At 72.4% G+C, this 56,130-nt stretch carries 55 protein-coding genes (2 of these 55 running past the window's edge); 28 read left to right on the top strand and 27 right to left on the bottom strand.

From position 1 onward, the window contains the following. From lipA to ACBR40_RS25230, 8 genes are all read right to left on the bottom strand, one after another. Positions 1-569 carry the 5' portion of a lipoyl synthase gene (gene lipA / locus ACBR40_RS25265; protein ID WP_371250335.1) on the bottom strand. Its footprint begins 361 nt before the window's first position, so only the first 569 of its 930 coding nucleotides appear in the window; the start codon lies at positions 567-569; the stop codon falls past the left edge of the window. Between the two features lie 42 nt (positions 570-611). Continuing rightward, positions 612-1,595 (bottom strand): hypothetical protein, encoded by a 984-nt coding sequence (locus tag ACBR40_RS25260; protein ID WP_371250334.1) that lies wholly within the window; start codon positions 1,593-1,595, stop codon positions 612-614. 58 nt (positions 1,596-1,653) lie between these two features. Beyond that, positions 1,654-2,346, bottom strand: a complete 693-nt coding sequence (gene lipB / locus ACBR40_RS25255) for a lipoyl(octanoyl) transferase LipB (RefSeq protein WP_344214563.1) — start codon at positions 2,344-2,346, stop codon at positions 1,654-1,656. Positions 2,347-2,384: 38 nt separating this feature from the next. Continuing rightward, positions 2,385-3,122 carry a peptidase E gene (locus tag ACBR40_RS25250; RefSeq protein WP_344214566.1) on the bottom strand — a complete coding sequence of 246 codons (738 nt, stop codon included), beginning with the start codon at positions 3,120-3,122 and terminating at the stop codon, positions 2,385-2,387. 35 nt (positions 3,123-3,157) lie between these two features. Then, on the bottom strand, positions 3,158-4,051 hold the full coding sequence (locus ACBR40_RS25245) for a TIGR01777 family oxidoreductase (RefSeq protein WP_371250333.1): 894 nt from the start codon (positions 4,049-4,051) through the stop codon (positions 3,158-3,160). 95 nt (positions 4,052-4,146) lie between these two features. Further along, positions 4,147-5,634: a 2-oxoglutarate dehydrogenase, E2 component, dihydrolipoamide succinyltransferase gene (sucB, locus tag ACBR40_RS25240; protein ID WP_371250332.1), complete on the bottom strand. Its 1,488-nt coding sequence runs from the start codon at positions 5,632-5,634 to the stop codon at positions 4,147-4,149. 38 nt (positions 5,635-5,672) lie between these two features. Then, on the bottom strand, positions 5,673-7,037 hold the full coding sequence (lpdA, locus tag ACBR40_RS25235) for a dihydrolipoyl dehydrogenase (protein ID WP_344214572.1): 1,365 nt from the start codon (positions 7,035-7,037) through the stop codon (positions 5,673-5,675). Between the two features lie 51 nt (positions 7,038-7,088). Continuing rightward, positions 7,089-8,570, bottom strand: a complete 1,482-nt coding sequence (locus ACBR40_RS25230) for a leucyl aminopeptidase (protein WP_371250331.1) — start codon at positions 8,568-8,570, stop codon at positions 7,089-7,091. A 108-nt stretch (positions 8,571-8,678) separates the two neighbouring features. Here ACBR40_RS25230 and ACBR40_RS25225 point away from each other — a divergent pair, with 108 nt between their 5' ends. Genes ACBR40_RS25225 through ACBR40_RS25215 form a run of 3 tightly spaced genes read left to right on the top strand, consistent with a single transcriptional unit; the run spans position 8,679 to position 10,947 of the window. Continuing rightward, on the top strand, positions 8,679-9,038 hold the full coding sequence (locus ACBR40_RS25225; protein ID WP_344214576.1) for a GntR family transcriptional regulator: 360 nt from the start codon (positions 8,679-8,681) through the stop codon (positions 9,036-9,038). After that, the gene (locus ACBR40_RS25220; RefSeq protein WP_371250330.1) at positions 9,035-10,018 is read left to right on the top strand and encodes a hypothetical protein; all 984 of its coding nucleotides are present in this window, start codon (positions 9,035-9,037) and stop codon (positions 10,016-10,018) included. Before ACBR40_RS25225 ends, ACBR40_RS25220 begins: the two co-directional genes overlap by 4 nt. After that, entirely contained in the window at positions 10,015-10,947 is a 933-nt protein-coding gene (locus ACBR40_RS25215) for a CPBP family intramembrane glutamic endopeptidase (protein ID WP_371250329.1), read from the top strand. The genes ACBR40_RS25220 and ACBR40_RS25215 overlap by 4 nt, the downstream gene beginning before the upstream one ends. An 80-nt stretch (positions 10,948-11,027) precedes the next feature. Here ACBR40_RS25215 and ACBR40_RS25210 read toward each other — a convergent pair whose 3' ends face one another. Continuing rightward, positions 11,028-12,008, bottom strand: coding sequence for an adenosylcobinamide-GDP ribazoletransferase (locus ACBR40_RS25210; RefSeq protein WP_371250328.1), 981 nt, complete (start codon positions 12,006-12,008; stop codon positions 11,028-11,030). A gap of 33 nt (positions 12,009-12,041) precedes the next feature. On the opposite strand from ACBR40_RS25210, the gene ACBR40_RS25205 reads away from it, so the two are divergent. Beyond that, entirely contained in the window at positions 12,042-12,842 is an 801-nt protein-coding gene (locus ACBR40_RS25205) for an ATP-binding cassette domain-containing protein (RefSeq protein ID WP_344214582.1), read from the top strand. 9 nt (positions 12,843-12,851) lie between these two features. Here ACBR40_RS25205 and ACBR40_RS25200 read toward each other — a convergent pair whose 3' ends face one another. Continuing rightward, positions 12,852-13,841 (bottom strand): bifunctional adenosylcobinamide kinase/adenosylcobinamide-phosphate guanylyltransferase, encoded by a 990-nt coding sequence (locus ACBR40_RS25200; RefSeq protein WP_371250327.1) that lies wholly within the window; start codon positions 13,839-13,841, stop codon positions 12,852-12,854. 118 nt (positions 13,842-13,959) lie between these two features. Here ACBR40_RS25200 and ACBR40_RS25195 point away from each other — a divergent pair, with 118 nt between their 5' ends. Further along, positions 13,960-14,166 carry a hypothetical protein gene (locus tag ACBR40_RS25195; RefSeq protein ID WP_344214586.1) on the top strand — a complete coding sequence of 69 codons (207 nt, stop codon included), beginning with the start codon at positions 13,960-13,962 and terminating at the stop codon, positions 14,164-14,166. 77 nt (positions 14,167-14,243) lie between these two features. Here ACBR40_RS25195 and ACBR40_RS25190 read toward each other — a convergent pair whose 3' ends face one another. Beyond that, positions 14,244-15,245 (bottom strand): aldo/keto reductase family protein, encoded by a 1,002-nt coding sequence (locus ACBR40_RS25190; protein ID WP_371250326.1) that lies wholly within the window; start codon positions 15,243-15,245, stop codon positions 14,244-14,246. Between the two features lie 57 nt (positions 15,246-15,302). Here ACBR40_RS25190 and ACBR40_RS25185 point away from each other — a divergent pair, with 57 nt between their 5' ends. After that, positions 15,303-16,322, top strand: coding sequence for an SMI1/KNR4 family protein (locus ACBR40_RS25185; RefSeq protein ID WP_371250325.1), 1,020 nt, complete (start codon positions 15,303-15,305; stop codon positions 16,320-16,322). Positions 16,323-16,393: 71 nt separating this feature from the next. On the opposite strand, the gene ACBR40_RS25180 is transcribed toward ACBR40_RS25185, so the two are convergent. After that, positions 16,394-16,978: a DUF3043 domain-containing protein gene (locus tag ACBR40_RS25180; protein WP_344215051.1), complete on the bottom strand. Its 585-nt coding sequence runs from the start codon at positions 16,976-16,978 to the stop codon at positions 16,394-16,396. A 152-nt stretch (positions 16,979-17,130) separates the two neighbouring features. Between ACBR40_RS25180 and ACBR40_RS25175 the strand changes: the two genes are divergently transcribed. The 6 genes from ACBR40_RS25175 to ACBR40_RS25150 are packed head-to-tail and all read left to right on the top strand — an operon-like array spanning position 17,131 to position 21,731. Further along, complete coding sequence (locus tag ACBR40_RS25175; protein ID WP_344214592.1) at positions 17,131-17,937, top strand: PspA/IM30 family protein; 807 nt, start codon at positions 17,131-17,133, stop codon at positions 17,935-17,937. Beyond that, complete coding sequence (locus tag ACBR40_RS25170; protein ID WP_344214594.1) at positions 17,934-18,212, top strand: hypothetical protein; 279 nt, start codon at positions 17,934-17,936, stop codon at positions 18,210-18,212. Before ACBR40_RS25175 ends, ACBR40_RS25170 begins: the two co-directional genes overlap by 4 nt. Before the next feature lie 5 nt (positions 18,213-18,217). Beyond that, a complete protein-coding gene (htpX, locus tag ACBR40_RS25165; protein ID WP_344214596.1) occupies positions 18,218-19,117 on the top strand; it encodes a zinc metalloprotease HtpX in 900 nt (299 codons plus the stop codon). 5 nt (positions 19,118-19,122) lie between these two features. Further along, the gene (locus ACBR40_RS25160) at positions 19,123-19,680 is read left to right on the top strand and encodes a hypothetical protein (RefSeq protein WP_364445715.1); all 558 of its coding nucleotides are present in this window, start codon (positions 19,123-19,125) and stop codon (positions 19,678-19,680) included. Between the two features lie 25 nt (positions 19,681-19,705). Beyond that, on the top strand, positions 19,706-21,067 hold the full coding sequence (locus ACBR40_RS25155) for an alpha/beta fold hydrolase (RefSeq protein WP_371250324.1): 1,362 nt from the start codon (positions 19,706-19,708) through the stop codon (positions 21,065-21,067). A gap of 13 nt (positions 21,068-21,080) precedes the next feature. Next, positions 21,081-21,731 carry an SIMPL domain-containing protein gene (locus ACBR40_RS25150; protein ID WP_371250323.1) on the top strand — a complete coding sequence of 217 codons (651 nt, stop codon included), beginning with the start codon at positions 21,081-21,083 and terminating at the stop codon, positions 21,729-21,731. Between the two features lie 4 nt (positions 21,732-21,735). Here ACBR40_RS25150 and nadA read toward each other — a convergent pair whose 3' ends face one another. Continuing rightward, entirely contained in the window at positions 21,736-22,887 is a 1,152-nt protein-coding gene (gene nadA, locus ACBR40_RS25145) for a quinolinate synthase NadA (protein WP_364445709.1), read from the bottom strand. A gap of 179 nt (positions 22,888-23,066) precedes the next feature. On the opposite strand from nadA, the gene erpA reads away from it, so the two are divergent. Together erpA and ACBR40_RS25135 are read left to right on the top strand one after the other, a co-directional pair. After that, the gene (erpA, locus tag ACBR40_RS25140; RefSeq protein WP_242381778.1) at positions 23,067-23,420 is read left to right on the top strand and encodes an iron-sulfur cluster insertion protein ErpA; all 354 of its coding nucleotides are present in this window, start codon (positions 23,067-23,069) and stop codon (positions 23,418-23,420) included. Positions 23,421-23,518: 98 nt separating this feature from the next. Next, a complete protein-coding gene (locus tag ACBR40_RS25135; RefSeq protein WP_344214607.1) occupies positions 23,519-24,505 on the top strand; it encodes a carbohydrate kinase family protein in 987 nt (328 codons plus the stop codon). A gap of 56 nt (positions 24,506-24,561) precedes the next feature. Here the strand turns inward: ACBR40_RS25135 and ACBR40_RS25130 are convergent, their stop codons facing one another. The 3 genes from ACBR40_RS25130 to ACBR40_RS25120 all read right to left on the bottom strand — a co-directional run bounded on the left by ACBR40_RS25130 (position 24,562) and on the right by ACBR40_RS25120 (position 26,425). Beyond that, positions 24,562-24,987 (bottom strand): CBS domain-containing protein, encoded by a 426-nt coding sequence (locus tag ACBR40_RS25130; RefSeq protein WP_364445706.1) that lies wholly within the window; start codon positions 24,985-24,987, stop codon positions 24,562-24,564. Between the two features lie 62 nt (positions 24,988-25,049). Further along, positions 25,050-25,295 (bottom strand): sulfurtransferase TusA family protein, encoded by a 246-nt coding sequence (locus tag ACBR40_RS25125; RefSeq protein WP_026214000.1) that lies wholly within the window; start codon positions 25,293-25,295, stop codon positions 25,050-25,052. After that, the gene (locus ACBR40_RS25120) at positions 25,292-26,425 is read right to left on the bottom strand and encodes a cysteine desulfurase family protein (protein ID WP_371250322.1); all 1,134 of its coding nucleotides are present in this window, start codon (positions 26,423-26,425) and stop codon (positions 25,292-25,294) included. Before ACBR40_RS25120 ends, ACBR40_RS25125 begins: the two co-directional genes overlap by 4 nt. A 283-nt stretch (positions 26,426-26,708) precedes the next feature. On the opposite strand from ACBR40_RS25120, the gene ACBR40_RS25115 reads away from it, so the two are divergent. From ACBR40_RS25115 to ACBR40_RS25100, 4 genes are all read left to right on the top strand, one after another. Beyond that, complete coding sequence (locus tag ACBR40_RS25115; RefSeq protein ID WP_344214614.1) at positions 26,709-27,404, top strand: cytochrome c oxidase subunit II; 696 nt, start codon at positions 26,709-26,711, stop codon at positions 27,402-27,404. Further along, the gene (gene ctaD / locus ACBR40_RS25110; protein ID WP_344214616.1) at positions 27,401-29,098 is read left to right on the top strand and encodes a cytochrome c oxidase subunit I; all 1,698 of its coding nucleotides are present in this window, start codon (positions 27,401-27,403) and stop codon (positions 29,096-29,098) included. Before ACBR40_RS25115 ends, ctaD begins: the two co-directional genes overlap by 4 nt. Further along, complete coding sequence (locus tag ACBR40_RS25105; RefSeq protein WP_329580828.1) at positions 29,098-29,511, top strand: cytochrome c oxidase subunit 4; 414 nt, start codon at positions 29,098-29,100, stop codon at positions 29,509-29,511. The genes ctaD and ACBR40_RS25105 overlap by 1 nt, the downstream gene beginning before the upstream one ends. A gap of 150 nt (positions 29,512-29,661) precedes the next feature. After that, the gene (locus ACBR40_RS25100) at positions 29,662-30,870 is read left to right on the top strand and encodes an Ig-like domain-containing protein (RefSeq protein ID WP_344214619.1); all 1,209 of its coding nucleotides are present in this window, start codon (positions 29,662-29,664) and stop codon (positions 30,868-30,870) included. A 77-nt stretch (positions 30,871-30,947) separates the two neighbouring features. Here the strand turns inward: ACBR40_RS25100 and trpD are convergent, their stop codons facing one another. Then, positions 30,948-31,985 carry an anthranilate phosphoribosyltransferase gene (gene trpD / locus ACBR40_RS25095; RefSeq protein ID WP_344214621.1) on the bottom strand — a complete coding sequence of 346 codons (1,038 nt, stop codon included), beginning with the start codon at positions 31,983-31,985 and terminating at the stop codon, positions 30,948-30,950. Between the two features lie 6 nt (positions 31,986-31,991). Continuing rightward, on the bottom strand, positions 31,992-32,390 hold the full coding sequence (locus tag ACBR40_RS25090; RefSeq protein WP_344215053.1) for a hypothetical protein: 399 nt from the start codon (positions 32,388-32,390) through the stop codon (positions 31,992-31,994). 208 nt (positions 32,391-32,598) lie between these two features. Between ACBR40_RS25090 and ACBR40_RS25085 the strand changes: the two genes are divergently transcribed. From ACBR40_RS25085 to ACBR40_RS25070, 4 genes are read left to right on the top strand one after another with little or no spacing between them, the layout of a single operon-like run. After that, on the top strand, positions 32,599-33,252 hold the full coding sequence (locus ACBR40_RS25085) for a heme-copper oxidase subunit III (RefSeq protein ID WP_329580819.1): 654 nt from the start codon (positions 32,599-32,601) through the stop codon (positions 33,250-33,252). A gap of 14 nt (positions 33,253-33,266) precedes the next feature. Beyond that, positions 33,267-34,076 carry a c-type cytochrome gene (locus ACBR40_RS25080; RefSeq protein WP_344214623.1) on the top strand — a complete coding sequence of 270 codons (810 nt, stop codon included), beginning with the start codon at positions 33,267-33,269 and terminating at the stop codon, positions 34,074-34,076. Then, the gene (locus ACBR40_RS25075; protein WP_371250321.1) at positions 34,073-35,188 is read left to right on the top strand and encodes a Rieske 2Fe-2S domain-containing protein; all 1,116 of its coding nucleotides are present in this window, start codon (positions 34,073-34,075) and stop codon (positions 35,186-35,188) included. The genes ACBR40_RS25080 and ACBR40_RS25075 overlap by 4 nt, the downstream gene beginning before the upstream one ends. Continuing rightward, positions 35,185-36,846, top strand: coding sequence for a cytochrome bc complex cytochrome b subunit (locus ACBR40_RS25070; protein WP_371250320.1), 1,662 nt, complete (start codon positions 35,185-35,187; stop codon positions 36,844-36,846). Before ACBR40_RS25075 ends, ACBR40_RS25070 begins: the two co-directional genes overlap by 4 nt. A 156-nt stretch (positions 36,847-37,002) precedes the next feature. Here ACBR40_RS25070 and ACBR40_RS25065 read toward each other — a convergent pair whose 3' ends face one another. After that, entirely contained in the window at positions 37,003-37,290 is a 288-nt protein-coding gene (locus ACBR40_RS25065) for an Lrp/AsnC ligand binding domain-containing protein (RefSeq protein WP_329580808.1), read from the bottom strand. Positions 37,291-37,307: 17 nt separating this feature from the next. Next, positions 37,308-39,077: a DEDD exonuclease domain-containing protein gene (locus ACBR40_RS25060; RefSeq protein ID WP_371250319.1), complete on the bottom strand. Its 1,770-nt coding sequence runs from the start codon at positions 39,075-39,077 to the stop codon at positions 37,308-37,310. A gap of 30 nt (positions 39,078-39,107) precedes the next feature. On the opposite strand from ACBR40_RS25060, the gene ACBR40_RS25055 reads away from it, so the two are divergent. From ACBR40_RS25055 to ACBR40_RS25045, 3 genes are all read left to right on the top strand, one after another. Continuing rightward, positions 39,108-40,616, top strand: a complete 1,509-nt coding sequence (locus ACBR40_RS25055; protein WP_371250318.1) for a protein kinase — start codon at positions 39,108-39,110, stop codon at positions 40,614-40,616. Then, positions 40,606-42,042: a serine/threonine-protein kinase gene (locus ACBR40_RS25050; protein WP_371250317.1), complete on the top strand. Its 1,437-nt coding sequence runs from the start codon at positions 40,606-40,608 to the stop codon at positions 42,040-42,042. Before ACBR40_RS25055 ends, ACBR40_RS25050 begins: the two co-directional genes overlap by 11 nt. A 990-nt stretch (positions 42,043-43,032) precedes the next feature. Then, on the top strand, positions 43,033-44,424 hold the full coding sequence (locus ACBR40_RS25045; RefSeq protein ID WP_371250316.1) for a hypothetical protein: 1,392 nt from the start codon (positions 43,033-43,035) through the stop codon (positions 44,422-44,424). Between the two features lie 8 nt (positions 44,425-44,432). Here ACBR40_RS25045 and ACBR40_RS25040 read toward each other — a convergent pair whose 3' ends face one another. The 6 genes from ACBR40_RS25040 to ACBR40_RS25015 form a co-directional block, all read right to left on the bottom strand. Beyond that, positions 44,433-47,438 carry an FtsX-like permease family protein gene (locus ACBR40_RS25040; RefSeq protein WP_371250315.1) on the bottom strand — a complete coding sequence of 1,002 codons (3,006 nt, stop codon included), beginning with the start codon at positions 47,436-47,438 and terminating at the stop codon, positions 44,433-44,435. Then, positions 47,435-48,244 carry an ABC transporter ATP-binding protein gene (locus ACBR40_RS25035; protein WP_371250314.1) on the bottom strand — a complete coding sequence of 270 codons (810 nt, stop codon included), beginning with the start codon at positions 48,242-48,244 and terminating at the stop codon, positions 47,435-47,437. Before ACBR40_RS25035 ends, ACBR40_RS25040 begins: the two co-directional genes overlap by 4 nt. Further along, entirely contained in the window at positions 48,241-48,906 is a 666-nt protein-coding gene (locus ACBR40_RS25030) for an ATP-binding cassette domain-containing protein (RefSeq protein WP_344214643.1), read from the bottom strand. The genes ACBR40_RS25035 and ACBR40_RS25030 overlap by 4 nt, the downstream gene beginning before the upstream one ends. Positions 48,907-49,180: 274 nt before the next feature. Beyond that, complete coding sequence (locus ACBR40_RS25025) at positions 49,181-50,881, bottom strand: PH domain-containing protein (RefSeq protein ID WP_371250313.1); 1,701 nt, start codon at positions 50,879-50,881, stop codon at positions 49,181-49,183. Next, positions 50,878-51,369, bottom strand: coding sequence for a PH domain-containing protein (locus ACBR40_RS25020; protein ID WP_344214647.1), 492 nt, complete (start codon positions 51,367-51,369; stop codon positions 50,878-50,880). Before ACBR40_RS25020 ends, ACBR40_RS25025 begins: the two co-directional genes overlap by 4 nt. After that, positions 51,366-51,599 carry a hypothetical protein gene (locus ACBR40_RS25015; RefSeq protein WP_371250312.1) on the bottom strand — a complete coding sequence of 78 codons (234 nt, stop codon included), beginning with the start codon at positions 51,597-51,599 and terminating at the stop codon, positions 51,366-51,368. Before ACBR40_RS25015 ends, ACBR40_RS25020 begins: the two co-directional genes overlap by 4 nt. A 111-nt stretch (positions 51,600-51,710) precedes the next feature. Between ACBR40_RS25015 and ACBR40_RS25010 the strand changes: the two genes are divergently transcribed. Next, complete coding sequence (locus ACBR40_RS25010) at positions 51,711-53,051, top strand: sensor histidine kinase (RefSeq protein WP_371250311.1); 1,341 nt, start codon at positions 51,711-51,713, stop codon at positions 53,049-53,051. Next, positions 53,048-53,695: a response regulator transcription factor gene (locus ACBR40_RS25005; protein WP_344214652.1), complete on the top strand. Its 648-nt coding sequence runs from the start codon at positions 53,048-53,050 to the stop codon at positions 53,693-53,695. Before ACBR40_RS25010 ends, ACBR40_RS25005 begins: the two co-directional genes overlap by 4 nt. Before the next feature lie 18 nt (positions 53,696-53,713). On the opposite strand, the gene ACBR40_RS25000 is transcribed toward ACBR40_RS25005, so the two are convergent. Then, positions 53,714-54,775: a phosphotransferase family protein gene (locus ACBR40_RS25000; RefSeq protein ID WP_371250310.1), complete on the bottom strand. Its 1,062-nt coding sequence runs from the start codon at positions 54,773-54,775 to the stop codon at positions 53,714-53,716. A 144-nt stretch (positions 54,776-54,919) separates the two neighbouring features. Here ACBR40_RS25000 and ACBR40_RS24995 point away from each other — a divergent pair, with 144 nt between their 5' ends. Next, positions 54,920-56,130, top strand: partial view of an NYN domain-containing protein gene (locus tag ACBR40_RS24995; RefSeq protein WP_371250309.1) — the 5' portion only. Its footprint extends 112 nt past the window's final position; only the first 1,211 of its 1,323 coding nucleotides appear in the window; its start codon is at positions 54,920-54,922; its stop codon lies off the right edge, out of view.

The following is a 56,130-nucleotide window of genomic DNA, read 5'->3' as shown; positions in this document are numbered from 1 at the left end:
CGCTTGAAGATGCGCGGCACCGTCTCGACGTTGTGCGCGAACACCTCGGGCTTGCTGGAGAAGACCTCCTCCAGCTGGCCGCGGTCACCGTTGAAGTCGGGGACCAGCAGCTCGACGCCGCAGCCGGGCAGCAGCGCGTGGATCTGGCGGGCGGTCTCGGCGTAGAGCCAGGCGCCGCCGTCGGGCAGGTCGTCGCGGGCGACGCCGGTCACGGTCGCGTACTTCAGGCCCATCTGCTGGACGGAGTCGGCGACCCTGCGCGGCTCGTCGCGGTCGTACTCCTTCGGCTTGCCCGTGTCGATCTGGCAGAAGTCGCACCGGCGCGTGCACTGGTCGCCGCCGATGAGGAACGTCGCCTCGCGGTCTTCCCAGCACTCGTAGATATTGGGACAGCCCGCCTCTTCACAGACCGTGTGCAGGCCCTCGCGGCGCACGAGCGATTTCAGCTCGGTGTATTCGGGGCCCGTCTTCAGCTTGGTCTTGATCCACGGGGGCTTGCGCTCGATAGGGGTCTCGGCGTTGCGCACCTCCAGGCGGAGGAGCTTTCGGCCTTCAGGAGCAACGGTCACGTCCCCAGCTTACGTCCGCGTCCCGACTCGCCCGGCCGTGGGTCAGGAGATGAGGCCGAAGCCGCGGATCGCCCGCGCGTAATGGGCGCGCAGCTCCTCGTCGACCCGGCCGGAGGCGGCGCCGTCGAGCAGCTCGCCGTCCGGCGCGGAGGTGAGCACGCCGTCCTCGGTGAGCAGGAAGCGGGCCAGCGCGCCCTCCCTGATCGCGGCCACGCTCTCGCCGCGCAGCGCCGCCGCCTGGATCGGCGCCAGGTAGCCGTGGCCGGCGGCCAGCTCCTCCAGCTCGGCCAGCTCCTCCGGCGAGGCCGCGCGCAGGGCCAGCTCCCGCTGCCGCCGCCGGGCCGCCGCCTCGCTCGCGGGGGCCAGCCGGGCCAGCGCGTACCTGGCGAGCAGCACCGGGCCGCCGAGCACCCGGCCGACCAGGCGGCCGAAGAAGCCCGCCACCTCGTACGCGGTGCCGGGCTGGTCGGCGATCCCCAGCGACGAGGCGGTGATCTTCGTCTGGGCCTCCTCCCGCACCCGCAGCGGCGCGGCCTCCATCAGCGCGTCACGCCAGGCGTCCAGCGTCTCCATCGCCCCGCCGACCACCAGCTCCTCGCGGGTCGGCACGCGCGCGTACGCGAGCGCCAGCAGCGTCACCCGCTGCCGGGCGGGCAGCGCCAGCCACAGCGGCAGGCCCACCACCAGCACCGGGCGGCGGAGCGGGCCCGCGCGGCCGTACCAGGTGTCGGTCGCGAGGTCGCGCACCGCCACCGCGCGCGGCCGGGGCACCCGGATCCGGTCGGCGACCCGGTCGGCCAGCGCGTACAGCTCGGGCGCCGCCGCGCGCTCCAGCACCTCGGCGTCGTCCGCCATGCCCCGCAGGCGGGGCCGCAGCACCCAGGCGACGGCCAGGCTCAGCCCGCCGAGCAGCCAGGCGAGCGGCGAGGTGACGTGCGCGGCGATCGCCCACCCGCCGAGCGCGGCGAAGCCCAGCGTCATCAGGTGGACCAGCAGCGCGAGGACCAGAGCGATGAGGCGCTTCACATGGGTGATGGTAAATCTGGAAAAGTCATCGTTCGGCAGGTCATCGGCTGCGATTCGGTCACCGTCGGAGCAGGTCCTCCTCGTGCAGCTCGAAGCCCTCCCTGCCGAGCGCCTCGGCCAGCCGCTTCTCCGCGATCGGCATGACCTCCTCGGCCACGATGCGGCGGCCGGTCTCGGCCGACAGCGAGGAGACGCCCACGTCGGGCAGCCCGCACGGCGCGATGCGGTTGAACCAGCGGGGGTCGTTGGCGCAGTTGAGCGCGAAGCCGTGCATGCTGACGCCGCGGGAGACCCGGATGCCGACCGCGCCGAGCTGCCGGTCGGGCAGCCCGAGCGCCGCATCGCCGATCGCCCACACCCCGGCCCGCCCGCTCACCCGGCGCGCCGAGACGCCGAAGTCGGCGCACACCTGGATCATCGTCTCCTCCAAGCGGCACACGTAGGCCACGACGTCGGTGACGGCGACGATCGGATAGGCCACGAGCTGCCCGGGACCGTGCCAGGTGAGCCGGCCGCCCCGGTCGACGTCGACGACCGGGGTGCCGTCGGAGGGACGCTCGGCGGGCGCGGTGCGCTTGCCCGCCGTGTAGACGGGCGCGTGCTCCAGGAACAGGACGGTGTCGGGCAGCTCGCCCGCCACCCGTTTGCCGTGCGCCCAGCGCTGGAGCGACCAGGCCTGCTCGTAGGGGACGTCGACGCCGAGTCGGACGATGGCCAGTGCGTGGGGATCGTCCCCGGGGATGGGGCGCATGAGCCTATTGTGCCGTTCCCTCACCCTTGAAGGGTAATTCAGGGGGTCAGCATGCGCGGTTCGATCCGCAACTCCTTGACCCCGCCGGCCCCGTCGTGCTCCAGCTTGTAGGCGTAGCCGCCGGGCGCCACGCTCACCGCCTGGATGAACTCGGTGCCCACGTAGTGCAGGGCGACGCCCTCGTCGGCGGCGTAGCCGCCGGGCAGCTCGCCGCTCGCCACCGACTGCTGCAGCAGCGGGCGGCGCTGCGGGTCGGAGTCGTAGTGGACGCCGCAGGAGTAGGGGAGCAGGCCCAGGCCGTCGGCCCACACGCGCAGCTCGGGGCCGAAGGAGTCGGTGTTGCCGCCCACGTGCCAGCACAGCGCGCCCGCGCTCTGCCCCGACAGCACCACCCCGGCCCGCCACGCCTCGGTCAGCGCCTCGTCCAGGCCGTGCAGCCGCCACAGCGCCATCAGGTTGGCCACACTGCCGCCGCTCACATAGATCATGTCCTGTTCCAGCAACCAGGCTCTGGGATCGGGCACGTTGGGCATCGGGAACACCGTCAGATGGCTCACCTCGACGTCCCACCCGGCGAACGCGCCGTACATCTTCAAGATCCAGTCGGCGTCGTCGCCCACGGCGGTCGCCAGCAGGCCCAGCTTGGGTCGGTCCTGGCCGGTCAGGTCCAGCCCGTAGCGCAGCAGCCCGCTCGGCTCCACGAAGGAGTAGCGCGGGCTCGGGCGGAACGAGCCGCCCCCGATCGCGAGGATGTGCGACTGGCCTGACCGTGTCATCTGGGACTCCCCACCTGCAGAGAAACGAACGGCCACTAGAGTACGGCGCTCAGCGCCGCGTCGAGTCGGGTATGGGCGAAGCGGTAGCCGCTGCCCGTGAGCCTGCCGGGCATGATCCGGTGGCTCGGCAGCAGCCCCGCGCGGGCGAACTCGCCGAGGCCGAGCGAGAGCGCGAACGCCGGCACCGGGATCGGCATGGCGCTCCTGCCGACCGCCTTCGCCAGCGTGCGGGTGAACTCGGTGTTGGTGACGGGGGAGGGCGAGGTGAGGTTGACCGGACCGCGCACCTCCCGCTCCCGGATCAGGTGCAGCACCGCCCCCACCCAGTCGGCCACGGTGATCCACGACCAGTATTGCCTGCCGGTGCCCAGCGGCGCCCCGAGGCCCATCCTGAACAGCGGCAGGACACGGCCGAGCGCCCCGCCCCGCCTGCTCAGCACGAGCCCGCTGCGCAGCAGCACGGTGCGGACGCCGGCCTCCTCGGCCCGCACCGCCTCGCCCTCCCAGCGCTCGCACAGGTCGGCCAGGAAGCCGGTGCCCTTGCCCTGGCTCTCGTCGATCTCCCGGTCGCCGGTGTCGCCGTAGAAGTCGACCCCGGAGGCCGACAGCAGCACCTCGGGCGGGCTGGACAGCTCGCGCAGCGCGCCGACCAGCGTGCGGGTGCCCTCGACCCGGCTGGTGACCAGCTCGCGTTTGTACGCCTCGCTCCAGCGACGGTCACCGATGGGCGCGCCCGCGAGGTGCACCGCCGCCTCGGCGCCCTCCAGCGCCGTCAGGTCGGAGAGCCGCTCGCCCGGCCGCCAGGACACCTCTCCCGGGCCGCGGGCCGGCCTGCGCACCAGGCGCACGACCTCACGCCCCTCGGCGCGCAGCGCCTCGGTCAGCGCCGTCCCCAGCAGCCCCGACGCCCCCGTCACGATGATCGCCATGACTTCACACTACGCCCGCCCGTGCCGCTTCCCGCGGCTGGGACACGAACGGCCGGGCGCCCCCGAGGGGAACGCCCGGCCGTCCGGGTGGGGCCTTACGCGAGGCCGAGCTGCGCCTCGAAGCGGCCTTCCTCCAGACGACGCTTGATCGTCGTGAGGAAGCGGGCGGCGTCGGCGCCGTCGACCAGGCGGTGGTCGTAGGTCAGCGCGAGGTAGACCATCGAGCGCACCGCGATGACCTCGCCCTGCGGCGTGTCGAGCACGACGGGACGCTTGACGACCGCGCCCGTGCCGAGCATGCCGACCTGCGGCTGGTTGAGGATCGGGGTGTCGAACAGCGCGCCGCGGCTGCCGGTGTTGGTCAGCGTGAACGTGCCGCCGGTGAGCTCGTCGGGCGTCACCTGGTTGTTGCGGGTGCGCTCGGCGACATCGGTGATCTTCCGGGCCAGACCGGCCAGGTTGAGGTCGCCGGCGTTCTTGACGACCGCGGCGAGCAGGCCGCGCTCGGTGTCGACCGCCATGCCGAGGTTCTCGACGTCGAAGTAGGTGACCTCGTTGGTCTCGTTGTTGATCGTGGCGTTGAGCTTGGGGTGCTGCTTGAGCGCCTCGACCGTCGCCATCGCGAAGAACGGGGTGAAGGTCAGCTTCACGCCCTCGCGGCGGAAGAAGTCGTCCTTCGCCCGCGCCCGCAGCTGCGCGATCTTGGTGACGTCGACCTCGACGACCGAGGTGAGCTGCGCGGCGGTCTGCAGCGACTCGACCATGCGCTTGGCGATGGTCTGACGCAGCCGCGACATCTTCTCGGTGCGTCCGCGCAGCGTGGTGTCGACCTCGACCGCCTCGGGAGCCGCGGCGGCCGGGGCCTGCGCGGCCGGAGCCTGGGCGGCCGGAGCGGCCTGGGCGGCGGCGGGAGCCGGGGCGGCCGGGGCCGCCGCCTTCTCGCGCTGCGCCTTGGCGGCCTCCAGCACGTCCTGCTTGCGGATCCGGCCGCCCACGCCGGTGCCGCTGATCGCCTCGAGGTCGACGCCGTGCTCGTTGGCGAGCTTGCGCACCAGCGGCGTGACGTAGGGGCTCTCGCCGGACGACGGGATCGGCGTGGGCTCGGCGGCCTGCTGCGCCGGAGCCTGGGCCTGCGGCGCGGGCTGCTGCGCCGGAGCCTGAGCCGGGGCCTGGGCCTGCGGGGCCGGCTGGGGGGCCGGGGCGGGCGGCGGCGTCGGCTGCGCGGGCGCCGGCTGCGGGATGGAGGAGGCCTGCGGAGCCGGGGCGGGCTCGGGCTCCGGCTCCGGCTCGGGCTGGGCCTGCGGCGCCGGGGCCTCGGCGGCCGGGGCGGCCGCGCCCTCCTGGGCGTTCTCGTCGATGACGGCCAGCTCCGCGCCGACCTCGACCGTCTCGTCCTCGGCAACGACGATCTTCGTGAGGACACCCGCGGACGGCGACGGGATCTCGGTGTCGACCTTGTCGGTGGACACTTCGAGGAGCGGCTCGTCGGCCTCGACGCGCTCGCCCTCCTTCTTCAGCCAACGGGTTACGGTGCCCTCGGTCACGCTCTCGCCGAGCTGGGGCATCTGTACGGAGACCGGCATCGTTATTCTTCTCTCGCGTTCTGATCTCGAGGGCTGGACTAGTTGTGTACGTGCAACGGCTTGCCGGCCAGGGCCAGCATGGCCTCACCCATCGCCTCGGACTGGGTCGGGTGTGCGTGGATGAGCTGGGCGACCTCTGAGGGCAGCGCCTCCCAGTTGTAGATCAGCTGGCCCTCCGTGACGAGCTCGCCGATGCGCCGGCCCACCATGTGGACACCGACGACCGGGCCGTCCTTCTGGGCGATGACCTTCACCGCGCCGGAGGTGCCGAGGATCTGGCTCTTGGGGTTGCCCGCGAGGTCGTAGACCTGCTCGACGATCTCGATGCCGCGCTCGGCCGCCTGGGCGGAGGTGATGCCGACCGAGGCCACCTCGGGGTCGGAGTAGGTGATGCGCGGCACGCCGTCGTAGTTGATGGGCGGCGGGTTGAGGCCCGCGATGTGCTCGGCCACCATGATCCCCTCGGCGAAGCCGGCGTGGGCGAGCTGCGGCGTCGGGATCAGGTCGCCGATGGCGTAGACGCCGGGGACCGAGGTGCGGCAGTGCTCGTCGACCACGACCGCGCCGCGCTCGACGGTGACGCCCTGCTCCTCGAAGCCCATCCCGGCCGAGACCGGGCCGCGCCCGACGGCGACGAGCAGCAGCTCGGCGTCGAGCGTCTTGCCGTTGGCCAGGGTGACCACCACGCCCGTCTCGGTGGTCTTGACGCCGTCGAAGAAGACGCCCAGTTCGTACTTGATGCCGCGGCGGCGGAAGGCCCGCTCCAGCAGCTTGGAGCTCGACTCCTCCTCCAGGGGCAGCAGGTGCGGCAGCGCCTCGACGATCGTCACCTCGGCGCCAAAGGACCGGTAGACGCTGGCCAGCTCGACGCCGATCACGCCGCCGCCGAGCACGATCACCGAGCTCGGCACGCGGTCCATGCGCAGCGTGTGCTCGCTGGTGATGACGCGCTCGCCGTCGATCTCCAGACCGGGCAGCGAGCGCGGGGCCGAGCCGGTGGCGAGGACGAGGTTGCGGCCCTCGTAGACCTCCTCGCCCACCTGGACCCGGTCGGGGCCGACCAGCCGGCCCTCGCCCTCGACGACCGTCACGCCCGCGCCCTTGAGCAGGCCCTGCACGCCCTTCCAGGCCCGCGTGACGATCTTGTCCTTGAAGGCGTGCACGCCCTGGACGTCGATGCCCTCGAAGCGGGCCTTGACGCCGTAGGAGGCGCTCTCGCGGGTCTCGTCGGCGACCTCGGCCGAGTGCAGCAGCGCCTTGGTGGGGATGCACCCCCGGTGGAGGCAGGTGCCGCCGATCTTGTCCTTCTCGATCAGGACGACCGACTTGCCCAGCTCGGCGGCCCTCAGCGCGCAGGCGTAACCGCCGCTGCCGCCACCTAGGACGACGATGTCGTAGGCCACAGGAAGGCTCCTTGGTCGGGGTGTTCGTGATGGCTCATCTTTTCATCTGTTTCAGATGCTCGCGTGCCGCTCGGCGAGTCCGATCAGGGTGCGGGTGATCGCGCCGGTGCCGCCCTTGGGGACGTATCCGTACGGCTCGCCCTTGTTGAACGCGGGTCCTGCCATGTCGATGTGGGCCCAGCGGACGCCGTCCGGCACGAACTCCTTGAGGAAGATGCCGGCGGTCAGCATGCCGCCGAAGCGCTCGGGGTGGAGGTTGGCGATGTCGGCGATCGGGGAGTCGAGGCCTTTGCGCAGCTCCTCGGGCAGCGGCATGCCCCAGGCGTTCTCGCCGGCGGCGCCGGCGGCCTCGACGACCAGCTCCCTGATGGCGTCGTCGTTGGCCATGACGCCGGCCGTGCGCCAGCCGAGCGCGACGATCTGCGCGCCGGTGAGGGTGGCGACGTCCACGATGAGGTCGGGGTTGTCCTCGGCGGCGCGGGCGATGCCGTCCATCAGCACCAGGCGGCCCTCGGCGTCGGTGTCGAGCACCTCGACGGTCTTGCCGCTGTAGCTGTGGAGGACGTCGGAGGGGCGCTGCGCGGTGCCGCTCGGCAGGTTCTCGGCCAGGCAGAGGTAGCCGACGGCGTTGACCGGCAGGCCGAGGCGGGCGATGCCGACCAGCGCGCCGAACACCGCGCCCGCGCCGCCCATGTCGGACTTCATCCAGTCCATGGCCGCGGACGGCTTGAGCGACAGGCCGCCCGAGTCGAAGGTGATGCCCTTGCCGACGTACGCGAGGGTCTTGGTGGCCTCGGGGTGGGTGTAGGACAGGCGGACCAGCCGCGGCGGGTTGACCGAGCCCTGGCCGACGCCGATGAGGCCGCCGTAGCCGCCGTCGCGCAGCTGCTTGTCGTCGAGCACCTCGACGCTCAGCCCCGCCTCGCCGCCCACCTGCTCGGCGATCTCGGCGAACTTGGCCGGCCACAGGTCGGAGGGCGGCGTGTTGACCAGGTCGCGGACGAGCGTGACGGACGCGGCCAGCACCTGCGCGCGCCCAGTGGCGGACTCGGCGGCGGACTCGGGCTGGTCGGAGAGCACGGTCAGCTCCGCCACCGGCTCCTTCTGGTCGCCGGTGGTGCGGTAGCGGCCGAAGGAGTAGGCGCCGAGCAGGCCGCCGAGGGTGACGGCCTCGACCTCCTCGGGCGTGCCCGCGGGCAGCGCGAGCGCGGCGCGGGCGGTGCCGGCCAGTGAGCGTACGGCGGCGCCCGCGGCCCTGCGCAGGGCCTCGGCGTCGTAGGAGTCGCCGAGGCCGACCGCGACCAGCAGCGGGGCGGTGACGGCGCCGAAGGTGGGCAGCTTGGCCAGCTCACCGCTCTTGCCGGAGAAGGCGACCGCGCCGAGCGAGGCGGCCAGCTTGCCGCCGAAGGCCGCGTCGAGGGATTCGGCGCCCGCGGCGGGGGCCGGTCCGTCCTGGCCCGCCGTGAAGCCGACGATCAACGCGTCGGTTTCGAAAGAGACGGGATCTGCTGAGTTCAGCCGCACAGTGGTCACGTAAACCGATGCTATCCACGTCTTCTGGCTACTCACAAACAGGGGTTCATCCTACAAATCAGTGGCGGTCGCCGATCTCTGCGACATGGTGCTAGGCTCATTAGCATCATGCTGCTGACGCTCGACCTCAATGACGCCCGGCCCCTGCACGAGCAGGTCGCCGGCGCCATCCGCCGCGCCATCGGGGACGGCTCCTACGTCCCCGGTGACCGGCTGCCGCCCGCCAGGGACCTCGCCCAGGCGCTCGGCATCAACCCCAACACCGTGCTGCGCGCGCTGCGCGACCTGCGCGACGAGGGCCTGCTGGAGTTCCGGCGCGGCCGGGGCGTCAGCGTCGCGGGACCGGCCAGCGAGCAGGTCGCGGGCCGCGCCCTGCTCGTCCAGCGCGCCAGAGAGCTGCTGGAGGAGGCCCGGAGATACGGCTACGGCCGTGACGACCTCATCACGATCCTGGAGGAGCTCCCATGAACCCCCGAGTGACGGCGCGAGCGACGGCGACGGCCTGGGGCCTGCTCGTGACCGCCGCGCAAATAGGGCTGCCCCTCGCGCTGCGTGACCGGCTGCCCGACCCCATGGCCTCGCACTGGGGCGCCGGCGACCGGCCCGACGGCTCGCAGTCCTTCACCGCGTACGTGCTCACGGTGACCCTGCTCTGGGTGGTGCCCTGGATCGTGGCGCTGGTCACGGCGTTCGGAGGGCGGACGCTGGCCCGCCGGCAGGGCCGCATGGGCTGGTGGGGCGCGCTGTTCGGGCTGAGCGTGCTCGCCCTCGGCGTCAACCTCTCCGGCGTCCTCGCCAACCTCGACATCACCGACTGGACGCAGGCCGAGCTGGGGGTCGTGCACCCGCTGCTGGTCGTCGCCGCCGCGCTCGCCGCCGCGGCGCTCGCGGGCTACCTGGGCAGGGGAGGGCCGGACGAGTCCCCGGACGAGCGCCGGGAGCCGCCGAGCCTGCGCCTGCGGCCGGGCCAGCGGGCCGTCTGGGTCGGTCACGTGTTCAACCCCTGGCTGGCCCTGATCACCGTGGCCGACGCCGCCGTGCTCCTCGTGCTCGGCGCCCTCCAGCTGCTCGGCGTGGTCGACGGGAGCCTGATGGGGTCGGTCCTGCCCGGCCTGCTCATCGTCCTGGTGATCGGGCTGCTGACCACGCAGGCGTCGGTCCGGGTCAGCGGCGGCCAGGTCGTCATCGGCATCGGGCTGCTGCGGGTGCCGGCCCGCCGCATCCCGCTGTCGAAGATCGCCTCGGCCTGGTCGGAGGAGCGCCACCCCAGCCAGGTCGGCGGATGGGGGTTCCGCGGCCTGCCCGGCGGGGCCACCATCATGCTGCGCGGCGGCGAGTGCCTGGTCATCGGCTACCGGTCCGGCGGACAGCTGGCCGTCAGCGTCGACGACGCCGCGCGCGGCGCCTCCCTCATCAACGCCCTCATCGCGGAGCGGGTCGAATCATGAAAAAGCCTCTCATCGTCTTCCTCGTCCTCGCCTTCGGGCTCGCCTGGGCGACGGCGCTGCCCGTCTGGCTCGGCGGCGGGCTCGGCTCGCCGCTGACCACCGTGGCGGCCACGCTGATGATGTTCACGCCCACCGTGGGCGTGCTCGGGGCGTGGGCGCTCACGCGCGCGCCGTTCCGGCAGTGGGCCAGGGAGACCGGGCTCACGCTCGGCGAGCGCAAGGGCCGCACCGGCCGGTACGTCCTCGGCGCCTGGATCGGGGTGCCCGTGCTGATCTTCGTGGCGCTGGGGCTCAGCGTCGCGGTCGGGCTCATGGCCCTGGACCTGGACGAGCTGGGCCTGCTGCGCGAGGTGTACGAGTCGCGCGGCGTGCCCGTCCCCGGCGACCTCGGGCAGATGTTCGCGCTGCAGTTCGTGTTCGGCGTGGTCGCCGGCCCCCTGCTGAACGCCATCCCCGCGCTCGGCGAGGAGTGGGGCTGGCGCGGCTGGCTGCTGCCCCGGCTCGTCGCCGCGAACGGCGTCCTGCCCGGGCTGCTGCTGTCGGGCGTGATCTGGGGGCTCTGGCACGCGCCGCTCACCCTGCTCGGCTACAACTACCCGCGGCTCGGGTCGTGGGCGGCGCTGTTCTTCGTCGGGTTCTGCGTGCTGGCCGGGGTGCTGTTCGGCTGGCTGCGGCTGCGCACCGGGAGCGTGTGGCCCGCCGTGGTGGCCCACGGCTCGCTGAACGCCGTCGCCGCCAACGCCCTCCTGCTCGGCGACCCCGCCTCGCCGCCGAACGAGGTGCTGGCCGGGATCACCGGGCTCGTGGGGTGGGCGCTGCTCGCGGTGGTCGGCGCGGTGCTGCTCCGGTTCGCCCCGCCCCGCCGGTCCGTCCCGCCCGCGCCGCCCGCGCCTCAGGAGCCCGCGCCCACGGCCGAGCCCGCCGTCTGAGCCCGCCGTCTCAGCCCGCTCGTCTCAGCCCGCTCGTCTCTGGGTCCGCCGTCTGAGTCCGGCCGTCTCAGCTCGTCGTCTCAGCCCATGACGGCGTACGCCACCAGCGTCGCCGCCGCAGCGGTCTCCACCAGCGCGCCCAGGACGTCGCCGGTGATCCCGCCGAGGCGGCGGCGGGCCCGCCGGAGCAGCGCCAGGGCGGCCAGCAGGCCGGCGAGCAGGGCGATCGGCAGGGCGAGGAGCGCCGGCAGGCCCAGGCCGTATCCCACGACCTCGTCGGCGGTGATGATCCCGTTGGACGACATCGCCCTGTCGGACAGCAGCCTTTCGAGAACGCTCCCGGGCTCCTTGAAGCTCTCCGCGTAATCGCCGAGCCCCTTGTAGGACAGCCCGGGCTCGGGGGCCCGCTCGTCCGCGCCGGTCAGCCACTCGGCGACGGCCGACGCCCACGTACGGGGCGCGCCGCCCCAGGCCCCGGCGTCGATGCTCAGCCCGAGGCCCGCGAAGGCGAGCAGTGCGGCCAGGGTGACGAGCCAGGGGGCGGCCGGGCGTACCGATCCGGCGACCGCCGCCCCCAGCCCCTCGGGCCGGGCGGCGGGCACCCTCGGCCGGCAGGCCCAGGTCAGCGCCAGCCGCCCCGCCACGCAGGCGGTCACCAGCGCCGCGTACCCCGCGCCCGTGCCCGCCAGCGCCGCCACCTCCGCGAGCAGCACGAGCAGCAACGTCATCACACCGAATGGCCCGATGTCCGACTGTTTCATGATGCCGAGCGCCTGATCGGCGGGCTTGCCGCTGCCTAGGCCGTCGGCCAGGTCGGCCAGCCCGTCCAGGTGCAGGCCACGGGTCAGCAGCGCGAGCAGGCCGACCGCCAGGGCCGCGCCGAGCAGCGGGTGAACGGGCAGGAGCAGCGGCAGCCCGGCGACCGCGCCGAGCGCCAGCCCGATGACCGGCGCCAGCGTCATCGCCTGCCCCGCGACCTGGCGGTCCACCCGTTCGACACGGACGGGGAAGACACTGAGCGTGCCGACCGCGAACCGCAGTCCGTCCGTGAGGTGCCGCATGGCGGACGATCCTAGGGCCACTAGGGTGGCGGGATGCACGTGGTTGAACTCGAAGACGTAGCGGTCCGGGTCACCGGCAAGACGCTGCTGGACGGCGTGGACTGGCAGGTGGACTACGGCGACCACTGGGTGATCCTCGGCCCCAACGGCGCGGGCAAGACGACGCTGCTCTCGCTGGCCGCCGCCGTACGCCACCCCAGCGCGGGCACGGTCAAGGTGCTCGGCCACCGGCTCGGCCGGGTCGACCTGCGCGAGCTGCGCCGCCACCTCGGCCTGGTCGCGGCCAGCCAGCGGCTCGTCGACGAGGGGCTGATGGAGGAGGAGGGGGCGACCGCCCTCACCGTGGTGCTCACCGGCCACACGGGGACGAGTGCCCCCTTGTGGGACAAGTACGGCGACTCCGAGCGTGACCGGGCCCACCGGCTGCTCGCCGACCTGGGCTGCAAGGACCTCGCCGACCGGCCGTTCCGGGTGTGCTCCCAGGGGGAGCGGGCGCGGATCCGGGTGGCCAGGGCGCTCATGGCCGATCCGGCGGTGCTGCTGCTCGACGAGCCGTTCGCGGGGCTCGACCTGCCGGCCCGCGAGGACCTCATCACCGCCGTCGAGGACCTCGCCGCCACCCGGCCCGTCCTCACCACCATCACCGTCACCCACCACCTGGAGGAGGTGCCGGCGACGACCACGCACGCCATGCTCATGCGCGACGCCAGGGTGCTGGCCGCCGGGCCGGTGTCCGGCGTGCTCACGCCGGGCAACCTCTCCGAGTGCTTCGGCCGGCCCCTGCACGTGGACCGGCTCGACGGCCGCTGGTACGCCCGCGCCCTCCGCCCCTGACGGGCCCTCTCACAGCTCCATGACGCGGCCGGCGACGACGAGGGCGACGTACTCCGACTCGGCGGCGAGCCGTTCGTTCAGCCGCCCGAGCGCGTCACGGAAGGCGCGCCCGCTGGCCGTGGCCGGCACCACGCCCATCCCCACCTCGTCCGACACGGCCACCACCGGCTGCGGCGCCTGCCGCCAGGCGGCCACCAGCTCGTCGCACCGCCGCAGGACCGGTGCCCGGTCGCCCTCCCACGCCCCGTGCTCGTCGAACACCGCCACCAGCCACGTGCCGAGACCGTCGACGAGCAGCGGCGTGGTGGCCCCTGAGAGGGCCGCGACCAGGTCGGTGGTCTCGATCGTGTCCCAGTGCGCGGGCCGGCGCTCCCGATGGGCCCGTACGCGGGCCGCCCACTCGCCGTCCCCCGCGCCGCCTGGGCCGGTGGCGACGTAGGTCACGTACGGCTCGGCCGCCAGCCGCAGCTCGGCCTCGGCCGACTTGCCCGAACGCGACCCGCCCAGCAGCAACGCCCGCCGCCCCGCGTGGCGGCCGGCTCCCGTCGCGGGCGTCCGCAGCACGGTCCCGTCCGGCACGGACAGGGCGCCCCACAGGCGCAGCCGCCTGTCCAGCTCCGCCTCCGAGCGGACCCGGTGGTCGAGCCCGACGGCCGCCGCCGCGACCCCCGGATGCGTACGCCGCAGCCGCCCGAGGCGCTCCGGCCGGTCGAGCAGGTCGATGAGGACCAGGTCGAGCCGGTCGGGCAGGTCCGCGGGCGGCTCCCGCCCCGGAGGCACGCACAGCAGCGTCCCGCCGTCCGGGCCGGTCAGCCCGAGCCCGCCGCCCCAGGCGCGGTAGCCAGGCGGCACGTCGGCGAAGGGGAAGGGGACACGCCCGTCCACCAGCACCTCGAACGGACGGCGACGACCGGCGGGCAACCCCTCGGGGGAGAGGCAGGAGACGCAGCGGCAGCCAGGCTCGGGCCGGCCCGCCGTGCCGGAGAGAAGCACTTCCACCGCGCCGAGCGTACAGAGAGCCCGCACGGCGCCGCCCGCTGCGGGCGGTCGTTCACGGGTAGGGTTCGATTGCCGTCGGAAGGCGCGCCGGCGAACCCGCGGAGAAGGAGCGTGTGGCATGACATGGCGGTGGCGTTACGAGAACGCGAGTGGTGCTGAGGTGACGGACCGCCCTTTGCCGCGAGAGGTCTTCCCCAGCCAGGCGGACGCGGAGTCCTGGCTCGGCGAGAACTGGCGTGACCTGCTCGAATCGGGCGTCGAACAGGTGGCCCTGCTCGAGGAGGACCGCGTCGAGTACGCGGGGTTGTCGTTGCGTCAGGAGTGACGTTCCGGACTGAAGAAAACCCCTTGGGCCAGGTCGCGGCCCAAGGGGTTCTTGCTGCGTCTAGCGTCTGACGGGGGTCACGCCCGGGGACGGGGGCTCGTGGTCTTGGCGGGGTCGCGTTCGACGATCGGGCCGAGCGCGTCGTCGATGCGCCGCAGCACGTCCTGGTCCAGCTTGACGCCCGCCGCCTTGACGTTGTCGCGCACCTGCTCGGGACGGCTCGCGCCGACGATCGCGCTGGAGACGTTGGGGTTCTGCAGCACCCAGGCGATCGCCAGCTGCGCCATGCTGAGACCGAGGTCGGCGGCGATCGGCTTGAGCTCCTGCACCCGGGTCAGCACGTCGTCGTTCATGAACCGGGCGATCATCGCGCTGCCGCCCGCGGCGTCGGTGGCCCTGGAGCCCTCCGGCGGCTGCTGGCCGGGCAGGTACTTCCCGGTCAGCACGCCCTGCGCGATCGGCGACCAGACGATCTGGCCCACGCCCTCCTTCTCGCTCAGCGGCACGATCTCGCTCTCGATGACCCGCCAGAGCATCGAGTACTGCGGCTGGTTGGAGACGATGCGGTCGAAGCCCATCTCGTCGGCGATCTTCAGCGCCTGGGCGATCTGGTCGGCGGTCCACTCGCTGACGCCGACGTAGAGCACCTTGCCCTGGCGGACGAGGTCGTCGAACGTCTTGAGCGTCTCCTCGAGCGGCGTCTCGTGGTCGAAGCGGTGCGCCTGGTAGAGGTCGACGTAGTCCGTCTGGAGACGGCGCAGGGAGGCGTTGATGGACTCGGTGATGTGCTTGCGGGACAGGCCGCGGTCGTTCTGGCCGGGGCCGGTCGGCCAGTAGACCTTGGTGAAGATCTCCAGCGACTCCCTGCGCACGCCCTTCAACGCCCGCCCGAGCACTTCCTCCGCCTTGGTGCCGGCGTAGACGTCCGCGGTGTCGAACGTGGTGATGCCCTCGTTGAGAGCCGCCTGCACGCACTGCTTGGCGGCGTCCTCCTCGACCTGGGAGCCGTGCGTGAGCCAGTTGCCGTAGCTGATCTCGCTGACCTTGAGACCGCTGCGACCGAGGTGTCGGAATTCCATAGGTCCGACCTTAATCCCGGCACATGGGGTGATCGGTTTCGGGATAGGGTGCGCGACGTGCTGAAGCTCGTACGGCTGGCGCTGACGGCGGCCGTCCTGACCGCGATCGCGATCCGGCTGCGCCGCCGGGCCCGCCTGCCCGAGCGGCGTACGGAGCCTTCGCGTACGCCCCTGGGCGGGTCCGTGAGCAGCGCGCGGATGGGATGGGTCTGGGCGGGGATCGCGGCGCTCGTGGCGCTGGTCCTGACCCTCGCCCTGATCCCCCGGGAGACCCTGGGCGTCGCCTCGGCCTCGCCGGCCCCTCTGGCGGGCGCGACCGCCGCGCGGGGGACGCCCGGCGTCGCCGTGCCCACGGAGCCCTCTGGACCGCTCCGTCCCGCCACGACCCCGCAGGCGACGGGCCCCGTGGCGACGCCTCCCGCGGTCACGCCGGTGCCGCAGGAGGGCGGGAGCGCCTGCGCGCCCGTCTCCCGTCCGGTGGCGGTGCGGCCGATCGACCCCGCCGTGCGGCGGGCCGTGAACCGGCAGTGGCGGCGCGTCGAGCGCTGGCTCAGGGCGAACGCCCCCCGGACCTACCGCACGCTGGCCGGCCCCGGCCGGGCCCGTACGATCGCCGTCGCCGAGGCCCAGATGGGCGTGGACTTCCCCGACGACCTGCGCGCCTCCCTGCTGCGCCACAACGGGTCGCGGGGCAGGTGGGCGTTCGGGCTCGGATTCTGGGCGGACGGGTCCGCCAACCTCGGCATCCGGCAGATCAGGGACTCGTGGCGGCTCCTGTGCGGCCGGTCCTCGGCGGGCGGCTGGGAGGGCACGTGGATCCCGTTCCTCGCCACGACCGGCTCCGTCACGACCGGCCCCGCCGCGTCCGCGCCGTCGTACGCCGTCGCCGACGCCACGGGCGGCGGGCTGCTCTGGGAGGGCGCGGACGGCGGCATGGCCCCGCGCATGCCGTCCTACTACGCGCTGGTGCGAGCCGTCGCCGACGCCCTGGAACAGGGCACGCCGCTGGACGGCCGGCGGCCGGTCGTGGTCCGCGGCGTCCTGCGCTGGCAGGCGGAGAACCCGCCGCGCGATTGAGCCTCGTCGAGGGCCGCGCCCCCCACGAGGAGCCCCTTGGCTCCTCGTGCGCGGTCCCCGACAGGGGATCCCTAGCGCTTCGGGGGGACCGGCTTGCCTCCGGGCGCCACCGTGGGCGGCGGGAAGCGCAGCTTGCGGATCTGCAGCGCCCGCATGGCCGCGTAGAAGCCCACGCCCTTGACGCTCTCGTCCGGCAGCTTGCTCGCCACCTCCCGCTTCACCTTCCATGCGACGTAGACGCCGGTGACCACCACGCCGATCATCATGATCGGCCAACCGACGGCGATCACGATGTTGAGCACCGCCGCGCGGATCTCGATGGGCCACGGCACCCAGGTGGCCAGCAGGATCAGTAGCGAGAACGGCAGGAAATACTGGCTCGGCAGCCGCCGCGAGTCGACCCAGTCACGGGCGAACTTGCGCGCCGGGCCCTTGTCCCTGGCCGGGAGATAGCGCTCGTCACCAGCGAGCATGCCCTTGCGGGCGCGCTCGCGCTCGGCGGCCTGCTTGGCCCGCATCTGCCGGTAGGCCTCTTTGCGATCCTTCGGCGCGTGCACGGGCTGGCGCCGGCGGCTCTCCTGATCGCGGCGCTTGGGTGTGGGACGACCTTTACCCTGGGGCTTAGGATCGTCAACGGGGACGGGGGTGTCGTCCACTGAGGTCTGGGAACGGCGTCGCAACACGACGTCAACCCTACCTGGACTGCAACTTAGTGACGCCCCCGTGCGTTATGCGTAGGGTAATCCCAAGGCGGCTGCGCTGCATTGGGTGAACACCAGCACGACCTAGAAGGGGACGGCCGACGCGCATGAGCGTGATGAAGAGACTTTCGATGATCTTCAAGTCCAAGGCCAACAAGGCCTTGGACAAGATGGAGGATCCGCGCGAGACCCTTGACTACTCCTACCAGCGGCAACTGGAGCTGCTGCAGAAGGTGCGCAGGGGTGTGGCCGACGTGGCCACGTCGCGTAAGCGGGTGGAGCTGCAGCTCAACGGTCTTGAGCAGTCCGCCAGGAAGCTTGAGGAGCAGGGGCGCAAGGCGCTGTCGGTCGGGCGCGAGGACCTCGCGCGCGAGGCGCTGCAGCGGCGTTCCGGCATCCAGAGCCAGATGGCCGACCTCAAGGTCCAGCACGACAACCTGCAGGCCGAGGAGGAGAAGCTGACCACGGCTTCCCAGCGGCTGCAGGCCAAGGTGGACGCCTTCCGCACGAAGAAGGAGACCATCAAGGCCACCTACACCGCCGCCGAGGCGCAGACGCGCATCAACGAGGCGTTCTCCGGCATCTCCGAGGAGATGGGCGACGTCGGCCTGGCGATCCAGCGCGCCGAGGACAAGACGGCGCAGATGCAGGCCCGCGCGGGCGCGATCGACGAGCTGCTGGCCAGCGGCGCGCTCGACGACGTCACCGGCAGCCGCGGCGACGACATCCAGGCCGAGCTCGACCGCATGGGCGGCGGCATGGACGTCGAGCTGGAGCTGGCCAGGATGAAGGCCGAGCTCGGCCAGGGCCCGGCCCCGCAGTCCGCGATCGAGCAGGGCCAGCCGCAGCAGCAGGCCCAGCCGCACCAGCAGGGCCAGACCCAGCACCTGCGTCAGCCCGGGGAGAACGCATGATCGTCAGAATCATGGGCGAGGGTCAGACCGAGATCTCGCCCGACGACATCGCCGTGCTCAACGAGCTCGACAGCGAGCTCGAAGCCGCCATCGAGACCGGCGACGAGAAGGCGTTCCGCGTCAAGCTGCACGCGCTGCTCGACAAGGTGCGCGCTGTGGGCAAGTCCCTGCCGGACGACAGCCTTGAGCCGTCAGAGCTGATCCTTCCCCCCGCGGACGCTTCGATCGAAGAGGTCCGGGAGATGCTGGGCGACCAGGGCCTCATTCCGGGCTGAGCACCGTGCGCACGCGTTTCGCGCCCGACAGCGGCCTCACCCGCCGGATGGTCGTGACGATGTTCCTGCTCGGGTTGCTCTACGTGGTGTTCGTCGGCGTCCTGATCGCCCTCGGCGTCCGGGCGCTGACCGTGCTGGTGGTGGCCGGCCTCCTGCTGCTGGCGCAGTACTTCCTGTCCGACCGCATCGCCCTGTTCGCGATGCACGGGCGGGAGGTCTCGCCGGAGGAGGCCCCCGAACTGCACGGCATGATCGACCGGCTGTGCGCGCTGGCCGACATGCCCAAGCCGCGGGTGGCGATCGCGGATTCCGATGTCCCCAACGCCTTCGCCACCGGCCGCAACCAGAAGAACGCGGTCGTCTGCGTGACGACCGGCATCCTGCGGCGCCTGGAGCCGCGGGAGCTCGAAGGGGTGCTCGCGCACGAGTTGTCGCACGTCGCGCACCGCGACGTGGCGGTGATGACGATCGCGTCGTTCCTCGGCCTGGTGGCCGGCCTCATGACCCGCTTCGCGCTCTACAGCGGGCTCGGCGGCCGGCGCAACAACGGTCAGGGCGGCGTCCCGGTCGGCGCGATCATCCTGCTCGTCTCGGTCCTCGTGTACGCCGTCAGCTTCCTGCTCACCCGCGCCCTGTCGCGCTACCGTGAGCTGGCCGCCGACCGCGCGGGCGCGCTGCTCACGCAGCGCCCGTCCGAGCTGGCCAGCGCGCTGACGAAGATCAGTGGCGAGATGGCCAGGATCCCGACCCGCGACCTGCGCGAGGCGTCGGCGTTCAACGCCTTCTACTTCGCCCCGGCGCTGTCCGGGGGTCAGTCGATCGCGGCCCTGTTCTCCACCCACCCATCGCTGGAGCGCCGGCTGCAGCAGCTCGCCGGCATCTCCGCGCAGCTCGGAAGGGGTTGAGCCACATGGGCTGGCTCGATGCGCTGCTCGGCCGGTCGAAGCCGGCCAAGCCCGACCTCGACGCGCTGTTCGCGCTGCCGTCGGCGGCCGTGACGCTCCAGGCCGCGACGGGCCTCGCGCCCACCGGCCTCGGCTCGGTGGCCTTCCGCGCGGCCGAGGGCGGCGCCTTCGCCACGCTCGAACGTGACGTCAAGGCGCTGCTCGGCGACCGCGTGGTGCAGAGCGACGACGGTTACGGCTACACGTGGCTGCTGGTCAGCCGGCCGCCGGAGGCGGTCGCCGACCTGGTCACCGAGTTGCACGCGGTCAACTCCTCGCTGGAGGGCGCCGGGTTCGGCGCGTCGCTGCTGTGCTCGCTGGTGTCCTTCGCCGATCCCGAGGGGCGCCGGGTCGCCGTGGTCTACCTCTACAAGCGCGGAACGTTCTACCCGTTCGCGCCGCTGCCCGGTCAGAAGCGCGACAACGCGCTCGAACTCCAGGTCAGAGGGGTGCTGGACGGCGAGCTGCCGCTTGAGTCCGATCTCGGCAGATGGTTCCCGGTATGGGGTGCTCCAGGGGTGTAATGACCCATAGTGGTCTAATCGTCACGTGGAGCGACGATTGTACGTGCTCGCGGCCACGGCGTTCATCGTGGCGGCCGTGCTGGGCAGCGCCTGGATCACCGGCCAGTTCACGACGCCGGCGGTGGACCGTGCCAACGGCTACGTCAGCGAGCTCGCCGCCCGTGACCAGCCGTGGACGCGCCTGTTCCGGGTGAGCGACGCGCTCGCGGGGCTGTCCTGCCTGCTCGGCGTGGCGCTGGCGCCGCGCGTGGAGGGGGAGGGGCCGGGGTGGGCGGCGCTGGCCGCGTACGGGCTGCTCCTGGCGGTGGGGGCGGCGCTGCCGCTGGACTGCGCGGTGCTCAGCGATCCCGGCTGCGGCGAGACCTGGCCGCCGCCGAGCCGGCTCGCGCACCTGGCGGCCGGCGCGCTGTGCACGGCCTCGGCGCTGTCCGCCATGGCGTTGCTCGCGGCGCGGTGGCGGGCCCGTACGGCCTGGGTGATGACCGCACTGGCGGTCGCCGCCACGGCGCTGATCGGGGTCGCGCTGGCCGCGGGGCGCGGCGCGGGCCTCGCCGACCGCGCCCTGCTCACGCTCGTCGCCGTCTGGCTCGTGTACGTGGCGCTGCGCCTGCTCGTCGCCGAGTGGCCGGTCACCGCGCACGGCCCCCCGCACGTGGTCGAGGAGGGCGACGGCCCCGCCGTGCTCGTCACCGGAGGCCAGGCCGGCGCCTGGTTCCACTGGGACGCGGTGGCGCGCGGGCTGTCCGGCGCCCGCCGGGTCATCCGCTTCGACCGGCCGGGGCTCGGGCTGAGCCCGCGCTCACCGGCCCCGCCCAGCCTCTACGCCGAGGCCGCCCGCCTGGCCGCGCTCGCCCCAGCGCACCCCGAACGGGTCACCGTCGTCGCCCAGGGGGTGGCGTGCTGGCACGCGGAGGCGTTCGCACGGCTGCATCCGCTCTGCGTGGCGGCGCTCGTGCTGGTCGAGCCGGCCTGCCCGGACCGGCGGCAGCCGCCCGCGGCCGCGCACGCGCTCGGCCGGTGCCTGCCCGCGCTCGGCGGCACGTGGGGCGCGGCGGCGCTGGCCCGCCTGACCGGCCCGGCCGCGCACCGGCGGCTGACCGGGATGCCGGACCCGCACGACGTCTACCGCATGGGCAAGGTGCCGGTCGCGGTGGCGGGGGAGTGGCTGGCCCGCCGCGGCATGGCCGCCGACCTGCGCCGCCTGCGCGCGGACAAGCCGCTGCCCGAGGTGCCGGTGACCGTGCTCGTCGCGGGCCGCGACGACGGCTGCGCCCGGCGGCTGGCCGCCGAGCTGGGCGGCCGGCTGGTCCGCGCGCCGCACGCCCGCCGCCGCCTCCAGCTCCGTGACCCCCGGATGATCGTGGACGCGGTCCTGGCCACGGAGTGAGGGGCGCGCGACAATGGCGGCGGGCACCGAGCCGGAGTCCTGGGAGGACGCCATCGTGGACATCACCGTCGTCGGGGAGGGCGCGGTCCTGGCCGCGCCGGACGTCCTGCGCCTGTACGCGGGCGTGGAGGCCCGCAGGCAGTCGGCCGCGGAGGCGTTCACCGCGGCCCGCGCCGCCGCCGCCCGCCTGGCCGGGGCGCTGCGCGAGGAGGGCGTCGCGGACGAGGACGTACGCACCGTCGAGCTGTCGCTCGGCCCCGAGTACGAGTCCTACCCCAAGGTGTCGGCCTACCGCGCGGCGCAGGGCGTCGAGGTCGTGGTGCGCGACCTGGCGCGGGCCGGCCGGGTGATCGACACGGTCGCCGGGGTGGGCGAGGAGGCCCGGCTGAACGGAATGGCGTTCGAGGTGTCCGACCCGGCCGCCGCCCTCGCCGAGGCGAGGACGCGGGCCTTCCGCGACGCCGCCGCCAAGGCCGCCAGGTACGCCGAGCTGGCCGGCCGCCCCCTCGGCCGGGTGGTGTCGGTCGCCGAGGACGTCAGGGGCGGCGGCCCGCAGCCGCTGACGTTCGCGGCCGCGGGCGTCGCCGAGGACCGGTCCTCGCTCGCCCCCGGCCGCCAGAGCCTCGCGGTGACGGTCAGGGTCGGCTACGAGTTCGCCCGGTGACGGCCTACGGCAGGGCGAGCATCCGGTCGAGGGCGACCCGCGCCCAGTGGGCGGTGTCGGGGTCGACCGTGATCTGGTTGACGACCTCGCCCAGCACCAGCGACTCCAGCGCCCACACCAGGTGGGGCAGGTCGATCCTGTTCATGGTCGAGCAGTAGCAGACCGTGCGGTCCAGGAACGACACGTTCTTGTCGGGGAACATCGCCGCCAGCCGCTTGACCAGGTTGAGCTCGGTGCCGACGGCCCAGCTCGACCCGGCGGGGGCGGCCTCCAGCGTCTTGATGATGTACTCGGTCGAGCCGACCTGGTCGGCCTTGAGCACGACCTCGTGCCGGCACTCGGGGTGCACCAGGACGTTGACGCCGGGGATGCGGGCCCGTACGTCGTCCACCGACTCGGCCGTGAAGCGGCCGTGCACCGAGCAGTGGCCGCGCCACAGGATCATCTTCGCCCGGTCGAGCTGCTCGCGGGTCAGACCGCCGTCCGGCCGGTGCGGGTTCCACACCACGCAGTCGTCGAGCGTCATGCCCATCTCCAGCACCGCCGTGTTGCGCCCGAGGTGCTGGTCGGGCAGGAACAGCACCTTCTCGCCCCGCTCGAAGGCCCAGTCGAGGGCCCGGCGGGCGTTGGAGGAGGTGCAGACGACGCCGCCGTTGCGGCCGCAGAACGCCTTGATGTCGGCGCTGGAGTTCATGTACGTGACCGGCACCACCCGCTCGGCCAGCCCGGCGTCCTCCAGCGCCTCCCAGCACTCCTCGACCTGGTCGAAGGTGGCCATGTCGGCCATCGAGCAGCCGGCCGCCAGGTCGGGCAGGACGACCTTCTGGGCGTCGCCGGTCAGGATGTCGGCGGACTCGGCCATGAAGTGCACGCCGCAGAAGACGATGTACTCCGCCTCCGGCCGCGCCGCCGCCTGCTGCGCGAGCTTGAAGGAGTCACCCGTCACGTCGGCGAACTGGATGACCTCGTCGCGCTGGTAGTGGTGGCCGAGCACGAACAGCCGGTCGCCCAGCGCCTCCTTGGCCTTGCGGGCGCGCTCCACCAGCCCCGGGTCCGAGGCGGGCGGCAGCTCGCCGGGGCAGTCGACGCCCTGCTCGCTGTGCGGATCGGCGCCCCGGCCCAGCACGAAGAGCGGAAGCCCAGTCTCGGTGGCCATGGCCACACTCCCCTCATGAGGCACTTATCGTCAGAAAGACGATACTCACTATGACACACGGGGGAAGCCGGTTGTTCCCTGAGGTGGGGGACCCGGGAATGTGTGGCATGGCCCGGGTGTTGGTAGCGTCATTAGGTAGGACGTCGAGAACAAGACAGCCCAGTTAGGGAGTCAGCGAGATGACGGTTGAGAGCAGCGAGACCACGACGCAGGGCCTGATCCTGACCGACGCGGCCGCCGCGAAGGTCAAGAGCCTGCTTGAGCAGCAGGGCGAGGAGGGGCTGCAGCTTCGGGTCGCGGTGCAGCCGGGCGGTTGCTCCGGCCTGCGCTACCAGCTCTTCTTCGACGATCGTTCGATGGACGGCGACGTGGTGTCGGAGTTCGGCGGCGTCAACGTGGTCACCGACCGGATGAGCGCTCCTTATCTCATGGGCGCCTCCATCGACTTCGTCGACACGATCGAGAAGCAGGGGTTCACCATCGACAACCCCAACGCCACCGGCTCCTGCGCCTGTGGCGACTCGTTCAACTAGCCGGCGCCGCCAGGGTCCCGCTCGCCTTTGTGCGCGCGGGACCTTCGCGTATTCTCGGGGGGCTTATTGGCCTGCTGACAACGAGGAAGAAGAATCCCGTGCGCATCGCCGTCACCGGCTCCATCGCGACAGACCATCTGATGACGTTCCCCGGCAGTTTCGGCGAGCAGCTCATCGCCGAACAGCTCGACCGGGTGTCACTGTCGTTCCTGGTCGACGATCTGCAGATCCGGCGCGGCGGCTGCGCCGCCAACATCGCCTTCGGCATGGGCTGCCTCGGCCTGCGGCCCGTCCTGGTGGGAGCCGTCGGCAACGACTTCGCCGACTACCGGTCCTGGCTGGAGCGCCACGGGGTCGACTGCGACTCGGTGCACGTCTCGGAGACCCGGCACACGGCGCGCTTCCTGTGCACCACTGACGAGCACCACAACCAGATCGCCTCCTTCTACACCGGGGCGATGGCCGAGGCGCGGCTCATCGAGCTCAAGCCGGTCGCCGACCGCCTCGGCGGGCTCGACCTCGTGCTCATCAGCCCCAACGACCCCGACGCGATGCTGCGGCACACCGACGAGTGCCGCCAGCGCGGCATCCCGTTCGCGGCCGACATCTCCCAGCAGCTCGCCCGCATGGAGGACGGCCAGATCCGCCAGCTCGTCGACGGCGCCGCCTACCTGTTCTCCAACGACTACGAGAAGGGCCTGATCGAGCAGAAGACCGGCTGGTCCGACGAGGAGATCCTGTCCAGGGTCGGCGTGCGGATCACCACGCTCGGCCCGAAGGGCGCCGTCATCGACCGCGCCGGCGAGCCCTCGATCCAGGTCGCGCCCTCGCCCGAGCGCGGCAAGGCCGACCCCACGGGCGTCGGCGACGCCTTCCGCGCCGGCTTCCTGTCCGCGCTGGCCTGGGGCCTGTCGCTGGAGCGCTGCGGCCAGGTCGGCAACCTCACCGCCACGCACGTGCTGGAGCGGGTGGGCGGCCAGGAGTACGAGCTCGGCCAGGCGGCCTTCCTGGAGCGCTTCGCCGCCGCCTACGGCGCGGACGCCGCGGCCGAGGTCGGCGCGCACGTCCGCTGCCACCACCCGTAGCCGCCGGGAACGAGAAACGCCCCCGCCAGTGGCGGGGGCGTTCCGTGTGCGGCTCCTCAGTCGCCGTACACGCGGTGCACGAACTCGGCGAGCTGGTCGTCAGGCAGGTGCTGGGCCAGGTCGGCCTCGCTGATCATGCCGACGATCCGGTCGCCGTCCATCACCGGCAGGCGCTTGATGCGGTGCTCCTCCATGCGCGCCAGCGCCTCCTCGACGCTGGTGTCCGCGCTCACCCACACCAGGCCCGTCGCCAGCTCGCCGGCCGTCACCTGCGACGGGTCGTGGCCCGCCGCCACGCACTTCACCACGATGTCGCGGTCGGTGATGATGCCCGTCACCCGCTCGTCAGGACCGCACACCGGCAGCGCGCCCACCCCGTGGGTGCGCATCAGCTGCGCCGCCCGGTCGAGCGTCTCGTGCGCGCCGATGCACTCGGCTCCCGTGCTCATCACGTCGCGGGCGGTCTCGCGTCCGCTGGTCATGGCTCACCCCCGGTCGATCTGCTTTCCGTACGGGGAGCCCCTACCCACCCAAAACGGATAAATCAGTAATTTCGCCTCACGTGTATCGCCCAGCCGCCTCCCGGCAGCTCGTACGAGCCGACATGGCGGTGCGACTTCAGCCGGCACCAGGCCGGCACGTCGTTGTAGGCCGCCGGATCGTCGGCCAGCACCGCCACCACCGCGTTCAGCGGCACGGCGTTGATCTGCTCGGCCAGCATGATGATCGGGATCGGGCACTTCTTGCCGAGCGCGTCGATCGTCAAAGCCGGCTGCGTAACCTCGGTCATGCGACTCCTGCGTCCTGGCGGATGCGGCGCACCAGCTCGGGCAGCACGCCGAGGAACCTGTCGACCTCGGCCGCCGAAGCGCCCCTGGGCAGTGACACCCGGACATTGCCATGCGTGAGCACGCCCATCGCTTCGAGGACGTGCGATGGACGAAGCGTACTAGCGGTGCACGAGCTCCCGGACGACACGGCGAAGCCCGCCCGGTCGAGCTCGGTGAGCAGGGCCTCGCCGTCGACGTAGAGGCAGGAGAAGGTGACGATGTGCGGCGCCCGGTCCACCGGGTCGCCGATCACCTCCACGTCCGGGACGATCCCCGGCACCGTCTCCCTGATCCTGTCCACCAGCGCCGACAGCCGCGCCTGCTCCTCGGCCGCCTCCGCGGCCGTCGCGCGCAGCGCCGCCGCCGCGGCCACGATCGCCGGGACGTTCTCGAACCCCGGCACCCGCCGCCGCTCCCGCTCGTCCTCGGGCAGGAACGAGCGGAACCTGGTGCCCTTGCGCACCGCCAGCACGCCCACCCCGGCAGGGCCGCCCCACTTGTGCGCGCTGGCGGTCAGCACCGACCAGCCCGCGGGGACCGACATGCGCCCGGCCGTCTGGGCGGCGTCCACCAGCAGGGGCACGCCGTGCTCGCGGCAGGCCGCGGCGGCCTCGGCGACCGGCTGCGTGGTGCCCACCTCGTGGTTGGCCGTCTGCAGGCAGGCCAGGGCGGTGTCAGGGCGCGCGACCGCCGCCGCGAAGCGGGCGGGATCGACCCGGCCGGTCAGATCGACGCCCACGGTCTCGACCGTGCCGCCCTCGCGTTCGTGCAGCTGGGCCGCGTGCAGCACGCTGGAGTGCTCGACCGCGGAGGTCACCAGGTGGCGTCCGGCCCTGCGCCTTCCGTGTAGGGTGCCGAGGACGCCGAGATGCACGGCCTGCGTGCCGGACGCGGTGAACGACACCTCGTCCGCGCGTGCGCCGAGCACCTCGGCGACCTCCGTGCGGGCCTGCTCAAGCAGCAGGTGCGCGCGGCGGGCCTGGCCGTACAGTCTCGCGGGATCGGCCCAGCCGGCATCGATCGCCGCCAGCAGCGCCTCGCGCGCCTGCGGGTGGAGCGGCTCGCTCGAGGCCGCGTCGAAATACGCCACGAGACCAATCGTCCCACTTGCGGCGCCACTGAGGGGTCGCGCGGTGGGGCGGGCCACCTGCACGCTAATGTGTTCTGCATTCAGTTGTGCATGGGAAATACGAGCACCCGAGGGAAAGACCCTTGGGCTTCATCTGTGGGGTAGGCGATCCGTGAGTCCGACTCGCCGTACGCGGCGTTCGTTGGCCCGGCGCAGGGTGCCACGCGCCGCCGCTCTGGCGTTGCTGCTGGCCACTGCTACGGCGTGTGCTAATGACGTGCCCGAGGCCAACTGGTCTCGTGGCTTGCTTCCCGACCACGTCACCGAGCAGGGCGGCATAGTCCAGTCCCTGTGGAACGGGGCCTGGATCGCCGCGCTCGCCACGGGCGCCGTCGTCATCGTCCTGATTCTGTGGGCTTCCTTCTTCCACCGGAAGCGCCGGGCCAAGGCCGACCTGCCGCCGCAGGTGCGCTACAACCTGCCGATCGAGATGCTCTACACCTTGATCCCGCTGGTCATGGTGTCGGTGTTCTTCTTCTTCACCGCCCGCGACAGCGAGGCCCTGGCCAAGGTGAGCGGCAACGCGCCCGTCAAGGTCAAGGTGGAGGCGTTCCAGTGGAGCTGGCGCTTCACGACGACGTACAACGGCAAGACCTCGAAGCCGGTCGCCGGCACACCGGTGCACGACTACCACCAGGGCCCGCAGCTCGTCCTCCCGGTCAACCAGGAGATCGAGTTCGACCTGCAGACGGACGACGTCATCCACTCCTTCTGGGTGCCGGAGTTCCTGTTCAAGCGTGACATCATCCCCGGCATCCCCGAGGGCAACCCGGGCCGGAAGTTCCAGATCAAGACCCTGGAAAAGCCGGGCGTCTACGCCGGGCGCTGCGCCGAGCTGTGCGGTGTCGACCACAGCCGCATGCTGTTCTCCGTCAAGCTCGTCTCGCAGCAAGAGTTCGACCAGTACATCGCGACAAACCAGGCTGGGAGCGCCCAGTGACCGCCATCCAAGAACCACCCGTCCGCACCGCGGTGATCCGGCCCGTGACCAAGGGCCAGATCATCGCGAAGTGGATGTCGTCCACTGATCACAAGATCATTGGGCACATGTACCTCATCACGTCGTTCGCGTTCTTCCTGATCGGCGGCGTGATGGCGCTGATCATGCGGGCGGAGCTGGCGCAGCCGGGGCTGCAGTTCACCAGCAACGAGCAGTTCAACCAGCTGTTCACCATGCACGGCACGATCATGCTGCTCATGTTCGCGACGCCGCTGTTCGCCGGCTTCGCCAACGAGCTCATGCCGCTGCAGATCGGCGCCCCCGACGTGGCCTTCCCGCGGCTCAACATGGTGAGCTACTGGCTCTACCTGTTCGGCAGCATCATCGCGGTCTCCGGCTTCTTCACCCCGGGCGGCGCGGCCTCCTTCGGCTGGTTCGCCTACACGCCGCTGTCCAACGCGATCAACTCGCCCGGCATCGGCGGCGACCTGTGGCTCATGGGCCTCGCGCTGTCCGGTCTCGGCACGATCCTCGGCGCGGTCAACTTCATCACCACGATCATCTGCATGCGCGCCCCCGGCATGACGATGTTCCGGATGCCGATCTTCACCTGGAACATCCTGCTGACCAGCATGCTCGTGCTGATGGCCTTCCCGGTGCTGGCCGCCGCGCTGCTCGCGCTGGAGTCCGACCGCAAGCTCGGCACGCACATCTTCGACTCGGACAACGGCGGGGCGCTGCTGTGGCAGCACCTGTTCTGGTTCTTCGGGCATCCCGAGGTCTACATCATCGCGCTGCCGTTCTTCGGCATCGTCACCGAGATCCTGCCGGTCTTCAGCCGTAAGCCGATCTTCGGTTACATCAGCCTCGTGGGCGCGACCATCGCGATCGCGGGTCTGTCCATCACGGTCTGGGCGCACCACATGTTCCCGACCGGTCAGGTCCTGTTGCCGTTCTTCTCGTTCATGACGTTCCTCATCGCGGTGCCGACGGGCGTGAAGTTCTTCAACTGGATCGGCACGATGTGGCGGGGGCACCTGAGCTTCGAGTCGCCGATGCTGTTCTCGGTCGGCTTCCTCATCACGTTCCTCCTGGGCGGCCTGACGGGCGTCATCCTGGCCTCGCCGCCGCTCGACTTCCACATCAGCGACACCTACTTCGTCGTCGCCCACTTCCACTACGTGGTCTTCGGCACCGTCGTGTTCGCCATGTTCGCGGGCTTCTACTTCTGGTGGCCCAAGTTCACCGGCAAGATGCTCAACGACAAGCTGGGCAAGCTGCACTTCTGGCTGCTGTTCATCGGCTTCCACGCCACGTTCCTGGTGCAGCACTGGCTCGGCGTGGCGGGCTTCCCCCGCCGTTACGCCGACTACAGCGCGGCCGACAAGTTCACCGACCTCAACATGATCTCGTCGGTGGGCGCGTTCGTCCTCGGCCTGTCCACGCTGCCGTTCTTCTACAACGTCTGGAAGACCTGGCGCAGCGCGCCCAAGGTCACCGTGGACGACCCGTGGGGCTACGGCGGCTCGCTGGAGTGGGCCACGTCCTGCCCGCCGCCGCGGCACAACTTCACCTCGCTGCCGCCCATCCGGTCCGAGCGTCCCGCGTTCGACCTGCGTTTCCCGCACACGTCCGCACACTCGTCGCACAAGAGCGCCACGGCTGACAAGCCGGCCGGGGAGGTCGAGGCCTGATGAAGGTCCAGGGTTGGCTGTTCCTGCTGTGCGGGCTGTTCTTCGCCGGCGTCGACGTCGCCTACTGGTTCTGGACCAAGGCGTCGACGGGCGTGGGTGAGCCGGTCGGCACCACCGCGATGGCCATCTCGGTCGGCTTCGCGTTCATGGTCGGCTACTACCTGATGTTCACCGCGCGGCGCATCGGCCCGCAGCCGGAGGACAACAAGCAGGCCGACATCAGCGACGGCGCGGGCGAGATCGGCTTCTTCAGCCCGAGCAGCTGGTGGCCGCTGTTCCTGTGCCTGGCGGCGGCCTTCGCCTTCGCCGGGTTCGTGATCGGCTTCTGGATGTTCCTGATCGGGCTCTTCCTGGTCATCATGGCCATGATCGGGTTCGTCTTCCAGTACTACCGGGGCAACTTCTCGCACTGAGCGGTGCCCGGCCACGGAGCGGGCGTCTTCCCACTTGGGGGACGGCGTCCGCTTTTTGGCGTTCTTTACCAGTGTCCGGATGCGCCTATTCGGTCACTCAGGGTAATAAAGGAGGTAGAAGCGGACCGATCTTCGGCGAGGGAGTGACTCTTGGAGCGCGGACCTTATGGAAAGGCCGGCCTGCTGGCCGTTGCCCTGCTGGCGGCCTGCTCGGCGTGTTCGGCGGGCGACGGCGGGAAGGACACGACCGCCATGGCCGGCGGGGTTCGTCCGGCATCGGTGACGTTCTCGCCCCGCGACAAGAGCGCGAACGTGCCCACCGACCAGACCGTGGTCGTCGCGGCCTCCGGCGGGAAGCTGACCGGCGTCCGCGTGGACGGCGGCAAGGCGGGCAAGCTGCCGGGCGTCCTCAGTTCCGACGGCACCCGCTGGCGCAGCACCGCCACCGCCCGCCCCGGCGCCTCCTACACGGTCACCGCGGTCTCGGTGGACGCGTCGGGCAAGCGGAGCGAGACCACCAGCACGTTCACGACCGTGAAGGGCAAGGGCACCTTCGACATCGCGAACATCACCCCGAACAAGGACGACACGGGCCTGACGGTCGGCGTCGGCATGCCCATCATGATCACCTTCGACAAGCCGGTCACCGACCGCGTCGCGATCGAGCGCAACCTCGTCGTACGCAGCAGCAAGCCGGTCGAGGGCGCCTGGCACTGGTTCGACTCCTCGCACGTGGACTTCCGTCCCCAGGAGTACTGGCCGGCCCACACGAAGGTGCGGCTGGAGGCCAAGCTGGCCGGCGTCCAGGGCGCCCCCGGCCTGTACGGCAAGCGCGACGTGAAGCTCGACTTCAAGATCGGCCGTTCGCAGATCACCAAGGGCAGCACCGACGAGCACGTGCTGTACGTGCGCCGCGACGGCAAGCGCATCCGCACCATGCCGATGAGCGCCGGCCAGGGCGGTCAGTGGAAGTACTACACCACCTCGGGCATCCACCTCGCGATGTCGCGCGAGCCGGTCACCGTCATGACCTCGCCGGGCATCGGCCCCGGCCAGGCGGGCTACTACCAGCTCACCGTCTACAACACCGTGCGCATCTCCAACAGCGGCGAGTACGTCCACAGCGCCCCGTGGTCGGTCGGCTCCCAGGGCAACTCCAACGTCAGCCACGGCTGCGTGAACGTCAGCCCGGAGAACGCCGCCTGGTTCATCAAGAACACCCTGATCGGCGATCCCATCATCATCACCGGCAGCCCGCGCAAGCTGGAGCCGACGAACGGCTGGGGCCACTGGCAGGAGAAGTGGCACGAGTGGCTGAAGTGGAGCACGCTCAAGGCGGGCCCCACCATAACGTTCTGAGCACGAAAAGCCGCACGAAAAGCCGCACGAAGAAGGCGCGCTTCCCTTCCGGGAGCGCGCCTTCGCCGTGGAAGGGCTCAGCAGGAGCCGCTGACCTCCACCCAGCGCTCCAGGACGCCCTTGGCGGCCCCTGAGTCGACCGCCTGGGCCGCGCGGTCGTAGCCGGCCCTCATGGACGCGTCCAGGTCGTCCCCGGGCCCCTCGTGGGCCACCAGGGCCGCGGCGGCGTTGAGCAGCACCGCGTCGCGCACCGGGCCGCTCTCGCCGCTCAGCACGTCGTGCACGGCCTTGGCGTTGAAGGCCACGTCGCCGCCGCGCAGCGCGCCCACGTCGGCGCGGGGGATGCCGAGGACCCGCGGGTCGAACGTCGTCTGCGTGGCCGCGCCGTCCCTGACCACCCAGACGGTGGAGGTGCCGGCGATGGTCAGCTCGTCGAGGCCGTCGTCGCCGCGGAAGACCAGGGCGCTGACGCCGCGCTCGGCGAAGACGCCGGCCATCACGGGCACCATGCGGGGGTCGTAGACGCCGATGGCCTGGGCGGTGGGCCGGGCCGGGTTGGTGAGCGGGCCGAGGAAGTTGAAGATCGTCGGGATGCCGATCTCCCTGCGGGTGGGACCGGCGAAGCGCAGCGCGGGGTGGTAGACCGGCGCGAAGCAGAACGCGATGCCCGCCTCGCCGGCCACGCGTGCGGTCTGCTCGGGCGTGAGGTCCAGGCGGATGCCCAGGTGCTCCAGGACGTCGGCGGCCCCGCACGAGGAGGAGGCGGCCCGGTTGCCGTGCTTGACCACGCGGGCGCCGGCCGCCGCGGTCACGATGGCGGCCATCGTCGAGACGTTGACGGTGTGGGCGCGGTCGCCGCCGGTGCCGACGATGTCGACCACGGGGCCCTCGACCCGCAGCGGCGTGGCGAACTCCAGCATGGTGCGGGCCAGGCCCACGACCTCCGACACCGACTCGCCCTTGGCGCGCAGCGCGGTCACGAACCCCGCGATCTGGGAGGGCGTCGCGGTGCCGGACATGATCTCCCGCATCGCCCAGGCCGTCTCGTCCGAGGTGAGGTGCTCTCCCGCGAGGAGAGCCGACAGCAGGGCGGGCCAGGTCGTCCGGGAGTCCATGGGCACCTACTTAGCGTTGAGTCGGGTGGAATTGCGACGGCGCATGAGGTCGGCCACCGCGTCGGCCAGCACCATGGGCTCCAGGGGCTGGGGGACGACGGCGTCGGCCTTGGACCACTCGGCCAGCCAGCGGTCGTCGCGGCGGGCGATGAGCAGGCAGATGGGCGGGCAGTCGTAGACCTCGTCCTTCGCCTGGCGGGAGACGCCCATGCCGCCGGCGGGCTGGGTCTCGCCGTCGAGGACGGCCACGTCGATCTCCCCGGACCCCAGCCACTGGTGGACCTTCGGCTCGGTGGCGCACTCCACGATCTCGACCAGGGGCACGTCCGCCGCGGGCCGCCTGCCGATGGCCTGGATCACCTCAGCCCTCGTGGCGGCGTCGTCGCTGTAGACGAGGACCTTCATCGTGTCGTCGGTGCTGCCTGATGACGTCACTGTCGCGCTCACTATCGGTCGTAGCGGTATGGTCACCCTGGATCGTACCGGTGCTCCGGCGTGCAGACCCAGGCCGCCGCCCCGGAGGGGCGTTTTGCGGCAATTATCCCAGGTTGGTGGCCGGTTTGTACCTGCTAACGGGGGGTCGTGCGCCGGACCGACTCACAGAGCCGCAATAATGCTGCCCGTGGCGACAGCATCCGCAATAACTTCGACGACGACAGCACAGCCGTTCCGCAGACCCAACCTGGTCAGCGTCGGGACGATCGTCTGGCTGTCCTCTGAGCTCATGTTCTTCGCGGCGCTGTTCGCGATGTACTTCACCATCCGGTCGGTGAGCATCGGCAAGGGCCTCGACTGGGGTCCCGCGCTCCTGCCTGCAGGCGCGCACGCCGCCGAAGCCGCTCACCTGAACATCCCGTTCGCGACGGTCAACACGATCATCCTGGTGCTGTCGAGTGTGACGTGCCAGCTCGGCGTGTGGGCCGCGGAGAAGGGGCAGGTCGGCAAGCTCCGCTTCTGGTACATCGTCAGCTTCATCATGGGCGCGGTCTTCGTGGCCGGGCAGCTGTACGAGTACATGGAGCTGGCGTCAGAGGGCGCGACCCTGTCCGCTAACGCCTACACCTCGGTGTTCTACCTGACGACGGGCTTCCACGGCCTGCACGTGACCGGTGGCCTGATCGCGTTCCTGTTCATGCTGGGACGCACGTACGCCGCGAAGCGCTTCACGCATGAGCAGGCCACCAGCGCGATCGTCGTGTCCTACTACTGGCACTTCGTCGACGTCGTCTGGATTGGTCTTTTCGCGACCATCTACATCATTCGGTAAGGAACGGGATCTCTGTGACTAGGATCACCGCTTGGCGGCGGCATCCCCTCGCGAGATACGCCGTCCTGATTTTGGCGTTGTCGCTGGTCGGGATGGTATACGCCGCCTTTGTCCAGGCGGGTAAGCCTGCCGACGCGGCGATGGCGGCAGGCAAGGTCGATGACGTGGCCGAGGGCAAGAGCCTGTTCGTCGCGCACTGCGCGTCTTGCCACGGACTCAACGCGGAGGGCACCAACACCGCCCCCACGCTCGTCGGTGTCGGCGCCGCGGCGGTCGACTTCCAGATGAGCACCGGCCGCATGCCCGCGGCCAACCCCGGCCCCCAGGCCCCGCGCAAGCCGCTGGCCCGCTGGGTGGACGAGAACGCCATCCGGCAGATCTCGGCGTACGTGCAGTCGCTCGGCGGTGGCCCCCAGGTGCCCGGCGCCGAGCAGGTCGACGCCAAGCTCGGCGACGCCGGCCGCGGTGGCGAGCTGTTCCGCGCCAACTGCATCCAGTGCCACAACTGGGCGGGCGCGGGCGGCGCTCTGACGCAGGGCAAGTACGCCCCCAACCTCAACTCGGCGTCCCCGACGCAGATCTACGAGGCGATGATCACCGGCCCCCAGGCGATGCCGGTCTTCAACGACACGACGATCACGCCCGAAGAGAAGCGTGACATGATCGCCTACATCGTCCAGGTCCGTGAGCAGAAGGACCCGGGAGGCTTCGGCCTCGGGCGCATCGGCCCCGTGACGGAAGGCATCGCCGCGTGGGTGGTGGGCATCGTCGCCCTCGTACTCGCCGCCATCTGGATCACCGCGAAGAAGCGACAGAAGTCATGACTGACAACGAGCACGAGATCGAGCAGCCGGACGAGCGCGTCCCCAAGCGCGTCATCGGCACTCCCGCACCGGGCACCTCGATGCTCGGCGACGCGGCGGCGGCCGAGGCCGCCGGCAAGGACGTCCCCGGCGTGACGCTGCAGGACGAGGCGAAGGCCCGCAAGGCCGAGAAGATCGTGGCGCTCTGCTTCACGATCACCTTCCTCGCGGCGATCGCGTTCATCATCTCCTACGTGGTGTTCCAGGTGGGCACGCCCGAGTCGACGGGGGTCTCCAACCTCGCGCTGGGCGCCTCGCTCACCCTCGCCATCATGGGCCTGGCCGTCGGCATCGTCGTCTGGGTCCGGATGATCATGCCGAAGTACTCGCTCATCCAGGAGCGCCACGAGATGGCCTCCGACGAGGCCGACCGCGAGGTCGTCGCCGACACCTTCGTGCAGGGCGCCAACGAGAGCGGCTTCGTCAAGCGCAAGCTGCTGCGCCGCACCCTGCTGCTGGCCGCGGCCCCGCTGGGCCTGGTGCCGCTGGTGCTGCTGCGCGACCTGGACAACAGCAGCATGCCGGGCGCGAAGTTCAACAAGCTGCTGCGTCACACGGTCTGGGGCGAGAAGACCAAGGAGGGCAAGCCGCTCAGGCTCGTCGTCGAGGGCACCGGCCAGCCCATCAGGGCCGCCGACTTCAACTCGCCCGGCGGCATCCTGTCGGTCGTCCCCGAGGGCTACGAGCACGACCTCAACGCCCTGGCCAAGGCCACGCTGATCCTGATCAAGTTCCGCCCCGAGGAGATCAAGGACGGGGTCAACAAGAACTGGATCCACGACGGCATCGTCGCCTACTCCAAGATCTGCACGCACGTGGGCTGCCCGGCCGCGCTCTACGAGCAGAACACCCACCACATCCTCTGCCCGTGCCACCAGTCGACGTTCGACGCCGCCGACGGCGCCAAGGTCATCTTCGGCCCGGCCGCGCGGCCGCTGCCGCAGCTGCCGATCACCGTTGACGACCAGGGCTACCTGATCGCCAAGGGCGACTTCAACGTGCCGGTCGGCCCGAGCTACTGGGAACGCGGCGACGCCGAGGCCGAGGCCAGAATGAAGGGAGGCCAGGCGTGAGCGGCGAACTGAACAAGGTGCCCAAGGGCATCGCGGGCCCGTCGACCTGGCTGGACGACCGGTTGGGCGGCGCCAACGCGCTCAAGCGCAACCTGCGCAAAATCTTCCCTGACCACTGGTCGTTCCTGCTGGGCGAGATCGCGCTCTACTCCTTCATCATCCTGCTGCTGACCGGCACGTTCCTGACGCTGTGGTTCAACCCCAGCATGACGGAGGTCGCCTACGACGGCCCCTACGCGCCGCTCAAGGGCGTCATGATGTCGGAGGCCTACGCCTCGGCGCTGGAGATCAGCTTCGAGGTCCGTGGTGGACTGCTCATGCGGCAGATGCACCACTGGGCGGCCCTGCTCTTCGTGGCCGGCATGACGGTCCACATGCTGCGGGTGTTCTTCACGGGTGCCTACCGCAAGCCGCGTGAGATCAACTGGCTGATCGGCGTGCTGCTGCTGAGCCTGGCACTGGTCGAGGGTCTGACCGGCTACTCGCTGCCCGACGACCTGCTGTCCGGCGCCGGTCTGCGCATCACGGAGGGCGTGGCGATCTCGCTGCCGCTGGTCGGCACGTACATCACGTTCTTCCTGTTCGGCGGCGAATATCCGGGCGAGGACATCATTCCGCGCTTCTACTCGCTGCACATCCTGCTCATCCCGGGCATCCTGCTGGCGCTGATCTCGGCCCACATGGTGCTCATGTGGGTGCAGAAGCACACGCAGATGCCGGGCAAGAGCCGCACCAACACCAACGTGGTCGGCGCGCCGTTCTACCCGGCCTTCATGGCCAAGGCGGGCGCGTACTTCCTGTTCACGTTCGGGGTGATCGCGGGTCTGGCGACGTTCGTCCAGATCAACCCGATCTGGCTGTTCGGGCCCTACACCCCGGCCGACATCTCGGCGGGATCGCAGCCCGACTGGTACATGGGCTTCCTGGAGGGCTCCCTGCGGCTCATGCCGCCGTGGGAGTGGAACCTCTTCGGGACGGCCCACGCCGGCACGCTGCCGCTGAGCGTCATCATCCCGGCGCTGGTGCCGCTCGGCCTCGTCATGACGGGCCTGGCGCTCTACCCGTTCCTCGAACAGTGGGTGACCGGCGACCGGCGTGAGCACCACGTCGCCGACCGCCCGCGCAACAACCCGCACCGCACCGCGATCGGCATCTCGGCGATGACGTTCTACGGCGTGCTGTGGCTGCTCGGCGCGAACGACGAGATCGCGGCGAACTTCCACATCAGCCTCAACTGGACGACCTACATCGGCCGGGCGCTGGTCTTCGTCGGTCCGGCGCTGGCCTACCTGATCACCTACCGCATGTGCCTCGGCCTGCAGCGCTCCGACGCCGCGATCATCTCGCACGGCGTGGAGTCGGGTGTCATCAAGCGGCTGCCGCACGGTGAGTTCATCGAGGTCCACACGCCGCCGGCGGACGACATCGAGGCCCACCTGCGCGGCAAGGAGCCGGTGCTGATGCTCCCGGTGAAGGAGGACCGCGCGGGCATCCCGCCGAAGGGCATGCGCGGCCCGCTCGGCAAGCTGCGGGCGCGGATGTCCCGCGCCTACGGCGGGGAGAAGATCCCGCTGGACGACGGGCACGGCCACGGTCACGGCGACGAGCACGCCGCCATCGGCTCCGGCGGAGACGACGACCGCAGCCTCACGCACTGACCGCTGCGCGAACAGCATCGCCACACCGCGCGGGCCCGGACGACCACTGGTCGTCCGGGCTCGCCGGTTTTTCCCCGGGGTGAGCCGCTGCCGCCTGCGGGCATGCGAGAAGCCGCCCGGGGACGGTGGTCCGGGCGGCGGTTCAGGGAAGAGGGATCAGTCGGCCTCGGGGAAGCCGATGGAGAACGCGGCGTCGAGGTCGTGCTTGGAGTAGGCGCGGAAGGCGATGTGCGTCTCGGTGTGCAGCACGCCCTCGACCTTGTTGATGCGCCCGGGGACGACCTCGGCGATCTGCTCGTAGACCGGGACCCGGACCATGGCGAGCAGGTCGTAGTCGCCGGTGATGGAGTAGACCTCGCTGACCCCGTCGATCTCGGCGATCGTCTCGGCGACCTCCGTGATCCGGTCTACCTCGGCATTGATGTGGACGATAGCCGTGACCATGCACCAACTCTATCGGTTCACCGCAAAGGCCGCCCCTCCCGCCCGCGACCCTGATCGAGGTGCCGGTAGGCGAGGTCGATGCGGGCCTTGTGCCGGGCGGCCCCTTGGGCGGGCAGGCTCCACTCGCCGTCGACCTCCACCAGCCGCACCCCCGGCGACTCCAGCCAGCGCAGGATGCACTCGGTCTCCTCGGCGCTCGCCGCGTGCACCGGGCCGGGCCCCGGCAGGACGGCTTCCGCCGAGGCCGTGAGCGAGGCCACGAACGGCGTGGGGTGCGCGCCCTTGGCCAGCACCCCCGCCCCGGCCAGCCGCCCGTAGCGGACGACGTGGACGTCCCAGCCGCCGCCGAACGCCGGGCTGGCGGCCACTAGCTGCGGGATGCGGGTGAGCGCGCTGAGCCGCTGCATGCGGGCCGCCGTGCGGACGAACGAGGCCAGCCGGTCGCGGTCGACCGACGCCTCCTCGTAGCGCTGCTCGACCGACAGCCGCTCCATGCGCGCCGCGACGGCGGCGAAGACGGGCGTCGCGTCGAGGGTCATGGCCCGGCGGGCCGCCTCGGTGTGCGCGGCGTAGTCCTCCGGGCTCTCCCTGCCCTCGCACGGCGCGCCGCAGCGGCCCATCTCGTGCAGCACGCAGGCCGCGCGGCGGGTGCGCGGCCCGAGCGCCTGCGTGCACTGGCGCAGCGGCACCGCCTCGTGCAGCGCGATGCGCGCGTCGTCGGCCTGCCGGGCGCTGCCGAACGGCCCGAGGTAGGTGGCCGCGTCGTCCTTGAGCTCGCGCACGATCGACAGCCGGGGGAACGGCTCGGCCGTGAGCTTGAGCCACACCATCTTCTCGGGGAAGCGGGAGCGCCGGTTGTAGCGCGGCTTGGCGCCGCCGATCAGGCGCAGCTCCCTGACCTCGGCCTCCAGCGCGGTCGCGCAGACGATGTGCCGGACCCGGTCGGCGATCCCGATCATCTCCCGGATGCGCGGCCGGGTCTCGCTCGCCGTGAAGTAGGAGCGCACGCGGTTGCGCAGGTTGGTGCTCTTGCCGATGTAGAGCACCTCGCCCCGCTCGTCCTCGAACAGGTAGACGCCGGGCGCGTGCGGCACGGAGTCGGCCAGGTGGCGCTTGCGCTGCTGCTCGGGCGTCGGCGCGCGGACGAACGACTTGAGCTCCTCCAGCGTGTGCACCTGGAACGATCCCGCCCGCTCGATGAGCCCGTGCAGCACGTCGACCGTGGCCCGCGCGTCCTGCAGCGCCCGGTGGCACGGCTCGACCGGGCTGCGGAAGAAACGGGCCAGCGTCGCCAGCTTGGCGTTGGGCGTCTCGTCGCGGGTGAGCACCCGGCGGGCGAGGTCGACGGTGTCGACCACCGGGTTGGCGGGCGGAGGATAGCCGTGGGCGGCGCAGGCGGCCTTGACGAAGCGCGTGTCGAAGCTCGCGTTGTGCGCCACCAGCACCGAGCCCCGGATGAACTCCAGGAAGCTCGGCAGCACCGCCTCGATGCGCGGCGCGGCCACCACCATGGCGTCGGTGATGCCGGTCAGCACCGAGATGAACGGCGGGATCGGCCCCCCGGGGTCGACCAGGGTGGAGAACTCGCCCAGCACCTCGCCCGCCCGCACCTTGACCGCGCCGATCTCGGTGATCGCGTCCTCCGCGGGCGAGCCGCCGGTCGTCTCCAGGTCGAACACGACGAACGTGACGTCACTCAGCGGGGTGCCGAGCTCGTCGAGGGTGCCTTGAACCACTTCCACGAACCAAGACCATAGAGAGAGCGACCGACAGGATGGAATAACCATCCCTCTTGGTCGTTCGTTACCCTTCCCTTTATGTCGGCGGGAAGACTCGCCGGCCGCTACTCCCTGCTGCGTCCGCTGGGCGCGGGCGGCATGGGGAAGGTGTGGCTGGCCAGGGACGAGATGCTCGAGCGCGAGGTCGCGGTCAAGGAGCTCACGCTGCCCGAGGGCATGGCGCCCAAGGAGCGGGCCGACTCGGTCAAGCGCGCGGTGCGCGAGGCGCAGGCCACCGCGCGGCTGCGTCACCCCGGCATCGTCGCCCTGCACGACGTGGTGGTCGAGAACGACCGGCCCTGGCTGGTCATGGAGCTGCTGCGGGGCCGCACCCTCGGCGACACCGTCCGCCAGTTCGGGCCCATGCCCGCCGGTCACGCCGCCCGCGTCGGCGCCGAGGTGCTGGAGGCGCTGACGGCCGCGCACGCCCAGGGCATGCAGCACCGCGACGTCAAGCCGGGCAACGTGTTCCTGACCGAGAGCGGCCGGGTCGTGCTCACCGACTTCGGCATCGCCCGCCAGGAGGGCCAGGCCACGCTCACCGAGCAGGGCCTGATGATCGGCTCGCCCGGCTTCATCGCCCCCGAGCGGCTGGAGGGGCTGCCCGGCGGCCCGGCCAGCGACCTGTGGTCCCTCGGCGCCACCCTCTACGTCGCGGTCACCGGCGTGCCCGCCTACGAGGGCTCGGCCGCCCAGCGGGTGCAGGCCACGCTGCTGTCGCCGCCGCCGGTCGCGCCCGGCCCGCTCGGCCCGCTGATCGCCGCCATGATGGCGCACCACCCGGCCGCCCGCCCCGATCCGCGGGTGGTCGTGTCCGCGCTGCGCGAGGTCGCCGCCGGCCGTCCGCTTCCCGAGCTGCCGGCCGCCGCCGACGTCACCGTGCCCGGCCGGGTCGCCAGGCGCGGCCGTACCGTGGTGTGGGTCGCGGCGGGGACGGCGCTCGCGGCCGTGCTGGCGGGCGTCGGCTTCCTCGCCGTACGCGGTCTGGGCGGCGGCGACGACGTGCCCGCGGCGTTCACCGCCCCCATGGACGTGTGCACGCTGCTGGCCTCGGAGGAGGTGGGCCGGCTGCTGCTCACCGCCGCCCCGCCCAAGCCGCGGCCCGGCTCCGACGAGGTCGGCCCCAAGTGCGGCTGGCCGATCTCCGGCACGGGCGTGGGGCTGCAGGTGCAGAAGGACTCCGACACCGTCGACCCGTGGTCGATGACCCAGGCGACGGCCCGCACGCTGTTCCAGAACCAGAAGCGCTACTGGGGCAAGTACACCAGCGTCGACTGGACCTGGCCGGAGATCGGCGTCAGGACCTCCAGGAAGGCCACGCTGACGCCGGTGCGGCAGATCGGCGGGGTCGGCGAGGAGGCGTTCGGCTTCGAGCTGAAGGGGCCCACCGGCCGGGTGCACTCCGCGCACGTCTACTACCGGCTGGCCAACCTCGTGGTCAGCGTCGAGTACTCCACCCTGTCCGACCGGCCTACGGACGAGGACGTCCGGCAGGCGGCGCTGAAGGCCGCGCGGGCGAGCGAGCAGGCGTTGCGCCATGCCGCATGACCTCTACCTGCTGGCCGGCCGCTACCGGCTGATCGAGCGGCTCGGCCAGGGCGGCGCGGGCACCGTGTGGCGGGCCATCGACGAGATGCTCGACCGGCAGGTCGCCGTCAAGCAGGTGCGCGTCCCCGACGGCCTCACCCCGCAGGCGCGGGCGCAGTTCACCGGCCGGGCCATCCACGAGGCCCGCTCCGCGGGCCGGCTGCGCGACCCGGCGATCGTGCTCGTGCACGACGTCGTGCTGGAGGGCCACCAGCCGTGGATCATCATGGACCTGGTCACCGGCCGCTCGCTCGACCAGCTCGTCAGGGAGCGGGGCCCGCTGCCGCCCGGCGCCGTGGCCAGGATCGGGCTGCGGGTGCTGTCGGCGCTGGAGGTCGCGCACGCCCACGGCCTGCTGCACCAGGACGTCAAGCCGGGCAACATCCTGCTCGACGCGGACGGCTCGGCCATGCTCACCGACTTCGGCATCGCGGCCCCCATGGGCGGCCCGGGAGACGTGACGGGCAGCGCGGGCTCGCCCGGCTACATGGCCCCGGAACGCCTCAACGAGCAGCCCTCCGGCCCCGCGTCCGACCTGTGGTCGCTCGGCGCGAGCCTCTACACGGCGGTGGAGGGGCGGGCGCCGTTCGAGCGCGACCTGCCCGCCGCGGTGGCGGCGGCGGTGCTGCTGCACGAGCCGCCGTTCCCGGCCAGGGCGGGGCGGCGGCTCGGCGGCCTGCTGATGGCCATGCTCGCCAAGGATCCCGCCGCCCGGCCCACCGCGCCGCAGATCAGGCAGGCGCTCACCGCCCTGGCCGACGCCGCCACCGAGCCGCGGGGCCGCCCGCGGTGGCTGCTGCCCGCCGCGCTCGCCGCCGCCGTCGTGCTGCTGGGCGCCGGCGGATGGTACGCCGTCTCCGTTGTGCGCCCGCAGCCCGACACCGGCCGGTACGCCGCCGCGCCCGACCCGTGCACGCTGCTCACCGACGTCCAGGCCGCGGAGCTCATGAAGGTCACGCCGGTGCGCAACGCGACCCGGCCGGGGGAGTGCCAGTGGATCGTGCGCGAAGAGCCGGGGCGCACGCTCACCGTACGGGCCTGGGCGGAGAAGCCGGACGGCGACCTCGGCGGGCCGCAGGTGGCGCAGCGGCGCTTCGCCAGCGAGAAGGCCACCAGGGCCGCGGGCAAGGGCCAGGAGGGGCGCGACGTGCGCGGCGGGGTGTCCGAGGTGCCGGGGATCGCGGAGTCGGCCATCCTCCAGAACAGCTTCACGTTCTACATCAACACCAACAAAAGCGGCCGATCCGACAGCGTGCTGCTCTTCCGGACGAGTAACCTGCTCGGCGAAGTGGTGTGGCACCGTGACGACGTCCCGGCGTCGAGAGCGGCGGACAAGGAGACGGCCGTCGCCGCGGCGCGACTGGTGGCCGCGGCCCTGGACAGATGACCCGCGCCGTGACAAACGTCGCAAGCATCGTGCGAGGGGTGTGACTAGCATGTTCTCCCGCAAGTCAGGGCGATCCCAGGAGTCCCAGTGAACCCCGGAAGCGCGTACGAGCCGCCGGCGACCCCGTACCCGTCCGGGGGGCGGGACGACGACCCCGGCGACAACCCGCCACCCGGCTCCCCGAACACCCCGGTCGGGCCTCGGGACGGGTACGGTCCTCCGCCGGGGTACGGGGCGCAGGGCGGTGGGGACGTGCCGTATGTGCCGCAGGGCGGGCCCTACGGCTCACAGGACGGGTCGCATGGTCCGCAGGGCTGGCAGCCGATGGGCCCAGGGGCCGGCGTCCCAGGCGGGCCCCCATTCCCGCCCGGCGGGAGCGCCCACCCGGGCCCGCCCCCGCCCGCCATGCCACCGCAAGCCCCTTACGGCTCACCTCAAGGCCCTTACGCCCCTTACCAGGGGCCGTCCTATGCCTCACCGCCTCAGGACTCATCTCCGCAGGTCCCGTCTTACGGCCCTCAGGGACCGCCCTACGCCTCGCCCACGGACCCGTCTCTTGAGGGCTCGCCTTACAGCCCTCCGCAGGTCCCGTTTCAGGGGCTGGCTCAGGGCGGGCCTCCTCAGGGTCCGTCCTACGGCTCCCCTCAGGGCCCGCCGCCGCAAGGCCCGCCGTCCTACGGACCGCCGCCTCCTGGGATGCCCCCGCAGAACTCTCAGCCGCCGAACTCTCCGTGGCCGGGCCCGCAGTCCCCGAATGCGCAGCCCTGGGACGGGCAACCGAGGAACCAGGAGGCGCCCGGCCCACAGCCGCCGGCCCCGCACGCGCCGGGCGGGCAGCCGTGGGGTGCTCAGCCGCCTGGACCGTACTCGTCGGGTGAGCAGGCGGTCGGCCCTCAGCCGTGGGGTTCGCCGCAGATGGCGTCCACGGCGCCCACGGTGCCGCAGCCCCCGTCGGTGCCGGGTCCGGGGCGGCGTGCGTGGTTGATGCCGGTGTTGGCCGCAGGCGTGGTGGTGCTGGTGGCGGCCGGGGGCGTGGGCGTGTTCGTGCTCACCTCCGGCGACGCACCCGCGGGCTCGGGGGACGCCGATGGCCGGCCGGCGGCGTCCTCGTCGGCCTCCGCCGCCTCCGGCGCGAAGGGCCCGGACGTGTGCGGCATGCTCCCCAAGGAGGAGGCCGACCGCCTGGTGCCCGGCGCGACCGTCGCCAAGTCCTCCCGCGACGGAGAGTTCACCGTCGACTTCGGCTGCAACTGGGTCAACCGCCGCATCTCGTTCGGCGAGTACTGGCGCAGCAGGGAGATCGACGTCAAGATCGCCCAATACCGCGGCGAGGGCGCCAAGACCGGCCGCAGCCAGGCCCAGAACGCCTACGAGGCGGAGTACCGCGGCGGCAAGTACGCCGCCACCGCCAAGCCGTCCCTGGACCCCGGCGAGAAGGAGTACATCTCCCCGATCAAGGACATCCCCGGCGTCGGCGAAGGCGCGTTCGCCCAGTACACGTGGCGGCGCGACAAGCTCCTGTGGTACTCGTTCGGCACCGCGAACGCCCGCGTCGGCGACTTCACCATCAAGGTGAAGTTCCAGGCCGACCAGCAGAAGAAGGACGCCCAGATCCTGTCGAGCGAGACCCGGCAGTCGATCACCGAGGCGAACGCGCTGCGCGAGGTCAGCGGCCTGGTCGCGTACTTCGCCAAGGGTGTGGCGGCCTGGCAGGCGAAGAACCCGAACGTGCCGGCCAAGGCCGACGAGCCCGCCGTCACCTCCTCGCCCAGCCCGAAGCCGTCTGCCTCGCCGACCGTGCTGGCCGCGTTCCCCGCGTTCTGCACGGCCGTCGGCGCGAAGGCCACCGAGCTGGTGCCGAGCCCCACGACGCGGGTGCGCGGACTGGAGGAGGGCGGCGACAGCCAGACCGAGTGCCGCTGGCTCAACCTGGACCTGCCGGGCGACGACGCGGACACGAAGAAGATCCGCAGCGTGCTGATCACCGTGCACCGTTTCAGCGACCGTACCGGCCAGGCCGACGAGAGCGGCGCCAAGTCCTACTACGCCACCCAGCGCGGCGGCGACAAGAACATGGCGGGCGCGTCCATGGGCGGCATCACCTGGGGCGAACTGGTCGACCGCAAGGACCTGGGCGACCAGGCGTACCAGCAGTTCGTGCAGACCAGGCACAGCGACGTGGCGGCCTCCAGCGGCTCGGTGCTCATGCGCAAGGGCGCGGTGGTCGTACGCGTCGACTACTCCGGCCACCAGCGGCCGAAGGACGCGGCGACGAACTCGCCGAAGGTCCGGCTCATGTCCGAGAAGGAGGCCATGGGCGGGGTGCTGTCGATGGCCAGGGCGTTCATGGCAGAGATGACCAGACAGCCGATCGGGAGCTGAGGCGGCGTTCAGGCGGGGGCGTCGCGCAGGCGTTCGACCCGTACGCCGCGCAGCAGCAGCTCCGCCACCACCGCCGCGGCCACCAGGCTGAGCAGCAGCGCGGCGCCCACGACGAGCGCGACGGGCGCCGCCGCCACGTGGTGCGGCAGCGGCGGCGTCACCGGCGCCACGGCGAACTGCGGGATGCGGCCGAGCGCCGCCCAGGCCGCGAGCAGCCCGGCCGCCAGCCCGGCGAACGTGCCCGCGGCCACCGTGATCACCTGTTCCAGCAGCAGCGCGATCCGCAACGCCGCCACCCTGGCGCCCGCCGCTTCCAGCGCGGCCAGCTCGTAGCCGCGTCTCCTGGCCGCCGTGTGCAGGGCGAGCACGGTCCGCCCGAGCGCGAGCGCGGCGGCGGCGAGCGCGGAGACCAGCAGCAGCAACAGCGCCAGCCCCGGCCCCTGCCCGGCGAAGGACGCGGTCAGCTCCGTCACGGTCCGCCGCGACACCACCGACAGCCCCTGGCGTTCCAGCTCGCGTTCCAGCGCGGCGGTGTCGGACAGCCGGGTCCACACCTGGTGGACGCCCTTCTCGTGCACGCCGTACGCGATCCGGTCGGCCTGCTCCAGATCCATGACGACGCCCGCGTCGGTCAGGCCGGGCCCGGCGGCCGAGGTGACGGCGGCGCGCACCGGCGTGGCGTAGCCGCTGTCCAGGCCCGGCACCGCCTTCCTGCCGACCGGTCCGACGGAGACGGCGGCGGGCTCCGGCGCGTACGTGTCGGGGCGCAGCGTCTGGTTGCCGGTGTCGGTGACGACGAACGAGCCGTCGCGCGCGTCGGGGTCCTCGTCCACCCGCCACGCGGGCAGCTCCAGCGACCGCCATTGGCCCTGGTCGCGTACGGCCATTCCGGCGACGGTCACCCGTACGAACGCGGACTGGGCGTACTCGGGCGGCGGCACCGGCTCCCCGCGGAAGGCGCGCAGCTCGCACGCCGCGCGGGCGCAGGCGGGCGGCAGGTTCCAGGCGCGCGTCCCCGACGTGCCGGACAGCTCGCCGAGCGGGAGCTGCGCGGGCCGCAGCGTGCCCGGCACGCGGAACACCGCCGACAGCCGGATCCGCCAGCCCTCCGGCGGCGGATCGTGGCGGAGCCGGACGCGGAACCGGTCGCCGCGCACCCACACGCGCGGCGTACGCGGCCCCTCCAGCGCCGTGGCGGCCTGCTCCAGCGACGTGCCCCCGGCCAGCTCGGGACGCCAGGCCGCGCCGATCGCGGCCAGCCGCGCCGGGTCGGTGGCGACCAGCTGCGGCGGCCCCGGCACCGTGATCACGGGCGCGGCGGTCCGGCCGCCGGGGTCGGCGGCGGCCACGGCGGCGATCAGCTCGCGCGGCTCGACCGGCCGCACGGTGATCGCGGTGGCCGCCCCGTTGTGGAACCTGGCCGTCTCCGCGTAGTCGCCCGACGTGGCGCTCCACGCCGACACCGCGAACGTGGCCAGCCCGAACGCGGCCCCCAGCACCACCACGCTGCCCGCCGTGACCGGCCCCCGCGCCACCTGCCGCAGCGCCAGGAACGGCCCGAGCCCGCCCCGCCTGCGGGTCACCGCGAACAGCCGCCGGGTGAGCACCGGCAGCGCCCGACCGGCCAGCAGCGCCACGCCGAGCGCGATCAGCCCCGGCACCGCCATCGCGCTCGAACCGCGTCCCGAGACGTCGGTGAGCACGCCGGCGGCCAGCAGCTCGACCAGCCCCAGCGCGGTGATCGCCAGGACCACGGCGTCCAGCACCCAGCCGCGCGCCGAGCGGCGCGGGGTGCGCCGCCACTCCTCGGTGACCGGCCGGGTGGCCACCCGCCAGGCGACCGGCCCGGCGGCCAGCAGCCCGCCCAGCATGGCCGCCACCCCGGCCAGCGCGGCCGTGAGCGGGAAGGCCACGGGGATGCCGGGCGGCAGCAGCGCGCGGATCATCGCGCCCGCGGCGACGTGCCCGGCGAACAGCCCGAGCGGCACCGCGGCGGCCAGCAGCAGCAGCGGCTCGGCCAGCGCGAACAGCCACACACGCGTCCGGCGCAGGCCGCGCAGCCGGGCCAGCGCGATCTCCGGCCCGCGGGCGCGTACGAGGTCGCCGACGGTCTGGAAGAGCAGCATCCAGCCGAGCGCGACGAGCTGGGCGATCACCAGGAGCGTCGGGACGCCGAGCGCGTCGGCGTTGGCGGTCATGACCTTGAGCGTGTCGGCCAGCCGGGAGTAGACGATGACCCGGCTGTCGCGGCCCGCCGCCTCGGCCGCGGCCTGCATGGCGCTCAGCCGGTCGAGGTCGGCGCCGTCGAGGCGGGCGGGGTCGATGCCGATGACCGCGTAGTCGGTCCAGCCGCCCGGCGCGTCGGCGGAGCCGACGGTGACGCCGGAGCTGACGATGTACGTGTCGAGCCGCGTCTCCGGCACCGTGAACAGGGCGTCGGCCTTGTCCGAGCTCGGCTCGCCGGTGGGGGAGAACAGCGTCCGGCCGAACCAGAACGGGTCGGCCGCCGAGCCGGGCCGGTAGAGCCCGACCACGGTCAGCGGCGCTGACTCGCGCCCCGTGGTGCCGGAGCCGGTCTGCATGACCGTCGTCAGCTCGACGATCTCGCCCACCTCGAACCCGGTCGCCTGGCTCGCCATCACCTCGCCGCCGGCGCGCGGGCAGCGGCCCTCGGCGAGCGTCAGGTGCGCGCACTGCCCGTCCTGCCACACCAGCGAGAACGCCCGTTCGTCGTCGCGCCGGCCGCTGGTGAGCTCCAGGCCGTAGATCGGCTTGGTGGTGAAGTCCGCGCCCGCCGTGAACGCCGCCACCTTGGCCTCGATGTCGCCCTCGGTGGTGGTGTAGCGCCAGCCGCGGCCCTCGACCGGGGCCGCCGCGAGCGCCTCCCGGGCGATGGTGGTGCGGGCGGCGGCGGCGTAGATCGGCCCGACGGCCGCCGAGGCGATCGGGACGATCGCGATGAGCAGCACGACCAGAGAGAGCGTGCGGCGTTCCCAGAGACCGCGCAGGATCACGGTTCGGCCCTCCGCAGCGCGATGCCGTCCTCCAGCTCCTCGATCCTGGCCATGGAGCCGGGCGGCAGCAGATGGTGGTATTCGGGCGGCACCTGCACGGCGCCCTCCCTGCCGACGACCACGAAGTCCTCGCCGCGCCGGCCCTCCGCCCCGACCCGGCCGTCCCTGATCGTCACCGTACGGTCCAGCGCCTCGCCCACGGCCGGATCATGGGTGACCACGACGGCGGTCGTGCCCTCACCGGCGGCGTCACGGACGAGCTCGATCACCCGCCGCCCGGACTCCTCGTCGAGCTGGCTGGTGGGCTCGTCGGCGAGCAGCAGCCTGGGGGCATTGGCCAGCGCCACGGCCAGCGCGAGGCGCTGCTGCTCACCGCCCGACATCCGGCCCGCCGGGCGGTCGGCCGCGTCCGCCAGGCCGACCCGGGCCAGCAGCTCGCGCGCCCGCCGCCGGTCCCGGCGTACGGCGCGCTGGGCGAAGGCGATGTTCTGGGCGGCGGACAGGTGGCCGATGAGGTTGCGCGCCGGGTTCTGCAGCACCATGCCGATGTGCGTGGCCCGCAGCCGGTCCAGCCTGCGCTGGTCGAGCCGGCCGAGGTCCGCGCCGTCCAGCCACAGGCGGCCCGCGCTCGGCCGCAGCAGCCCGGCCAGCAGCCACAGCAGGGTCGACTTGCCCGCGCCTGACGGCCCGAGCAGCGCGACCGTCTCGCCCGCGCCGATGGTCAGGTCGACGTCGCGGAGCGCGACGACCTCGACGTCCTGCGCCCGGTAGATCTGTACGACGCCGTCGCACCTGACGAGGCTCACCGGCCCCTCCTCGCCCGCCTGGAGGCGGCCAGCGACCGCAGCTCGATCACCCGGTCGCAGCGCTCGGCCACCTCCGGGTCGTGGGTGGCCAGCACCACCGTGGTGCCCTGCGCCGCAATGGCGAGCAGCTCGTCCAGGACGAGGGCGCGGTGCGTGGCGTCCTGCTCGGCCGTGGGCTCGTCGGCCAGCAGCACCCGGGGCCGCAGCGCCAGCGCCCGCGCCACCGCCACCCGCTGCTGCTGGCCTCCGGACAGCTCCTCGACCAGGTGGTCGGCGAACCGCGCCACCCGCAGCCGGTCCAGCGCCTCCGCCGCCAGCCGCATCGCCTCGCGCGGGGGCCGGCCCGCCGCCCGCAGCGCGACCTCGACGTTCTCGGCCGCCGTGAGCAGGCTCAGCAGCCCGTACGACTGGAAGACCAGCGCCAGCCCGGCGCGCAGCTCCGGCTGCTCGTCCAAGGGGACGCCGCCGGCCAGCACCCGGCCCGCGGCGGGCGGCAGCAGCCCGGCCAGCGTGGTGAGCAGCGTCGTCTTCCCGGAGCCTGACGGACCCATGAGCGCCACGCGCTCGCCCGGCTCGAACTCCAGGGTGAGATCCTCGATGATCGTACGCCCGCCGGCCCGGCAGCTCAGTGTGCGGCAGGCGAGCGCGGGTCCTGGCGACACCCGCGGATCATCTCTTGACCAGTGATCTCCGTCAACGGTTAATACGGCTGCAACTCGGTTGCAAGTGGGCCAAATACCGTTATGTCTGCAAGCACTTGAGCCGCGGGACCTGATTTGTCCAACACAGGGGCATGGACAAAACAACGAGGTCACGCGGCTCTCCCTTTTCTCCCGCGGTACGGGCTCGCGCGGCGGCTTGCTGTGCCGGCTCACCTGGGCTCGGTGCCGGCCCACTTGGCGCTCGACCCGTCAACCGGTCCGGCGGCCCGCTTGTTCACCCATCCGCCGGCCTGCTCGGTGGCCCGTCTGCCGGCCTTACCAGGAACGGCTCCAGCAGGTCCGGGGCCGCCCGCGCGGCAAGCTCCAGCCCGTCGCCGCGGCCCACGTCCAGGACCTCGTAGTGGCCGTCACCCGCGGCGGTGGTGGCCGAGACCGTCACCAGGCCGGCCCGCCGCTGGAAGAACGATTCGGTGATCGTCCAGCCCGAGATGCCCGCCCGCTCCAGCGCGACCGTACGCCGGACCACCGCTCCGTGGCGGGTCACCAGATGCCGCCCGGCGAGGGCGTGCCCGAGACTCCGCGCCCCCGTCACGGCGCCCCACCAAGCCACTGGCGCCGCCACCGCCGGCACCGCCCACACCCAGGCCCGCATCCAGGGCTGCGGCCACGGCACCCACCAGGACACCACCCCTGCGACGGCGGCGAGCACCACCACGACCACGACCGCGCGCACGACCCGCCGCCGCTGTGCCGCGGGCGGATGCCGTACCAGTCCGGCCCCCGCATCCGTGCCGGCGTTCCCCCTCGCGATGGCGTCGGCCAGGCGCCAGGCCAGAGGGCGAGGAAGTGGTGGGGTGAGCGCGCCGACGTCCTCGCTCTCGCTGTCGGCGGCCTTGCCGAGTCCGGTGGCGATCGCCTTGACGCGCGCCCCGCCGCCCAGCCGGAGCAGCAGCGGTTCGCTGACCTCCACCCCGCGCAGCCGCCGCTCCTCCAGCGTCAGCGAGCGGGTGGTGAGCAGGCCGCGTCGCAGCCGGAGCCGTCCCGGCTCGCGATCCAGCCGGTAGCGCCCCCACGACTCGGCGAACAGCAGCACCGCCCCGAGCGCTCCCACGGTGACGTTGGCGGTGAGCAGCAGAACGACGGCGGGCAGCGGATGATCGCTCACCCAGTCCCACACCGGCCCGGCCGCCTGTTCGGCCAGGTCCTCCAGTCCCAGCCGTTCCGCCGCCTGGTAGGCCACGCCCAGCACCGCCGCCGCCCCGGCGAAGGTCCACACCGTCAGCGGCGCGTACCGGACCCACGACCACCGCAGCTCGGCCAGCGGCGCGTCGCGATCCACCCCGTCGCCGGACTGCTCGTCCGCCGCCGCGCCGCGCAGCAGCGTACGGCGCAGCGTCTCGGCGTCGTGCCTGGTCAGCGGGTCCAGCGTCAGCTCGTCGCCGTCGGTCACGCGCTCGCCGGTGCCGACCTTGACCACGGTCAGCCCCAGCAGCCGCAGCACCGGGTCGGCCCGCAGGTCCACGCTCCGCACCCGGTCGCGCGGGATCGCGCGGGCGCGCCGCACCGCGATGCCGGAGCGCAGCTCCAGCCGCTCGCCGGTCAGCCGCCAGCGCGTGGACCTGAGCCGGGCCACGTCGTACGCCGCCACGCCTCCCACGATGAGCACCGCCGCCGCCGCGCACGCCGTGACCAGCCCCCAGGTCGGCCACCCGGCGCCGGTGAACAGGCGCACCAGCCCGATGACGGCGGGCGCCACGAGCGCCAGCGACTTCACCGCCGACGCCACGACCGACCGCCCGGCCGGCGCCCGCCAGCCGCCTTCCTCCGCCGACCGCCCTGCCTCGGCGGCCGTGCCTCCAGTCGCCGTGTGCGCGTGGGCGTCGTCCCCAGCGTGGCCGGTCGCCATCTGCGCTTTGGTCTCGTACGCGGAGTGCTCTGGGGGCAGTTGCCTCCTGGGCCGGTCCGGGGCGGTCATGTCGCGTCTCCGGGAGTGGCTTGGGTGCGGGCGGTCAGGCGTTCGGCCAGGTCGGCGGCGAGCTGGTGGTCGAGAGCCGCGATGGTGATCGCGCCCGCCGACGAGGCCGTGGTCACCGTCACGTCGGCCAGCCCGAACAACCGCTGCACCGGCCCCCGCGCGGTGTCGATCCGCTGGATGCGTGACATGGGTGCCACCTGCCAGGTGTGCGTCAGCCATCCCTTGCGCGTGTAGACGGCGTCGTCGGTGACCTCCCACCGCTCGACCCGGTAGTACGCCCGTGGCGCGGCGACCGCCAGCGCCAGGCAGCCCGCCCCGAACGCCGCCACGACGAGCCCCAGCCACACCGGCCGGTCGGTGAACGTCCAGTAGGCCCAGCCCGCCGCCGCGGCCACCGGCACCATGAGGATCAGCCACTGCACCGTCCACCACGCGACCGCTCGCGGATCGGCCCGGTTGCGCGGCGGGCGTATCGACGTCCCTGTCACCTGCCCTCCTCCTCCTGCGTACGTGACACCGTGTCCGCGAGGGCGAGCAGCACGAAGCCGAGCACGCCGATCACGATGGCCGCGAACACCTCGTGCCCCCGCAGGAACCCCAGATGATTGGCCACGAGCAGCCGCTCGGTCCACGGCCACAGGCCGAGCAGCGAGTTGCCCAGGCCGGCCACGCCCTGGAGGAGCAGCAGCCAGCCGAGCACCGTCAGCACCGTTTTCACGGGACCAAGGCTCGCCCGCCGGCCGCCCGGCCCGCATCGTCCGCAGGTCTCGCACGGCATCGACTTTGGTCGCTATCGGTGCGACCTCGGCAGGGCCTAACCTCGATGAACGTGAGCGACGTGCGGGTGGAGGACGGGCCGGTGCCCGAGTACCGATGGGTGCTGCCCTCGGTGCTGCTCGGCGACGGCAACGAGGGCCGACCGGTGCGCCGCTCCACCCGCGACTGGATCGTGGACATCGCGATCTTCCTGGTCGCCTGTGGCATCACGCTGCTCAGCCTGCCCGAGGTGCAGGACGAGCCGGAGCCGCTCCTGCTCACCGAGCAGATCGTGGGCGCGCTGTCGTGCGTGTCGGTGTGGCTGCGCCGCCGCTGGCCGGTGGGTCTCGCGCTGGTCATGCTGGTGCTCTCGACCTTCCTGGAGCTGGCCGGCGGTGCGGGGCTGGTGGCGCTGTTCACCGTGGCGGTGCACCGGCCGTTCAAGGTCTCCGGGCCGATCATGCTGCTCCACCTCCTGACGATCCCGCCGTACATGTGGATCAGGCCGCAGGACGACATGGAGCCGCTGGAGTGGGGCGTCCTGCTGTCGGCCCTGCTGCTGACCGTCTGCGCCTGGGGCATCGTGGTGCGGGCCAGGCGCCAGCTCATCTGGTCGCTGCGCCAGCGCGCCGCGAGCGCCGCCGAGGAGGCCAAACGGCTCGAACGCGAGCGCATCGCCAGGGAGATGCACGACGTGCTCGCCCACCGCATCTCCATGCTCAGCCTGCACGCCGGCGCGCTGGAGTTCCGGCCGGACGCGCCCGCCGCGGACATCGCCCGTGCGGCCGGGGCGATCCGGACCAACGCCCACCTCGCCCTGCAGGACCTGCGCCAGGTGATCGGCGTGCTGCGCCATCCCGGCTCCGAGGGCGGCGACGACCAGGTGCCCGACCGGCCGCAGCCCACGCTCGCCGACCTGCCGTCCCTGGTCGAGGAGTGCCGCCAGGCCGGCATGGACGTACGGCTGGAGCAGCGGGCGGGCGACGCGCCGGACGGGCTGGGCCGCAACGTCTACCGCATCGTGCAGGAGGCGCTCACCAACGCGCGCAAGCACGCCGCCGGGCAGCCGGTCACCGTGACCGTTGCCGGTGCCCCGGGCTCGGAGCTGTCGGCGGAGGTCCGCAACCCGCTCGGCGCCCGCCATCTCCCTCGCATCCCGGGGGCGCGGGCAGGGCTCATCGGGCTGGCCGAACGGGCGGAGCTGGCCGGCGGCCGGTTGGAGCACGGCCCGACGCCGGAGGGGGAGTTCGTGGTGCGCGTCCGGCTGCCATGGCCAGAAGAGCCGGCGGGGGAGACGGCAGGTCGGGCGACGGAAAAGGCGGCGGCGGGGGAGACGGCAGGTCGAGCGGTGGAAGAGACGGCGGCGGGGGCGGCCGGGCACGTGGAGGGGGAGAGGGCGGGGGAGAGGCATTGATCAAGGTGCTCGTGGTCGACGACGACGCGATGGTGCGTGCCGGTCTGTCGATGATCCTGGGTGGCGCAGGTGACATCGCCATCGTGGGCGAGGCCGCGGACGGGGCGGAGGTGCCGCCGCTGGTCGCCGAGCACCGGCCGGACGTGGTGCTCATGGACATCCGCATGCCGGCCGTGGACGGCCTCACCGCCACCGAGGCGCTGCGGGCGACGGCGGCGCCGCCCGAGGTGGTGGTGCTGACCACGTTCCACGCCGACGCGCAGGTGCTGCGGGCGTTGCGGGCGGGGGCGGCCGGGTTCCTGCTCAAGGACATCGCCCCCGCCGACCTGGTGCAGGCGATCAGGAAGGTCGCGGCGGGCGAGCCGATCCTGTCGCCCGCCGTGACGCGGCAGCTCATCACGCACGTCTCCGACGGCGGCGCGGGGGAGCGCACCGCACGGGCCCGGCGGCTGCTCGCCCGGCTCAGCGAGCGCGAACGGGAGGTGGCGATGGCCGTGGGGCAGGGCCGTTCCAACGCCGAGATCGCGAGCGAGCTGTACATGAGCGTGCCCACGGTCAAGGCGCACGTCTCGCGCATCCTCACCAAGCTGGCACTCAACAACCGGGTCCAGGTGGCGCTGCTGGTCTACGACGCGGCGGCCTGACCCGGCCGGCGGGCCGGGTCAGGTGGTGAGGAGTTGTTCGATCGTCGCCCGGTGCAGGACGAGGTCGTCGGGGTCGTCCGGGTCGGGCTGCTCGCCGAAGTGGACCCTGCGCTGCCAGATCCTGGCCATGATGATGCCGTGGCGCAGGGCCGCGTACATCTCGTAGAAACCCATGTCGCGCGGCTCGTGGCCGGTCAGTTCGCGGTAGGTGCGGCAGACGTCCTCGGCGCGCATGAAGGCCGGCATGCCGGGCAGGCCCATGGCGACGGTGAGGTCCTGGAAGAAACGGTGCAGGAAGATCATCCAGGAGAGGTCCAGCTCGCGCGGCCCCACTGCGGCCATCTCCCAGTCGAGCACCGCGACCGGCACGAAGTCCCTGAACATCAGGTTGCCGATGCGGGCGTCGCCCCAGAGCAGCACGTCCGGGCCGGGCTGTTCCGGCCAGTGCGCCTCCAGCCAGGCGAAGGCCCGTTCCAGCAGCGGGATGGGACGTTTGCCGTGCGCCCACCGGTAGTAGGCGTACTGGGCGTCCACGTGCGCGCGCAGGCCCGGCGGCCCGAAAAGGGCCAGCTCGTCCGGGGTGAACGGGGTCCGGTGCAGCGCGGCCACGACGCCCACGCTGGCCTCCTGCAGCCGGCGCTGGTCCTCGGGGGCGGCCTCGCACAGCCAGCCGCCGAACGTGTACGGCAGCACGTCCGGCGGCACCAGCCCCTCGGCCCGCTCCATGACGAAGAACGGGGAGCCGAGCGGCGCGGGGTCCGGCTCGAACCAGAGCGTCCTGGGCGCTGGAATCCCAGCTTTTTCCCTGGCCAAACGCATGATCTCGAACTGCGACCGCAGATCGTAGTCGGGAAAGACCGGAACCGCTTCTCCCGCAGGTGCCAGCCGTGCCACGCAGCGCGTACGCCGCCCCTCCCAGGTCGCGGTGAAGAACAGGGTCTCGCTCGACATGCCGTTGTCGGTGGGGCGCTCCAGCTCCGACACGGAGGCGTCCCCGCCGACCCTGCCGCGCAGCCACGCGGCCACCTGCTCACGGAGTTCGTGGAGGTCACGGGTGGAAGTACGCATCTGCTCCGTCACGGTCGGCCTCCCGGGTGCACACCTGCCGTTCACCTGTCGTACACCCCCGACCAAGCGCTCGTCCATACACAGGCGGCCGTTACGGTCAGGTACGCGGCAGCCGTACCCTTGTCTGAAAGGGCATGTCACGAAGGGACAAGTGGGATGAGTTCAGCGGGTGAAGGCTTGTCTCGCCCGCTCCCCGAGCAGGTACGGCTCAACGTCGTGGACCTGGCGGCCACCGTTCTCGGGACACTGCCCGCTGTCTCCATCCCGCCGCCGCTGCGCGGGATCGCCAAGTTCGAGGCGCGCAAGAGGGCCAAACTGGGCAGCGCGCCCATCGCCGCGCAGCTGGAGAACGACAAGAAGTTCCGCGAGCTGGTCGCCGAGTCGGTGGCCGCCGGCTGGCCCGAGCTGGTCGCCTCGCTGGCCGACGGCCAGATCCCGCCCGCGGCCGACCCCGTGCTGGTGGCCGCGGCCGCCTACCTCACCCGGCCCCCCGGCTGGGAGGAGATGATCGAGCTCGCCCGGAGCGATCTCCAGCAGTCCGCCGCGGCGGCCGAGGGCTCCGAGCGCGAGGAGGTGGTCTCCCGGCTGCGCGAGCAGCTCGCGGCGCAGAAGAGCGCCGCCAAGGAGGAGGCCGACCGGCTGCGCGAGCAGCTCAAGGCCGCCCGCGCCGAGAACTCCGACCTGCGGCGCAAGCTCCACGACGCCCGCGAGCGGGCCAAGGCCGCGCTCGCCAGGACCGAGGAGATGGAGCGCGTGGCCGAGGAGGCCCGCACCGCCGCCGTGGCCGCGGGCAGCGCGGGCGAGTCCGAGCTGCGGCGGCTGCGCGAGCGGCTGGCCGACGTCGAGAAGCAGCTGGAAGCCTCGCGCCGGGCCGCCCGCGAGGGCCGCAGCCTGGAGGACGCCCGCATCCGGGTGCTGCTCGACGCCCTGCAGGACGCCTCGGCCGGGCTGCGCAGGGAGCTCGGCCTGCCGGCCACCATCAGCCGGCCCGCCGACTCGGTCGCGGCCCACCCCGGTGAGCGGCCGGGCGTGCGCGGCGTGCCCGCGCGGGCGCTGGCCGACGACGACCCGCAGCTGCTCGACCAGCTCCTCGCGATCCCGCAGATCCACCTCATCATCGACGGCTACAACGTCACCAAGACCGGCTACGGCACGCTCACCCTGGCCGACCAGCGCAACCGCCTCATGACCAACCTCGGCGGGCTGGCCGCGCAGACCAGGGTCGAGGTGACCGTCGTCTTCGACGGGGCCGAGCTCAACGCCCCCGTGCAGGTCGTCGCGCCGCGCGGGGTGCGGGTGCTCTTCAGCGACCCCGGGGAGATCGCCGACGACCTCATCCGGCAGCTCGTCCGGGTCGAGCCGCCGGG

This window comes from Nonomuraea sp. AD125B (assembly GCF_041402765.1).
GTDB lineage: Bacteria > Actinomycetota > Actinomycetes > Streptosporangiales > Streptosporangiaceae > Nonomuraea > Nonomuraea bangladeshensis.
The sequence above is the reverse complement of the archived record's forward strand: the minus strand, read 5'-3'. Positions and strand labels throughout refer to the sequence as shown.

Excerpts from the sequence above, each read along its gene's own strand:
- lipB (WP_344214563.1), bottom strand. The coding sequence starts at position 2,346 with ATGCGCCCCATCCCCGGGGACGATCCCCACGCACTGGCCATCGTCCGA.
- ACBR40_RS25250 (WP_344214566.1), bottom strand. The coding sequence starts at position 3,122 with ATGACACGGTCAGGCCAGTCGCACATCCTCGCGATCGGGGGCGGCTCG.
- ACBR40_RS25245 (WP_371250333.1), bottom strand. The coding sequence starts at position 4,051 with ATGGCGATCATCGTGACGGGGGCGTCGGGGCTGCTGGGGACGGCGCTG.
- sucB (WP_371250332.1), bottom strand. The coding sequence starts at position 5,634 with ATGCCGGTCTCCGTACAGATGCCCCAGCTCGGCGAGAGCGTGACCGAG.
- ACBR40_RS25225 (WP_344214576.1), top strand. The coding sequence starts at position 8,679 with ATGCTGCTGACGCTCGACCTCAATGACGCCCGGCCCCTGCACGAGCAG.
- ACBR40_RS25220 (WP_371250330.1), top strand. The coding sequence starts at position 9,035 with ATGAACCCCCGAGTGACGGCGCGAGCGACGGCGACGGCCTGGGGCCTG.
- ACBR40_RS25215 (WP_371250329.1), top strand. The coding sequence starts at position 10,015 with ATGAAAAAGCCTCTCATCGTCTTCCTCGTCCTCGCCTTCGGGCTCGCC.
- ACBR40_RS25210 (WP_371250328.1), bottom strand. The coding sequence starts at position 12,008 with ATGCGGCACCTCACGGACGGACTGCGGTTCGCGGTCGGCACGCTCAGT.
- ACBR40_RS25205 (WP_344214582.1), top strand. The coding sequence starts at position 12,042 with ATGCACGTGGTTGAACTCGAAGACGTAGCGGTCCGGGTCACCGGCAAG.
- ACBR40_RS25195 (WP_344214586.1), top strand. The coding sequence starts at position 13,960 with ATGACATGGCGGTGGCGTTACGAGAACGCGAGTGGTGCTGAGGTGACG.
- ACBR40_RS25190 (WP_371250326.1), bottom strand. The coding sequence starts at position 15,245 with ATGGAATTCCGACACCTCGGTCGCAGCGGTCTCAAGGTCAGCGAGATC.
- ACBR40_RS25175 (WP_344214592.1), top strand. The coding sequence starts at position 17,131 with ATGAGCGTGATGAAGAGACTTTCGATGATCTTCAAGTCCAAGGCCAAC.
- ACBR40_RS25170 (WP_344214594.1), top strand. The coding sequence starts at position 17,934 with ATGATCGTCAGAATCATGGGCGAGGGTCAGACCGAGATCTCGCCCGAC.
- ACBR40_RS25160 (WP_364445715.1), top strand. The coding sequence starts at position 19,123 with ATGGGCTGGCTCGATGCGCTGCTCGGCCGGTCGAAGCCGGCCAAGCCC.
- ACBR40_RS25150 (WP_371250323.1), top strand. The coding sequence starts at position 21,081 with ATGGCGGCGGGCACCGAGCCGGAGTCCTGGGAGGACGCCATCGTGGAC.
- nadA (WP_364445709.1), bottom strand. The coding sequence starts at position 22,887 with ATGGCCACCGAGACTGGGCTTCCGCTCTTCGTGCTGGGCCGGGGCGCC.
- erpA (WP_242381778.1), top strand. The coding sequence starts at position 23,067 with ATGACGGTTGAGAGCAGCGAGACCACGACGCAGGGCCTGATCCTGACC.
- ACBR40_RS25130 (WP_364445706.1), bottom strand. The coding sequence starts at position 24,987 with ATGACCAGCGGACGCGAGACCGCCCGCGACGTGATGAGCACGGGAGCC.
- ACBR40_RS25125 (WP_026214000.1), bottom strand. The coding sequence starts at position 25,295 with ATGACCGAGGTTACGCAGCCGGCTTTGACGATCGACGCGCTCGGCAAG.
- ACBR40_RS25105 (WP_329580828.1), top strand. The coding sequence starts at position 29,098 with ATGAAGGTCCAGGGTTGGCTGTTCCTGCTGTGCGGGCTGTTCTTCGCC.
- trpD (WP_344214621.1), bottom strand. The coding sequence starts at position 31,985 with ATGGACTCCCGGACGACCTGGCCCGCCCTGCTGTCGGCTCTCCTCGCG.
- ACBR40_RS25090 (WP_344215053.1), bottom strand. The coding sequence starts at position 32,390 with ATGAAGGTCCTCGTCTACAGCGACGACGCCGCCACGAGGGCTGAGGTG.
- ACBR40_RS25085 (WP_329580819.1), top strand. The coding sequence starts at position 32,599 with ATGCTGCCCGTGGCGACAGCATCCGCAATAACTTCGACGACGACAGCA.
- ACBR40_RS25075 (WP_371250321.1), top strand. The coding sequence starts at position 34,073 with ATGACTGACAACGAGCACGAGATCGAGCAGCCGGACGAGCGCGTCCCC.
- ACBR40_RS25065 (WP_329580808.1), bottom strand. The coding sequence starts at position 37,290 with ATGGTCACGGCTATCGTCCACATCAATGCCGAGGTAGACCGGATCACG.
- ACBR40_RS25060 (WP_371250319.1), bottom strand. The coding sequence starts at position 39,077 with ATGGTTATTCCATCCTGTCGGTCGCTCTCTCTATGGTCTTGGTTCGTG.
- ACBR40_RS25055 (WP_371250318.1), top strand. The coding sequence starts at position 39,108 with ATGTCGGCGGGAAGACTCGCCGGCCGCTACTCCCTGCTGCGTCCGCTG.
- ACBR40_RS25050 (WP_371250317.1), top strand. The coding sequence starts at position 40,606 with ATGCCGCATGACCTCTACCTGCTGGCCGGCCGCTACCGGCTGATCGAG.
- ACBR40_RS25025 (WP_371250313.1), bottom strand. The coding sequence starts at position 50,881 with ATGACCGCCCCGGACCGGCCCAGGAGGCAACTGCCCCCAGAGCACTCC.